Source organism: Pseudomonas sp. RA_5y_Pfl1_P24 (genome assembly GCF_963970945.1).
GTDB lineage: Bacteria > Pseudomonadota > Gammaproteobacteria > Pseudomonadales > Pseudomonadaceae > Aquipseudomonas > Aquipseudomonas tritici.
In genome coordinates, this window is the sequence record NZ_CAXAOJ010000002.1 from 343765 (window position 1) to 401435 (window position 57671).

44 protein-coding genes (2 of these 44 only partly in view) are annotated in these 57671 nt (G+C 61.5%); 16 read left to right on the forward strand and 28 right to left on the reverse strand.

The window, feature by feature from the left end; translation table 11 throughout:
• Positions 1-686 carry the 3' portion of a chemotaxis protein CheV gene (locus AACY30_RS04135; protein WP_339468158.1) on the forward strand. Its footprint begins 253 nt before the window's first position, so only the last 686 of its 939 coding nucleotides appear in the window; its start codon lies beyond the left edge, outside the window; it ends in the stop codon at positions 684-686.
• A 45-nt stretch (positions 687-731) separates the two neighbouring features.
• Positions 732-1538, forward strand: a complete 807-nt coding sequence (locus AACY30_RS04140; RefSeq protein WP_339468160.1) for an MOSC domain-containing protein — start codon at positions 732-734, stop codon at positions 1536-1538.
• A 66-nt stretch (positions 1539-1604) separates the two neighbouring features.
• Here AACY30_RS04140 and ppnP read toward each other — a convergent pair whose 3' ends face one another.
• The 8 genes from ppnP to AACY30_RS04180 form a co-directional block, all read right to left on the reverse strand.
• On the reverse strand, positions 1605-1889 hold the full coding sequence (gene ppnP, locus AACY30_RS04145) for a pyrimidine/purine nucleoside phosphorylase (protein ID WP_339436299.1): 285 nt from the start codon (positions 1887-1889) through the stop codon (positions 1605-1607).
• Between the two features lie 63 nt (positions 1890-1952).
• A complete protein-coding gene (locus AACY30_RS04150; protein ID WP_339436298.1) occupies positions 1953-2495 on the reverse strand; it encodes an exonuclease domain-containing protein in 543 nt (180 codons plus the stop codon).
• Between the two features lie 73 nt (positions 2496-2568).
• Positions 2569-4452 (reverse strand): acetyl/propionyl/methylcrotonyl-CoA carboxylase subunit alpha, encoded by a 1884-nt coding sequence (locus tag AACY30_RS04155; RefSeq protein ID WP_339539810.1) that lies wholly within the window; start codon positions 4450-4452, stop codon positions 2569-2571.
• A gap of 431 nt (positions 4453-4883) precedes the next feature.
• Positions 4884-5645 carry an enoyl-CoA hydratase/isomerase family protein gene (locus AACY30_RS04160; protein ID WP_339416575.1) on the reverse strand — a complete coding sequence of 254 codons (762 nt, stop codon included), beginning with the start codon at positions 5643-5645 and terminating at the stop codon, positions 4884-4886.
• Positions 5642-6799: a citronellyl-CoA dehydrogenase gene (gene atuD / locus AACY30_RS04165; RefSeq protein WP_339468166.1), complete on the reverse strand. Its 1158-nt coding sequence runs from the start codon at positions 6797-6799 to the stop codon at positions 5642-5644. The genes AACY30_RS04160 and atuD overlap by 4 nt, the downstream gene beginning before the upstream one ends.
• A 44-nt stretch (positions 6800-6843) precedes the next feature.
• The gene (atuC, locus tag AACY30_RS04170) at positions 6844-8460 is read right to left on the reverse strand and encodes a geranyl-CoA carboxylase subunit beta (protein WP_339468168.1); all 1617 of its coding nucleotides are present in this window, start codon (positions 8458-8460) and stop codon (positions 6844-6846) included.
• Positions 8461-8463: 3 nt separating this feature from the next.
• Positions 8464-9336 (reverse strand): SDR family oxidoreductase, encoded by an 873-nt coding sequence (locus tag AACY30_RS04175; RefSeq protein WP_339468170.1) that lies wholly within the window; start codon positions 9334-9336, stop codon positions 8464-8466.
• 13 nt (positions 9337-9349) lie between these two features.
• Positions 9350-11128 carry an acyclic terpene utilization AtuA family protein gene (locus AACY30_RS04180; RefSeq protein WP_339539812.1) on the reverse strand — a complete coding sequence of 593 codons (1779 nt, stop codon included), beginning with the start codon at positions 11126-11128 and terminating at the stop codon, positions 9350-9352.
• Positions 11129-11281: 153 nt separating this feature from the next.
• Here AACY30_RS04180 and AACY30_RS04185 point away from each other — a divergent pair, with 153 nt between their 5' ends.
• Both AACY30_RS04185 and AACY30_RS04190 read left to right on the forward strand, forming a co-directional pair.
• Positions 11282-11905, forward strand: coding sequence for a TetR/AcrR family transcriptional regulator (locus AACY30_RS04185; RefSeq protein ID WP_339468172.1), 624 nt, complete (start codon positions 11282-11284; stop codon positions 11903-11905).
• Between the two features lie 93 nt (positions 11906-11998).
• Entirely contained in the window at positions 11999-12787 is a 789-nt protein-coding gene (locus AACY30_RS04190; RefSeq protein ID WP_339468174.1) for a substrate-binding periplasmic protein, read from the forward strand.
• A gap of 68 nt (positions 12788-12855) precedes the next feature.
• Here the strand turns inward: AACY30_RS04190 and AACY30_RS04195 are convergent, their stop codons facing one another.
• Positions 12856-13407, reverse strand: coding sequence for an RNA polymerase factor sigma-70 (locus AACY30_RS04195; RefSeq protein ID WP_339427415.1), 552 nt, complete (start codon positions 13405-13407; stop codon positions 12856-12858).
• A 302-nt stretch (positions 13408-13709) separates the two neighbouring features.
• On the opposite strand from AACY30_RS04195, the gene AACY30_RS04200 reads away from it, so the two are divergent.
• The 3 genes from AACY30_RS04200 (at position 13710) to AACY30_RS04210 (ending at position 30256) form a co-directional block, all read left to right on the forward strand.
• Positions 13710-14462: a thioesterase II family protein gene (locus AACY30_RS04200; protein ID WP_339539813.1), complete on the forward strand. Its 753-nt coding sequence runs from the start codon at positions 13710-13712 to the stop codon at positions 14460-14462.
• Between the two features lie 52 nt (positions 14463-14514).
• The gene (locus AACY30_RS04205; RefSeq protein WP_339539814.1) at positions 14515-27408 is read left to right on the forward strand and encodes a non-ribosomal peptide synthetase; all 12894 of its coding nucleotides are present in this window, start codon (positions 14515-14517) and stop codon (positions 27406-27408) included.
• Positions 27409-27535: 127 nt separating this feature from the next.
• Positions 27536-30256, forward strand: a complete 2721-nt coding sequence (locus tag AACY30_RS04210; protein WP_339539816.1) for a hypothetical protein — start codon at positions 27536-27538, stop codon at positions 30254-30256.
• A 72-nt stretch (positions 30257-30328) separates the two neighbouring features.
• On the opposite strand, the gene dsbG is transcribed toward AACY30_RS04210, so the two are convergent.
• Genes dsbG through dsbD form a run of 3 tightly spaced genes read right to left on the reverse strand, consistent with a single transcriptional unit; the run spans position 30329 to position 33644 of the window.
• Positions 30329-31090, reverse strand: coding sequence for a thiol:disulfide interchange protein DsbG (gene dsbG / locus AACY30_RS04215; protein WP_339539818.1), 762 nt, complete (start codon positions 31088-31090; stop codon positions 30329-30331).
• Complete coding sequence (locus AACY30_RS04220; RefSeq protein ID WP_339416555.1) at positions 31066-31917, reverse strand: TlpA disulfide reductase family protein; 852 nt, start codon at positions 31915-31917, stop codon at positions 31066-31068. The genes dsbG and AACY30_RS04220 overlap by 25 nt, the downstream gene beginning before the upstream one ends.
• On the reverse strand, positions 31917-33644 hold the full coding sequence (gene dsbD / locus AACY30_RS04225; protein ID WP_339539821.1) for a protein-disulfide reductase DsbD: 1728 nt from the start codon (positions 33642-33644) through the stop codon (positions 31917-31919). The genes AACY30_RS04220 and dsbD overlap by 1 nt, the downstream gene beginning before the upstream one ends.
• A 161-nt stretch (positions 33645-33805) precedes the next feature.
• Between dsbD and AACY30_RS04230 the strand changes: the two genes are divergently transcribed.
• From AACY30_RS04230 to AACY30_RS04250, 5 genes are all read left to right on the forward strand, one after another.
• A complete protein-coding gene (locus AACY30_RS04230; protein ID WP_339416552.1) occupies positions 33806-34486 on the forward strand; it encodes a response regulator in 681 nt (226 codons plus the stop codon).
• Positions 34483-35805, forward strand: coding sequence for an ATP-binding protein (locus tag AACY30_RS04235; RefSeq protein WP_339539823.1), 1323 nt, complete (start codon positions 34483-34485; stop codon positions 35803-35805). The genes AACY30_RS04230 and AACY30_RS04235 overlap by 4 nt, the downstream gene beginning before the upstream one ends.
• Before the next feature lie 124 nt (positions 35806-35929).
• On the forward strand, positions 35930-36697 hold the full coding sequence (locus AACY30_RS04240) for an N-acetylmuramoyl-L-alanine amidase (protein ID WP_339416549.1): 768 nt from the start codon (positions 35930-35932) through the stop codon (positions 36695-36697).
• A gap of 177 nt (positions 36698-36874) precedes the next feature.
• Positions 36875-38269, forward strand: coding sequence for an aspartate aminotransferase family protein (locus tag AACY30_RS04245; protein ID WP_339468192.1), 1395 nt, complete (start codon positions 36875-36877; stop codon positions 38267-38269).
• A gap of 82 nt (positions 38270-38351) precedes the next feature.
• Positions 38352-38576 (forward strand): MbtH family protein, encoded by a 225-nt coding sequence (locus AACY30_RS04250; protein WP_339468194.1) that lies wholly within the window; start codon positions 38352-38354, stop codon positions 38574-38576.
• A gap of 111 nt (positions 38577-38687) precedes the next feature.
• On the opposite strand, the gene AACY30_RS04255 is transcribed toward AACY30_RS04250, so the two are convergent.
• The 8 genes from AACY30_RS04255 to minC form a co-directional block, all read right to left on the reverse strand.
• On the reverse strand, positions 38688-40034 hold the full coding sequence (locus AACY30_RS04255; RefSeq protein ID WP_339539825.1) for an amidohydrolase: 1347 nt from the start codon (positions 40032-40034) through the stop codon (positions 38688-38690).
• A 17-nt stretch (positions 40035-40051) separates the two neighbouring features.
• Positions 40052-42217 (reverse strand): mechanosensitive ion channel family protein, encoded by a 2166-nt coding sequence (locus AACY30_RS04260; protein ID WP_339539827.1) that lies wholly within the window; start codon positions 42215-42217, stop codon positions 40052-40054.
• 72 nt (positions 42218-42289) lie between these two features.
• A complete protein-coding gene (locus AACY30_RS04265) occupies positions 42290-42457 on the reverse strand; it encodes a hypothetical protein (RefSeq protein WP_339416775.1) in 168 nt (55 codons plus the stop codon).
• 199 nt (positions 42458-42656) lie between these two features.
• Positions 42657-43946, reverse strand: coding sequence for a M18 family aminopeptidase (locus AACY30_RS04270; protein WP_339468199.1), 1290 nt, complete (start codon positions 43944-43946; stop codon positions 42657-42659).
• 180 nt (positions 43947-44126) lie between these two features.
• Positions 44127-44762, reverse strand: coding sequence for an RluA family pseudouridine synthase (locus tag AACY30_RS04275; RefSeq protein ID WP_027603908.1), 636 nt, complete (start codon positions 44760-44762; stop codon positions 44127-44129).
• A gap of 95 nt (positions 44763-44857) precedes the next feature.
• Positions 44858-45112: a cell division topological specificity factor MinE gene (gene minE, locus AACY30_RS04280; protein ID WP_003175252.1), complete on the reverse strand. Its 255-nt coding sequence runs from the start codon at positions 45110-45112 to the stop codon at positions 44858-44860.
• Positions 45113-45115: 3 nt separating this feature from the next.
• Positions 45116-45928: a septum site-determining protein MinD gene (gene minD, locus AACY30_RS04285; protein ID WP_339416537.1), complete on the reverse strand. Its 813-nt coding sequence runs from the start codon at positions 45926-45928 to the stop codon at positions 45116-45118.
• A gap of 201 nt (positions 45929-46129) precedes the next feature.
• A complete protein-coding gene (minC, locus tag AACY30_RS04290; RefSeq protein ID WP_339468201.1) occupies positions 46130-46867 on the reverse strand; it encodes a septum site-determining protein MinC in 738 nt (245 codons plus the stop codon).
• Positions 46868-46985: 118 nt separating this feature from the next.
• Here minC and AACY30_RS04295 point away from each other — a divergent pair, with 118 nt between their 5' ends.
• Positions 46986-47918 carry a lipid A biosynthesis lauroyl acyltransferase gene (locus tag AACY30_RS04295; protein ID WP_339468203.1) on the forward strand — a complete coding sequence of 311 codons (933 nt, stop codon included), beginning with the start codon at positions 46986-46988 and terminating at the stop codon, positions 47916-47918.
• A gap of 33 nt (positions 47919-47951) precedes the next feature.
• A complete protein-coding gene (locus tag AACY30_RS04300; RefSeq protein ID WP_339468205.1) occupies positions 47952-49100 on the forward strand; it encodes a patatin-like phospholipase family protein in 1149 nt (382 codons plus the stop codon).
• 44 nt (positions 49101-49144) lie between these two features.
• Here the strand turns inward: AACY30_RS04300 and AACY30_RS04305 are convergent, their stop codons facing one another.
• The 8 genes from AACY30_RS04305 to puuE all read right to left on the reverse strand — a co-directional run bounded on the left by AACY30_RS04305 (position 49145) and on the right by puuE (position 56331).
• Positions 49145-49930: an outer membrane protein OmpK gene (locus AACY30_RS04305; protein WP_339539829.1), complete on the reverse strand. Its 786-nt coding sequence runs from the start codon at positions 49928-49930 to the stop codon at positions 49145-49147.
• Positions 49931-49953: 23 nt separating this feature from the next.
• Positions 49954-50322, reverse strand: a complete 369-nt coding sequence (locus tag AACY30_RS04310) for a hypothetical protein (RefSeq protein ID WP_339468210.1) — start codon at positions 50320-50322, stop codon at positions 49954-49956.
• A gap of 45 nt (positions 50323-50367) precedes the next feature.
• Positions 50368-51714, reverse strand: a complete 1347-nt coding sequence (locus AACY30_RS04315) for a nucleobase:cation symporter-2 family protein (RefSeq protein ID WP_339468212.1) — start codon at positions 51712-51714, stop codon at positions 50368-50370.
• A gap of 182 nt (positions 51715-51896) precedes the next feature.
• Positions 51897-53180, reverse strand: coding sequence for a urate hydroxylase PuuD (locus tag AACY30_RS04320; RefSeq protein WP_339468214.1), 1284 nt, complete (start codon positions 53178-53180; stop codon positions 51897-51899).
• Positions 53181-53231: 51 nt separating this feature from the next.
• Positions 53232-53735 carry an ureidoglycolate lyase gene (locus AACY30_RS04325; RefSeq protein ID WP_065873378.1) on the reverse strand — a complete coding sequence of 168 codons (504 nt, stop codon included), beginning with the start codon at positions 53733-53735 and terminating at the stop codon, positions 53232-53234.
• A 120-nt stretch (positions 53736-53855) separates the two neighbouring features.
• Positions 53856-54851 carry an allantoicase gene (alc, locus tag AACY30_RS04330; RefSeq protein ID WP_339539832.1) on the reverse strand — a complete coding sequence of 332 codons (996 nt, stop codon included), beginning with the start codon at positions 54849-54851 and terminating at the stop codon, positions 53856-53858.
• 41 nt (positions 54852-54892) lie between these two features.
• Positions 54893-55408 carry a 2-oxo-4-hydroxy-4-carboxy-5-ureidoimidazoline decarboxylase gene (gene uraD / locus AACY30_RS04335; RefSeq protein WP_339468216.1) on the reverse strand — a complete coding sequence of 172 codons (516 nt, stop codon included), beginning with the start codon at positions 55406-55408 and terminating at the stop codon, positions 54893-54895.
• A complete protein-coding gene (puuE, locus tag AACY30_RS04340) occupies positions 55405-56331 on the reverse strand; it encodes an allantoinase PuuE (RefSeq protein WP_339468217.1) in 927 nt (308 codons plus the stop codon). The genes uraD and puuE overlap by 4 nt, the downstream gene beginning before the upstream one ends.
• A 386-nt stretch (positions 56332-56717) precedes the next feature.
• On the opposite strand from puuE, the gene uraH reads away from it, so the two are divergent.
• Positions 56718-57071 carry a hydroxyisourate hydrolase gene (uraH, locus tag AACY30_RS04345; protein WP_339468219.1) on the forward strand — a complete coding sequence of 118 codons (354 nt, stop codon included), beginning with the start codon at positions 56718-56720 and terminating at the stop codon, positions 57069-57071.
• 154 nt (positions 57072-57225) lie between these two features.
• Positions 57226-57671: the 5' end (the start) of a dermonecrotic toxin domain-containing protein gene (locus AACY30_RS04350; protein ID WP_339539835.1), read on the forward strand. Its footprint extends 4828 nt past the window's final position; the window shows 446 of its 5274 coding nt (coding positions 1-446); it begins with the start codon at positions 57226-57228; its stop codon lies off the right edge, out of view.

A 57671-nucleotide genomic window follows, 5' to 3' on the forward strand; every position in this document is an offset into this window, starting at 1 on the left:
TGCCGGGGCCCAACAGCACTATTATTGTCACCGAGTACAACCGTTCGGTGCAGGCGTTCCTGGTGGGCGGCGTGGACCGCATCGTCAATATGAACTGGGAAGCCATCCTGCCGCCGCCAGCCAGCGCCGGGCGCCAGCATTACCTCACCGCCATCAGCAAGGTCGACGACCAGTTGGTGGAAATCATCGACGTGGAAAAAGTCCTGGCTGAGATCGTGCCGTACAACGCCAAGGTCTCCCGTGAAAAACTCGAAGACCCCGTGCTGGAACGCGCCCGTGGCCGTGAAGTGCTGCTGGTGGATGACTCCAACGTGGCCCTCTCGCAACTGCGCGACACCCTCGGCCAACTGGGCGTAAAGATGCACATCGCCAGCGATGGTCTCAAGGCATTGAACATGCTCAAGGGCTGGGCCGACAGCGGCCAGGTGATGACCGACAAGCTGTTGATGATCTTCACCGACGCCGAAATGCCCGAGATGGACGGCTACCGCCTCACCACCGAGATCCGCAATGACCCACGCCTGCGCAGCCTCTACGTGGTGCTGCACACCTCGTTGTCGGGCAGCTTCAACGAGTCGATGGTGAAGAAGGTCGGCTGTGACAACTTCCTGTCCAAGTTCCAGCCTGACAAGCTGGTGGATGTGGTGCGCCAACGTCTGATGCTGGACGAAGTGCCCGCCGTGTAGTGAGCGGTTATAGTATGGCCTTTGCTCGTCAAGGAATGCAGGCCCATGCTTCGTCTCAGCGCGTTGTACCGTTACCCTTTGAAGTCCGGCAAGGCCGAAATACTGCAACAGGTCGGCCTGGATAAACTCGGTGTGGACGGGGATCGACGCTGGATGCTGGTGGATGAAGCCAGTGGGCGTTTCCTCACACAGCGCGCCGTGGCTAAGATGAGCCAACTGTCGGCGCTGTGGAACAGCCGCGGTGGCCTCACCCTGAGTTCGCCTGGCTGCACGCCGCTGGACGTGGCGCTGCCGGCCAGCGACGACGAGTTGCGTGGTGTGACCATCTGGCGTGACACCCTGCGTGTGCCGGACGCAGGCGACGCGGCGGCTGCCTGGGTCAGTGACTTTATCGGCAAACCGACGCGACTGGTACACATCCCCCTGGAACGCGCCCGTACCACCCAGGCCGGTTACGGCAAGGACGATGACCAGGTCGCGTTTGCCGACGGTTACCCCTTGCTCGTGATCAGCCAGGCCTCCCTGGACGACCTCTCGCAACGCATCGGCCGCCCCATGGAAATGCTGCGCTTTCGTCCCAACCTCGTGATCGAAGGCAGCGAAGCCTTCGCCGAAGACGGCTGGAAACGCCTGCGTATTGGCGATGTGGAGTTCCGTGCGGTCAAGCCGTGCTCGCGCTGCATTCTTACCACCATCGACCCGCACACCGGCGAACGCAGCGCCGACCGCGAGCCTTTTGCAACGCTGGAGACTTATCGCAAGACTGAGGATGGCGCGATTTTCGGCCAGAACCTAGTCAATGACGGCATTGGGCGGCTCGAGATTGGAATGCCGGTGACCCTTCTCGAGTGATTCACCCGCTAATAAAAAATGCCCGTCTCGCAGGAGACGGGCATTTTTTTGAGCCTTGGAAAACCCTTACCCGCGGTATTCGCACAGATAAGCGGTGTCCACGGCGACCTTGAGCTGGAACTTGCTGTTGGCCGGTACGTTGAACTGGCTGCCGGCAGCAAAGGTTTCCCAGCCGTTGGCGTCAGGCAGTTTGACGGTCAGGGCGCCAGAGACCACGTGCATGATTTCACGCTGCGCCGTACCGAACTCGTATTCACCCGGGGCCATTACGCCGATGGTCGCCGGACCTTCTGCAGTGCCGAAAGCGATCGACTTGACGGTGCCGTCGAAGTACTCGTTGACTTTAAACATGGGCGATTCCTCGGAAAAGGGTCTGGAAAGGTCGGCCAGTATGCCCAAGGGCAGGGGAGCTGCCTAGGCCGGCAGAATCAGCGGTAACAGGCGCGCCGTATTGCGCGCATCCTCCAACGCCCGATGCTGCTGGCCATGGAACTGCATCCCCGCCAATTGCAGGGCGCCGTTGAGGCCCGGAGGCTTGTCCAGGCGTCGGGCCTTGGCGAAGCGCTGCTTGAGGTTTACATGGGGCGTGTTGGCGAGCGCGCTGGCCAAGCCATGGCGCTGCCACTCCAGTTCCAGCTGCTTGCGATCGTAATCGCCCCAACTGGCCCAGCCTTCCAGTCGCGGCTGATGCTGGCCGAGCCAGCGTTCGAACAGCGGCCACACCTCGGTGATCGGCGCCGCGCCATCGATGTTTGCCTGGGTAATGTGCGTCAGCTGGCGACAGAATGGCGTCAGCAATGGCCGGCGCAGCGGGCGTACAAAGCGCTGGAAATGATCCAGCTCGCGCCCCTGGCGGTTGACCAGGCTCGCGCCGATCTCGATGACTTCCATCTCCGTCACGGGCCAGCCGCCTTCATCCGTTGTGGCTTCAAGGTCAATAATCAGCCAATGAGGCATCGCGCAGGTTCCCGTACTCTTCCTTTTCTGTTGGGGATAGAGCGTAGCCCGGCCGTGTAGTTCCGCCTAGGGGCTATTCGATCTCCAGTAAAACCTGACGATTGCGCACTTGATCTCCGGCAATTACCTGCACGCCCTTGATCACGCCGTCGATGCCGGCGGTCAGTGGATGCTCCATTTTCATGGCTTCGAGCACCAGCAGCAGTTGGCCTTTGGTCACGTTGTCGCCAGCGCAAACCCGCACATCGACGATGGCGCCGTCCATCGGTGCCTTGACTGTGCCGCTGCTGGCGTCGGCCTGGCGGCCGGCGACTTGCTGGCTGCGGTTAGTCACCGTGAGGCCCGGCAGCCACAGTTGGTTGCCGTCAAGGTGATAGGCAACGCGGCGGCGGATGCCGTTGAGTACCACGGTGGCGTAGCGTCCGTCGGTGGTGAGTGGCAGCGGGTCAGCGCTGACGGTGTGGATTTCGCCATTGATTTCAAGGCGATAGGTGCAGGGGGCGCTGGCGGTGTTGCGCCATCCCGCCAGGGCTTGAGGATGCTGGTCGGCGCTGTGTGTGTAAAACAGCGCGGCGGCCAGGGCGAGTTGGTCTTTTGATGCGGACTGGGGCAGGACTTCGTTGAAGTGTTCTGCGATAAATCCGGTGCTGAAATTCCCAGCGATAAACTCCGGGTGCTTGAGCATATCGGCCAACAGTTGCCGATTGGTCGCGACCCCTAGCAACAGGGTGTCTTCAACCGCCCGCAGCAGTTTGCGCCGCGCCTCTTCACGTGTGGCGCCATGGGCGATGATCTTGCCCAGCATCGGGTCGTAGAACGGGCTGATGCGCTGGCCTTCCACCACGCCATGATCGATGCGCACGCCCACGGCCGGTTCCCAGCGCAGCACTTCGCCGGTTTGCGGCAGGAAGCCCTGCGCCGGGTCTTCGGCGTACAGGCGCACTTCCATGGCGTGGCCACCCAGGGTGACGTCGGCTTGTGTCAGCGGCAGCGTTTGGCCGGCGGCGATCTGCAATTGCCAATCCACCAGATCCAGCCCGGTGATCAGCTCGGTCACCGGGTGCTCCACCTGCAGGCGGGTGTTCATCTCCAAGAAGTAGAACTGGCCGTGGCGGTCGAGCAGGAATTCCACGGTGCCCGCACCGACGTAATTCACCGCACGCCCGGCCTTCAGGGCGGCTTCGCCCATGGCTTGGCGCAGTGCTTGGGTCATGACGGGGCAGGGGGCTTCTTCGATGACTTTCTGGTGGCGGCGTTGGATCGAGCAGTCGCGTTCGCCGAGGTAGATCAGGTTGCCGTGGCTGTCGCCGAACAGTTGGATTTCGACGTGCCGTGGGTCGATCAGGGCTTGTTCGAGGATCAGTTCGTCGCTGCCGAAGGCATTTTTGGCTTCGGAGCGGGCGCTGTGCAGGTTGTTCAACAGGTCTTTTGGGTGGTGCACCAGGCGCATGCCGCGACCGCCGCCGCCGGCGCTGGCTTTGATCATGAGAGGGTAGCCGATGCGATCGGCTTGTTGTTGCAGGGTGGTGTCGTCCTGTGCGCTGCCTTGGTAGCCGGCGATGCACGGGACGCCGGCTTCGAGCATGGCGAGTTTGGATTGGCGTTTGCTGCCCATCAGTTCGATGGCCTCGACGCTGGGGCCGATGAAGGTCAGGTTGGCGTGTTGGCAGGCGCGGGCGAAATGGGGGTTTTCGGAGAGGAAGCCGTAGCCGGGGTGGAGGGCGTCGGCGCCTGTGCGTTTGGCGGCGTTTATGATGGTTTCTATGTTCAGGTACGACTGGTGGACTGGGGAGGGGCCGATGTGGACGGCTTCGTCGGCCATTCGGACGTGTAGGGATTGGGTGTCGGCGTCGCTGTAGATGGCCACCGTCCGGTAGCCCAGGGCTTGGGCGGTGCGCTGGATGCGGCAGGCGATTTCGCCGCGGTTGGCGATCAGGATTTTTGTTAGCTGCGGCATTTTTTTGGGCTCCGTGTACATATCCGTTTCTGCGGTAACGGCGGCTTAGGGTTCCGCTCTTACAGCGGGTCACTTTTGGAAAGGCCCAAAAGTAACCAAAAGGCCTTCGCCCCAACACTCGGCACCTCGTCTAGGCTCGGTGTGCCCGAACGAAGGCTTGAATCCGTGGGCCGCCGCGATGGGCCCTCCTTGGCCCAGCGCGGCTAACCCGGCGTCCTGCCGGGTTACCCACGGATTCAAGCCTGCGTTCGGCCAGCGTGTTTGACGGGGCGCCTGAGATCAAAATCAAAAACACGGCGGCCTGACAGCCGGCCTGAGTGGTGTAGATCAAAAGCGCAGTTGTGGGGGCTGGGTTGAACCAGGCTCCCACATTTGGAATGCATTCCCCTGTGGGAGCTGGCTTGTCGGATCGCCGCACCGTTGCGAAGGCGTCATCTGCACCACCCCGGTTTGCGTTTCTGCACAAACGCCTGCGTCCCCTCAATCCCTTCCTCGCTCCTCACCGCCTCGGCAAACCACTGCGCGCCTCGATCCAGCACAGCCTCAAGCGGCTCATCGACACTGGCCAGCATCAGGGATTTAGTCCGCCCATTCGCCCCCGGCGCGCACCGCAGCACTTGCCCCAATACCTCATCCAAGCGCTCTGCCAACGCCTGCGGGTCGCGCTCGGTGAAGTGCACGACGCCCAGCCGCTGCGCTTCCACACCATCAAACCGCGCCGCCGTCAGCGCCAGTCGCCGCGCTTGGGTCAGGCCAATGCGCTTGACCACAAACGGTGCGATTTGCGCCGGCAACAATCCCAGGCTGGTCTCCGGCAATCCGAATTGCGCCTGGTGGTCCGCAATCGCAATATCACTCACACACGCCAACCCGAACCCACCGCCCAGCACCGCGCCTTGCAGCACCACGATCACTACTTGCGGCACCGCTTCCACTTCTTGCAGTAACGTGCCAAACGCTCGATTCAGCGCCTGTAGTTGGTTGCCCGCAGTGACCAGGTCCTTCACATCGGCCCCGGCGCAGAAATGTCCGCCCGCGCCGCTGATCACCAGCGCGCGCACCTGGCCGTCCAGTTGTGCCACTACGGCGCGCAGTTCGTTGACCATCTCCAGGCTCATCGCATTGCGGCTTTCCGGTCGGTTGAGGGTGATGTGCAGCACGCCGTTGTGCGGTTCCAGCAGCAAGGTATTCATGATTTTTTACCCGGCAAGGTGCCCATCAGTTTGCAGATGATGCCCAGCATGATTTCGTCGGCGCCGCCGCCAATCGACACCAGCCGCACATCGCGGTATGCGCGCGCTACCGGGTTGTCCCACATAAAGCCCATGCCGCCCCAGTATTGCAGGCAACTGTCGCTGACTTCGCGGCCCAGACGCCCGGCCTTGAGCTTGGCCATGGAGGCCAGGCGCGTTACGTCCTGGCCTTTGATGTATTGCTCGGTGGCCTGGTAGACCAACGCGCGCAAGCATTCGATTTCGGTGGACAGTTCGGCCAGGCGAAAGTGGATGACTTGGTTGTCGATCAGCGCCTTGCCGAAGGTCTGGCGTTCTTTGCAGTAGTCGATGGTGCTGTCGATGCAATGCTCCAGGCCCTTGATCATATTGGCCGCGCCAAACAGGCGCTCTTCCTGGAACTGCAGCATCTGCATCATGAAGCCTGCGCCTTCGTGGCCGATGCGGTTGCGCTGGGGCACGCGCACGTTGTCGAAAAACACCTGCGCGGTCTCGGAGCTGTGCATGCCGAGTTTTTCCAGGGGCGGGCTGACGCTGATGCCGGGGGTGTTCATCGCCAGCATGATCAGTGATTTGTTGATGTGCGGTTTGTCGTCGGAGGTGTTGGCCAGCAGGCAGATGAAATCGGCGCTGGGCGAGTTGGTGATCCACATTTTGCTGCCGTTGATCACGTAGTCGTCGCCGTCTTTGCGCGCATGGGTCTTGAGCCCGGCCACGTCGGAACCGGCGCCGGTTTCCGAGACGCCGATGCAGCCGACCTGTTCGCCGCTGATGGCCGGGCGCAGGAATTCGTCGCGCAGTTCATCGGAGCCGAAGCGGGCGAGGGCGGGGGTGCACATGTCGGTTTGCACGCCGATGGCCATGGGGATACCGCCGCAACGGATGGTGCCGAACTCTTCGGCGGCAACGATAGAGTAGCTGTAGTCCAGGCCCATGCCGCCGAATGTCTCCGGTTTGGAAATGCCCAGCAGGCCGAGATCGCCGGCCTTGCGGAAGATCTCGTGGATGGGAAAGCGCCCGGCTTTTTCCCATTCATCCACATGGGGGTTGATCTCGCGGTCGACGAAGGCACGCACGGTGCGGCGCAGTTCCTGGTGTTCCTGGGTGAAGATCATTTTTCTTGTTCTCCTGATCGCGACGCGCAGCGTCCCGGCGAAATTTAGAGACGCGCTACACCGAAAGTATTGGCTTGCAACTCACGCACCTCGGCCTCGTGGCAGGTATCCAGCAAAAAGCCCAGCAAGGTCCGCGTATCCCGTGGATCAATCAGCCCGTCGTCCCACAGGTTGGCGCTGCCGTACAGCGCGGTGGACTGGCTGTCGAGCTTCTGCGCGGTGACCTGCTCCAACATATCCAGCACCTTGGGGTCCGGCACCAGGCCCTCCTTCAACTGCTTGGCCTCGGTGACAATCCGCAGCACCTTGCCTGCCTGCGCGCCACCCATGACCGCCGTGCGGCTGTTGGGCCAGGCGAAGATAAAGCGCGGGTCCAGGCCGCGGCCGCACATCGCGTAGTTGCCGGCGCCATAAGAGCCGCCCACCACCACCGTGAGTTTAGGCACGCGGGCATTGGCCACCGCCTGGATCATCTTTGCGCCGTGTTTGATCACACCTTGTTGTTCCGACTCGGTGCCCACCATGAAACCGGTGGTGTTGTGAAGGAACAGCAGCGGTGTGCGGCTTTGATCGCAGAGCTGGATGAATTGCGCGGCCTTGCTCGCGCCCTTCGGCGTGATGGGGCCGTTGTTGCCGATCACACCGACGGCGCGGCCCTGGATGTGCAGGTGGCCGCAGACGGTGTGGGCGTCGAACTCGCCTTTGAATTCGAGGAACTGCGAGCCGTCCGCCAGGCGCGCGAGGATTTCGCGCACGTCGTAGGGTTTTTTCGGGTCATCGGGGATCAGGCCCAGCAGTTCTTCGATGGGGTACAGCGGCTCTGCGAAGGCGCGTTTCGGCGCCAGCGGCAGGCGATCGTCCCAAGGCAACAGGCTGACAATCTCACGTGCGATGCGAACGCCATCGGCGTCATTTTCCGCCAGGTATTCGGCGGTGCCGGCCGTTTGTGCGTGCATCTCGGCGCCGCCCAGTTCTTCATCGGTCGCCACTTCGCCGGTCGCGGCTTTAAGCAGCGGCGGGCCGGCGAGGAACAGTTTGGCCCGGCCGCGCACCACCACCACGTAATCCGACAGCCCCGGCTGATACGCACCGCCCGCCGTGGCCGAGCCATGCACCACGGTGATCTGCGGCAAGCCCATGGCCGACATGCGCGCCTGATTGGCAAAGCTGCGCGCGCCCTCGACGAAAATCTCGGCGGCATAGTTGAGGTTGGCACCGCCGCTCTCGGCGAGGGTCACCACCGGCAGTTTGTTCTCCATGGCGATCTGTTGCAGGCGCAGGGATTTCTTCAAGCCCGTGGGGGAAATGGTGCCGCCCTTGATTGCGCTGTTATTGGCCACCACCAGCATGCGCACGCCGCTGACGTAGCCGATCCCGGCGATCAACCCACCGCCGGCAGCACTGCCGTCCTTGTCGTCGTGCAGCTTGTAGCCGGCCAGGCTGGCCAGCTCCAGAAACGGCGCGCCGGGGTCCAGCAACAGGTTGAGGCGCTCGCGGGGCAGCAGTTGGCCGCGCTTGTCGAACTTGGGCTTGGCGTCCTGTGCCTTGCTCAGCAGGGTGTGTTCCAGTTCGCGCACGTGGGCGATGGCGGCGAGCATAGCTTCGCGGTTCTGCGCGAACGGTGGGCTGTGGGTATCGATCAGGGATTCAATCACTGGCATGGCTTATTTCTCCGCCTTGAGCACATCCGGCAGGTAGGCGCGGTGGAAGCCGTTGAACGGTTCGCTCGGCGGTTGCGCCTTGTGCAACGGCCAGGCGCGGCTGCCGAGGCTGGCGGCGCCGTCGATGCGCAGGGTGCTACCGCTGATAAAGGCGGCGGCGGGGCTGAGCAGGAAGACAATGGCCGCGCTGACTTCCGACTCGGTGCCGATGCGCTTGAGTGGCACATGTTCGCGCAGGGTTGGAATCACTGCCTTGAAGGCGCCTTCGTAGGTGTCCATGCCGCTGGAAGCGATCCAGCCCGGCGCGACGGCGTTGACTCGCACGCCGGCACAACCCCACTCAAAGGCGGCGGTCTTGGTGAAGTTGTCCATGCCGGCGCGCGCCGCGCCCGAGTGGCCCATGCCGGGCATGCCGCCCCACATGTCTGCGAGCATGTTGACGATGGCACCACCATGCTTGCTCATGGATTGGTTGAACACTTCACGGGCCATCAGGAAACCGCCGACCAGGTTGGTGCGCAGCACGGTTTCAAAGCCTTTCTGGTTGATCGAGGCCAACGGTGACGGGTACTGGCCGCCGGCGTTATTCACCAAGCCGTGGATCGGGCCGTGATCACTCAGGATCTGGCTGACCAGCGTCTTCACTGCTTCTTCATCGCGAATGTCGCAGGCCTGCCAATGAGCGATGCCACCGTCTTCAGCGATTTCCGCTGCGACCGCTTGCAGCTTTTCCGGCTTGCGTCCCACCAGCATCACCTGGGCGCCCAAGGCTGCCAATTCGTGTGCAGTGCAACGGCCAATCCCGCTGCCACCGCCGGTGACAATCACGGTCTGCCCCTGGAACAGGTCGGCTTTGAAGATCGAGTCGAAGGCCACGGCAACGCTCCTGTTATACAAGTTGATCGGCTATGTGCTGCGGCACCGCAATCGGGATTTCCAGCAGTTGCTGGGCGAAGGCTTTACCTTGCGGGTCAATGCGCAGGCTGGCGATGCCACCACCACCGAGTGCGTTTTCCAGCAAAAAGTTGAGGCTGTGGCTGCCGGGCAAATACCAGCGCTCGACGCGGCCATGAACGGGATCCAGTACGTGGCCCATCCAATCGACAATCACCTGCGGGGTCAGCGCTTCGGCGATCCACGGCAGGTAGTCGGGATCGCGGGCGATCACGCCGATATTGCTGTGGTTACCCTTGTCGCCGGAGCGCGCCACGGCCAGTTTCACCAAGGGCACGCTGGCGTCGGCAAGGCCTTGGGGTTTGGGTGGGGCGATCGGCGCAGCGGGCAGGGTAGGGGCGTTGGCAATCGGCAGTGCGCAGGTGTGGCGTCCGCTCCGGAGGTCGATTTCCAGTTCGCAAACGGATTTGTCGATCAGGAACGAAAACAGCCGAATCAGCGGATACACCGTTGGCCGCCCGCCGACGATGCCGGTCAGCCCTGGCGCCATGCCGGTGGCTGCCTGGGCAATCTCGCGGGCGAACAGCACCAGCGCCTGTTTACTGGGGTGTCGCACCGCCAATTTCACCACCACTTCGCGGCAGTCCTGGCGCATCGCATGGGCGCCATAAGTCGCTTCGCTGCCCAGCAGTTCGATATTCACCTCGGTATAGGGCGCCCAGCCGCGTTGGCTGAACAGCTCCGAGGTTTTGTTGATGATCGCCTGGCCGACCCGTTCGGCCTTGGCCACCGCATCGATCCCGGCGATCAGGCAACTGGCGGTGCAGCGAAAACCCTCCGGGTAGGTGGCGCTGACTTTGTACTGGGCGGTTGGGGGCGAGCCCTTGGCGCCATGCAGGCGTACCTGGTTCTTACCTTGCTGCTGCAATTTGACCTGGCTGAAATCGCAGATTACATCCGGTAGCAGGTAGGCATGCGGATCGCCGATTTCATACAGCAACTGTTCGGCCACGCTGAGTTCGCTGATCAGCCCACCGCTGCCGTCGACTTTACTCACAATAAACTGGCCGTCGTCGCTGACGTCTACGATAGGAAAGCCGATGTGCTCGTAGTCCGGTACCGCGCGCCAATCGGTGAAATTGCCGCCGGTGCACTGCGCGCCGCATTCGATGATATGCCCGGCCAGTGCGGCCTGGGCGAGGCGGTCGTAATCCTGCCAGGACCAGTTGAACTCATGCACCAACGCCGCGCTGACCACCGCGCTGTCCACCACGCGGCCGGTAATGACGATGTCCGCGCCCAATGCCAGCGCCTGTGCAATGCCCGGTGCGCCGAGGTAGGCATTGGCGGACACGCACATCGGCGGTAGCGGTGCGCCATTGAACATATCGGTGATGCCGTGCAGCTGCTTGAGCTGGGGTTGCAGGTCATCGCCCAGTAGCACGGCGATGTTCAGTTCAACGCCCGCCTTGTCACAGGCTGCTTGCAAAGCAGCGGCGCAGGCCTGGGGGTTGATGCCGCCAGCGTTGCTGATTACACGGACGCCCTGGCGTTGGATATCGCCCAGCAATGGCGTGAGCACCTCGACAAAATCCGTCGCGTAGCCGGCCTGGGGATCTTTCATCCGCGCACCGGCCAGGATCGACATCGTGACTTCCGCCAGGTAGTCGAAGACCAGGTAATCCAGCTCACCGCCGTGCACCAACTGCGCGGCAGCGGTACAGGTGTCGCCCCAGAAGGCGCTGGCGCAGCCGATACGAACCGTCTTGCTCATGAGAAATCCTTCCTCGAATGGCTGCTAGCGAGACTACCAAGCAAGCGCTTGGTTTGTAAACTCCGTGCACAAGTTTTAGCCAAGCGCTTGCTTGGGTGGCCGTCACGGCCTAAATTGCCGGCCAAGACGTCCGTGGAAGTAGAGGAGAGAGGCATGGATGAGCATAAAGCCCTGCGGGTGATGCGCACCATGATCGACGGCGGCCAATTGACCGACCCCGAAAGCGCTCGTGGCAAGCTGCTGCAAACGGCGGCTCACCTGTTTCGCAACAAGGGCTTCGAGCGCACCACCGTGCGCGACCTGGCCAGCGCAGTGGGCATCCAGTCCGGCAGCATCTTTCATCACTTCAAGAGCAAGGACGAGATCCTGCGCGCGGTGATGGAGGAAACCATCCACTACAACACCGCGATGATGCGCGCTTCTCTTGAGGAAGCCACCGACGTACGCGAACGTGTGTTGGCGCTGATCCGCTGCGAATTGCAGTCGATCATGGGCGGCAGCGGCGAGGCGATGGCGGTGCTGGTGTATGAATGGCGCTCGCTGTCGGCTGAAGGCCAGGCTGAGGTGTTGGCCCTGCGCGATGTGTACGAGGCGCTGTGGCTGCAAGTACTGGGCGAGGCCAAGGACGCCGGCTATATCCGTGGCGATGTGTTTATCACCCGGCGCTTTCTGACCGGCGCTTTGTCCTGGACCACCACTTGGTTCCGCGCCGAGGGCAGCATGACGCTCGAGCAATTGGCCGAAGAAGCCCTGCTGATGGTTTTGAAAGCCGATTAAGGTGCAAGGCATTAATTTGCCGGTGAAAAGTTGTCTCGCCAGACAAAAACGCCTAGCTTATCGCCATCAGAGTTTTGAACGGTGTGTGCCTTGATGTTTTCGCCATGGCGGCTGGCTGCAGGACTAACTTTTTGGGCAGTGGGCACCGCGTGGTGGATGCCGGCGTCGGCTGCCCAATTGGTAAGGATTGGCGCGGCGCATTTCCCGCCGTATACCGTGCGTCCGGAGAAGGGCGCTGACACCGGTTTGCTGCCGCAACTGGTCGAGGCCTTGAACGCCTCGCAGACCGACTATCAATTTGTGCTGGTGCCCACCTCAATTCCGCGACGTTTTCGCGATTTCGAGCAGGGCCGGATTGATATGGCCATCTTCGAAAACCCCGACTGGGGCTGGCAGGAGATCACCCACACGACAGTCGACATGGGCCTGGAAGACGCGGAAATTTTCGTCGCCCAACGTGAGCCCGGTCGCGACCAGGCCTATTTCGCTGACCTGAACGGCAAGCATTTGGCGTTATTCAGCGGTTACCACTACGCCTTCGCAAACTTCAACCCCGATCCCAAGTACATGGCTGAGCACTTCAACGCCACGTTGACCTACTCCCATGACAGCAACCTGTTGATGGTCGCGCGCGGGCGGGCCGACATCGCCTTGGTGACCCGTTCGTACCTGAGTGATTTCATGGTGCGCAATGCGGACATGGCCGGGCAGTTCCTGGTGTCAGAGCGTATCGACCAGGTGTATCACCACTACGCGTTGCTGCGCCCCAAAGCGCCGATCACGGGGCAAGCGTTTTCCGCGTTGCTCAAGCGCTTGCGCGAAAATGGCGAGATGTTGAAGATTTTCGAGCCGTATCGGATTGATGTCACGCCGATACCCTGACAGGCGCAACGCAGATAAAAACGGTGGGAGCTGGCTTGCCAGCTCCCACATTGTTTACAGCGGCGCTGTCAGACCCGCCGCGCAAACGTATCGCTGTGGTTGCCCGACACCTTGCGGCAATGCACCAGCGCATCCCGAATCATGAAATTCACCAAGGTCGGCGATACGCCGAGTTCCTTGGCGATATCCTTTTGCGGCACGCCATGCAGGCGGTACATCTCGAACGCGTAGCGGGTGCGCTGCGGCAACTCCGTCAGGGCGTCGGCGATGTTTTCCAGGGTGTTGAAATTGATGTGCGAGGTTTCCGTTGAAGCGCCGTGAATGACCACATTCAAGCCTTCCTCTTCGGTGCCTGAGTATTTGAGCTCCAGGGCCTGCTTGCGGTAGTGATCTATCGCCAGGTTGCGCACGATCTGGAACAGATAGCTCAGCTGGGCCTTGAACGATGAGGTGATCGTCGGCGCCGACTGCAGGCGGAAGTAGGCATCCTGCACTACGTCTTCGGCCCGGGAGCGGCACCCGGTAATACGTGCCGCAATCTTCACCAGAATCAGTCGATTATCGACGAACGCCTGGAGAAGCGGTGAGTTGCACCTGCCTGTGGATACTTGTTCCGTCATGGAAATCACCTTGTCGCAAAAGAGGTTAGGGGAGGGCGTCCTTGCTGAGGCCTCCTACACATCGGGCAACAAATTATGATGAATGATAATGATTGTCAAATGAGAAGGCGAACTAATCTTATGCGTTCTTGTTAGGTGTGAACCGCGTCTCGCTTGTACCCGACGACTAATTATTTGCCGGCGCCGTCCGTTCTTCTGGGTGACAGGTCCGTTAGTAAAACGACCAGGGATCAACACCCGCAGGAGGACGAGATGGGTTTGCATCGTGTGCACAGCGTGTTTCAGTTTGGAGTCGTCGCCTGATGAGTACGCCGGCTCGACTGCGCCTGTTCTGCCTGCCTCATTCGGGCGCCAGCGCCATGGTTTACGCGCGCTGGCGCCGGGCCCTGCCGGACTGGTTGCACGTGTGCCCGCTGGAGTTACCCGGGCGTGGCATGCGCATGGATGAACCTTTGCAGCGCGATATCAAAGCCTTGGCCGCACAGCTTGCGGATGAAATCAGCCGCGACTTGAATGGCCCTTATGCCTTGTTCGGCCACAGCCTCGGCGGCCTGCTCGCCTTCGAACTGGCCCACGCGCTGAATGCACGCAATGTGCCTGCGCCGTTGGCGCTGTTCGCCTCCGGTACAGCCGGGCCGGCACGCCGCGACGTCAGCGAATACGCCATCGAAAAGACCGACGAGCAACTGATCGCCCGTCTGCGCGAGCTGCAAGGCACCGCCGAAGAAGCCCTGGCCAACCCCGAGTTGATGCAGTTGATGCTGCCAATCCTGCGCGCCGATTTTCTCTTGTGCGGCAGTTTTACCTATGGCGAGCGGGCGCCGCTGGGCATGCCGATTCATGTATTTGGCGGCAAACAGGACAGCGTGCTCGCCGACCAGTTGCTCGACTGGCAACTCGACGCCGCCAGTGGCTTTTCCCTGGACATGTTCGACGGCCACCACTTCTTCCTCATCCAACATGAAAGCGCCGTGCTGCGCTGCGTGCGGCGCTACGCCGACGAACACCTGGCCCGCTGGCGCAATGGCGCGGCGCGGCAACTGGCCGCCGGCTAAGAGCCCCCCCAATTCCCGAATTTCCCGCAAGCCGATTTCAGGCAGGAACCCCATGATGGATGCCTTCGAACTTCCCCTAACGCTGGTCCAGTCCCTTCAACGTCGCGCCGTGCAGACGCCGGACCAGGTTGCTCTGCGCTTCCTCGCTGAGTCGGCCGAACACAGCGTTGTGCTCAGTTACCGCGACCTGGACCTGCGCGCCCGCACCATCGCCGCAGCCTTGCAAGCCAATGCGGACCTGGGCGACCGTGCGGTGCTGTTGTTCCCCAGCGGCCCGGATTACGTCGCGGCGTTCTTTGGTTGCCTGTACGCCGGCGTCATTGCGGTGCCGGCTTACCCGCCGGAGTCGACCCGTCGTCACCATCAGGAACGCCTGCTGTCGATCATCCGCGATGCTGAGCCGCGCCTGCTGCTGACCATCGCCAGCCTCGCCGATGGCTTGGCGCAGATCGAAAACGCCCCAATGGTATTGAGCATCGATACCCTGCAGAGTGCCGGCACTTGGATCGCCCCCGACCTGCACCCCGACGACATCGCATTCCTGCAATACACCTCCGGCTCCACCGCATTGCCCAAGGGCGTGCAAGTCAGCCATGGCAACCTGGTGGCCAACGAAGTGCTGATCCGTCGCGGCTTTGGCATCGACCTCAACCCGGATGACGTGATCGTCAGCTGGCTGCCGCTGTACCACGACATGGGCCTGATCGGCGGCCTGCTGCAACCGATCTTCAGCGGCGTGCCCTGCGTGTTAATGTCGCCGGCGTACTTCCTCGGTCGGCCATTGCGCTGGCTGGAAGCGATCAGTGAATACGGCGGCACTATCAGCGGCGGCCCGGATTTCGCCTACCGCCTGTGCAGCGAGCGGGTCAGCGAGTCGGCGTTGGAACGCCTGGACTTGCGCCAGTGGCGCGTGGCCTATTCCGGCTCCGAACCGATCCGCCTCGACACCCTGGAACGTTTCGCCGAGAAGTTCGCGGCCTGCGGTTTTACCCCGAATAATTTCTTCGCGTCCTACGGCCTGGCCGAAGCGACCCTGTTTGTCGCGGGTGGCATTCGCGGCCATGGCATCCCAGCGCTGCGCGTCGACGAGCAGGCATTGGCTGCCAACCGTGCCGAGCCGGGGCAGGGCAGTGCGATCATGAGTTGCGGCACCAGCCAACCCGAACACGCGGTGCTGATCGCCGACCCGCACACCCTTACCGAACTGGCCGAGAATAACGTCGGTGAGCTCTGGGCCACCGGCCCGAGCATCGCCCACGGCTACTGGCGCAACCCCGTGGCCACCGCCACTACCTTCGTGCAACACGCCGGCCGTACCTGGTTGCGTACCGGCGACCTGGGCTTTATCCGCGAAGGCGAGGTGTACATCACCGGCCGCCTGAAAGACTTGCTGATCGTGCGCGGCCATAACCTGTACCCGCAGGACATCGAACAGACCATCGAGCGCGAAGTGGAAGTCGTACGCAAAGGCCGGGTCGCGGCATTTGCAGTGAATGACCAAGGCCTGGAAGGCATCGGCATTGCCGCTGAAATCAGCCGCAGCGTGCAGAAAATCCTGCCGCCCGACGCGCTGATCAAGGCGATCCGCCAAGCCGTCGCCGAGGCGTATCAGGAGGCGCCGAGCGTGGTGGTGCTGCTCAATCCGGGTGCCTTGCCGAAGACCTCCAGCGGCAAGGTGCAACGTGCGGCGTGTGCGCTGCGGTATGTCGATGGCAGCCTCGACAGCTATGCGCAGTTTCCTGATCTGCACGTGCAGGGCAGCGATGCAGCGTTGGACTCCGAACTGCAAAACCAGATCGCCGCGATCTGGTGCGAACAACTGCACGTCGCGACGGTCGCGGCCGATGACCATTTCTTCCTGCTCGGCGGCAACTCCATCACCGCCACCCAGGTGGTCGCGCGCCTGCGTGAAACACTGGGCCTGGAGCTGAACCTGCGCATGCTGTTCGAAGCGCCAACCCTGGAAGGCTTTGCCGCCAACGTTGCGCAGTTGCAGCAGTACGGCGGCGTCGCCCAAGGCGCCATTCATAGCCTGTCACGCCAGGAAGACCTGCCCCAATCCCTGGCGCAAAACCGCCTGTGGATCACCTGGCAACTGGACCCACACAGCAGCGCCTACACCGTCCCCGGCGCCCTGCGCCTGCGCGGCGAGCTGGATGAAGACGCCGTGCGCTTGAGCTTCCAACAACTGGTCCAGCGCCACGAAGCCCTGCGCACCCGCTTTTACGAACGCGACGGCCAGGCCTTCCAGCGCATCGATGCCAAAGCGGATTTCGAGTTGCAAGTCATCGACCTCAGCGACCTGCCCGTGGCCGAGCGTGACACCCGCGCGCAACAGATTCGCGAAGACGAAGCGCGCACCCAGTTCGACCTGGAAAAAGGCCCGCTGCTGTGGGTGACCCTGGTACGCCTGGACGATGCAGATCACCAGTTGCTGGTGACGCTGCACCACATCATCGCGGATGGCTGGTCGCTGAATATCCTCATCGACGAATTCTCACGCCTGTACGCCGCCGCAACCCAGGGCGAAACCCTTGAGCTGCCGCCGCTGGCCCTGCAATACGCCGACTACGGCAGCTGGCAGCGCCAGTGGCTGGCCGAAGGTGAAGGTCAGCGCCAATTGGCGTATTGGAAAGCGCAACTCGGTGAAGAACATCCAACCTTGAGCCTGGCCACCGACCACCCGCGCTCGGCGCAACACCGGAACAGCGCTTCGCGTCATACCGTACAAACTAGCGTGCACCTCAGCGAGGCGATTCGCCAGACCGCCCAGGCCAACCAATCCACCCCGTTCATGGTGTTACTGGCAGCATTCCAGAGCCTGCTCTACCGCTACAGCGGTCAGCGTGACATCCGCATCGGCGTGCCCAACGCCAACCGTCCGCGCCAGGAAACCCAAGGCCTGGTCGGCTTTTTCATCAACACGCAGGTCATGCGTGGCGAGCTGGACGCTTGTCTGCCGTTCAACGAACTGTTGGCCGCGACTCGCCAAGCTGCGTTGAGCGCCCAGGCCCATCAAGACCTGCCGTTCGAACAACTGCTGGAAGCCTTCCCGCAAGCGCGCGAGCAGGGTCTGTTCCAGGTCATGTTCAATCACCAGCAACGCGACCTCAGCGCCTTGCGCCGTCTGCCGGGCATGCTCGCCGACGAGCTGCCATGGCACAGCCGCGAAGCCAAGTTCGACCTGCAACTGCACAGCGAAGAAGACCGTAACGGGCGCCTGAGCCTGTCGTTCGACTACGCCGACGAAGTGTTTGACAGCGCGACCATCCAGCGCCTGGCCGAGCACTTTATCAACCTGTTGCAAGCCGCGTGTGACCAGCCGCAGCAAGCCATCGGCGACCTCAAGCTGATGCAAGCAGACGAGCAGCAACCGTGGAGTGAAACGCCGTGCGCGCCCGCCCAGCAATGGCTGCCGGAGCTGCTCAACAGACACACCTCGGACAGCACCGCGCTGGTCTGGCAGGGCAGCAGCCTGACCTTCGCCCAATTGCACACCCAGGCCAATCGCCTGGCTCACTACCTGCGTGACAAGGGTGTCGGCCCGGACGTGTGCGTGGCGATCGCCGCCGAGCGTTCGCCGCAACTGCTGATCGGCCTGCTGGCGATCATCAAGGCCGGCGGCGCCTATGTGCCGCTGGACCCGGATTACCCCGCCGAGCGCCTGGCCTACATGCTGGAGGACAGCGGCGTGCATCTGCTGCTGACCCAGACCACGTTGCTGGACCACGTGCCAGTTGCCTGCGGCGTCTGCGTGATTGCGATGGACAGCCTGCACCTCGACAGCTGGCCGACCCAGCCGCCTGGCCTGCACCTGCACGGCGATAACCTCGCCTACGTGATCTACACCTCTGGCTCCACCGGCCAGCCCAAAGGCGTGGGCAATACCCATGCGGCCCTGGCCGAACGCTTGCAGTGGATGCAGGCCACCTATCAGCTGAATGTCACCGATGTGCTGATGCAAAAGGCACCGATCAGTTTTGACGTGTCGGTGTGGGAATGCTTCTGGCCGCTGATCACCGGTTGCCGCCTGGTGCTGGCCGGCCCTGGCGAGCATCGCGACCCGCACCGTATCGCGCAGTTGGTGCAGGAACACGGCGTGACCACGTTGCACTTTGTGCCGCCGCTGCTGCAGCTGTTTATCGACGAACCGCTGGCCGCCGAATGCACCAGCCTGCGTCGCCTGTTCTCCGGTGGCGAAGCCTTGCCCGCCGAGCTGCGCAACCGCGTCCTGGCGCAGCTACCGGCGGTGCAATTGCACAACCGTTATGGCCCCACCGAAACCGCGATCAACGTGACCCACTGGCACTGCCGCGTGGAAGACGGCGAGCGCTCGCCGATTGGCCGCCCGCTGGGCAATGTGATCTGCCGCGTGCTGGACGATCAGCTCAACCCCGTGCCGCTGGGTGTGCCGGGTGAACTGTGCATCGGCGGTATCGGCCTGGCCCGGGGTTACCTGGGGCGCGCCGGGTTGACGGCTGAGCGTTTTGTCGCCGACCACTCGGGGGCGCGCCTTTATCGCACCGGCGACCGCGTCCGTTGGAGCGCCGAGGGTGTGCTTGAGTACCTGGGCCGTCTCGACCAGCAGGTCAAGCTACGCGGTTTCCGCGTGGAGCCGGAAGAAATCGAAGCGCGCATGCTGGCCCTGAACGGCATCGCCCAAGCCGTGGTGCTGGTGCGTGACACGCAGTTGATCGGCTACTACACCGCCCATGTCGCGCTGGACGAACAGCAGGTGAAAACCGCCCTGGCCGCCGCGCTGCCGGAGTACATGGTGCCCGCGCTGTTGATGCGCCTCGACGCCATGCCCCTGAGCCCCAGCGGCAAGCTGGACCGTCGCGCGTTGCCGGAGCCGGTGTGGCAAACCCGTGAGCACATTGAACCCGAAACCCCCTTGCAGCAGCAGATCGCAGCCGTCTGGCGCGAAGTCCTCGGACGGCCGAAAATCGGCCTGGGCGATGACTTCTTCGCCCTCGGCGGCCACTCGTTGCTGGCCACGCAAATCATCTCGCGCACCCGCCAGGCGTGTGACGTCGAGTTGCCGTTGCGCACCTTGTTTGAAGCCAGTGAGCTGGGCGCGTTTGCCGAGCAGGTCAGGCTGATCCAGGCGTCGGGCCTACGCAACCAGCAGACGGCTATTGCTAAGGTCGACCGCAGCCAACCGGTGCCGTTGTCCTATTCCCAGCAGCGCATGTGGTTCCTGTGGCAGATGGAGCCAGACAGCCCGGCCTACAACGTCGGCGGCATGGCGCGCTTGCGTGGCGTGCTCGATGTGGGGCGTTTCGAAGCGGCGTTGCAGGCCTTGATCATGCGTCACGAAACTTTGCGCACCACCTTCCCGAGCGTCGACGGCGTGGCCTATCAAAAGGTCTCGCCGCAGACCGGCTTGCGCATGGATTGGCAGGATTTCTCAGGCCAGAACGAAACCGAGCGCCAGCAGCGCCTGCAGCAGTTGGCTGATCATGAGGCGCACACGCCGTTCAACCTGGAAACCGGGCCGTTGCTGCGTGCCTGCCTGGTCAAGGCTGGCGAGCAGGAACACTACCTAGTGCTGACCCTGCACCACATCGTCACCGAAGGCTGGGCCATGGACATCTTTGCCCGTGAACTCAGCGCGCTGTACGAAGCCTTTATCGACGAGCGCGAATCGCCGCTGGCGCCGTTGCCGGTTCAATACCTGGATTACAGCGTGTGGCAGCGTCAGTGGCTGGAGTCCGGCGAGCGTCAGCGCCAACTCGACTACTGGACCGCGCAACTGGGCACTGAACATCCGCTGCTGGAACTGCCCGGCGACCGCCCACGCCCACCGGTGCAAAGCCATCAGGGTGAACTGTATCGCTTCGACCTCAGCGATGACCTGGCCGCCCGCGTGCGTGCCTTCAATGCCGAGCGCGGCCTGACCCTGTTCATGACCATGACCGCCACCCTGGCCGTGTTGCTCTACCGCTACAGCGGCCAGACCGACCTGCGTATCGGCGCCCCCGTCGCCAACCGTATTCGCCCGGAAAGCGAAGGGCTGATCGGCGCGTTCCTCAACACCCAGGTGCTGCGTTGCCAGCTCAATGGGCAGATGAACGTCGCTGAACTGTTTGAGCACGTGCGCCATACGGTGATCGAAGGCCAGTCCCATCAAGACCTGCCGTTCGACCACCTGGTGGAAGCCCTGCAACCACCGCGCAGTGCGGCGTACAACCCGCTGTTCCAGGTGATGTGCAACGTGCAGCGCTGGGAGTTCCAGCAAAGCCGCCAACTGGCCGGCATGACTGTCGAGTACCTGGCCAACGATGCCCGCGCGACCAAGTTCGACCTCAATCTGGAAGTCACCGACCTCGACCATCGCCTGGGTTGCTGCCTGACCTACAGCACCGACCTGTTCGACGAACCGCGTATTGCGCGTATGGCCGGACATTGGCGCAACCTGCTGGAAGCCTTGATCGCCAATCCGCAGCGGCGCCTCAGCGAGTTGCCGTTATTGACGGCCGCCGAACAGCACGCGTTGCAGGACAGCCTGGGCGCCGAAGCAGGCGAGCACCGCCTTGATCAGTGCATTCATCAACTGTTCAGCCAGCAAGCGGCAGCCCGTGGCGATGCACCGGCGCTGACCTTTGCCGGCGTTAGCCTCAGCTATCGTGAGCTCGATGCCCGCGCTAACCGCCTGGCCTGGATGCTGCGCGAGCGTGGCGTCGGCCCGCAGGTGCGCGTCGGCCTGGCGCTGCCGCGTTCCCTGGAAATGGTCATCGGCCTGCTGGCGATCCTCAAGGCCGGAGGCGCCTACGTGCCGTTGGACCCCGAATACCCGCTGGACCGCTTGCACTACATGATCGAAGACAGCGGCATCGGCCTGCTGCTCAGCGATGCGGCGATGTTTGAAGCCCTCGGCGAGTTGCCTGCAACCGTGGCGCGCTGGTGCCTGGAAGATGACGCGCCGCTGCTTGCCAACTACCCGGCCGATGCGTTGCCGTTTATCAGCCTGCCGCAACACCAGGCGTACCTTATCTACACCTCCGGCTCCACCGGCAAGCCCAAGGGCGTGGTGGTGTGCCACGGTGAAATCGCCATGCATTGCACGGCGGTGATCGCGCGTTTCGGCATGCGCGCCGACGACTGTGAACTGCACTTCTATTCGATCAACTTCGACGCCGCCACCGAGCGTTTGCTGGTGCCGCTGCTCAGCGGGGCCCAGGTGGTATTGCGTGCCCAGGGCCAGTGGGACGCGCAAGAAATCTGCGCGCTGATCCGCACCCATCGCATCACTGTACTGGGCTTCACGCCGAGCTACGGCAGCCAGCTGGCGCAGTGGCTGGCGTCCCAGCAGCAGACCTTGCCGGTGCGCATGTGCATCACTGGCGGCGAAGCGTTGACGGGTGAGCATTTGCAGCGCATCCGCGCAGCGTTCCAGCCCGAGATGTTCTTCAACGCCTACGGCCCGACCGAAGCCGTAGTGATGCCGCTGGCGAGCCTCGCGCCCGAACAGTTGGAGGAGGGCGCTGCAAGCGTGCCAATCGGCAGCATCATCGGTGACCGCGTGGCCTATATTCTCGACGCCGACCTGGCGTTGGTGCCGCAAGGTGCGACCGGCGAGCTGTACGTCGGCGGCGCCGGTCTGGCCCAGGGGTATCACCAGCGCCCGGGCATGACGGCGGAGCGCTTCGTTGCGGATCCGTTCGCTACGCACGGTGGGCGGCTATACCGCACCGGCGACCTGGTGCGCCAGCGCGCCGATGGCCTGGTGGAGTACCTGGGGCGTATCGACCATCAGGTGAAGATTCGCGGTTTCCGTATTGAACTGGGCGAGATCGAAACCCGCCTGCTGGAGCACGACGGCGTGCGCGAAGCGGTGGTGCTGGCGCTGGATTCTCCAAGCGGCAAACAGTTGGTGGCGTACCTGGTCAGCGACGCAGGCCACGGCGCGTTGCGCGACGCGCTCAAGGCCCACCTCAAGGCCCACCTCAAGGCGCAGCTGCCGGACTACATGGTGCCCGCGCACTTGATCGTGCTGGATAGTATGCCGCTGACCGCCAACGGCAAACTCGACCGCCGTGCCTTGCCGCAACCCGACCCTGAGGCCAATCGCCAACAGTACGTGGCGCCCCGCAATGAGCTGCAAAGCACATTGGCGGCGATCTGGTGCGCAGTGCTGAATGTGCAGCAAGTCGGTCTGGACGATAACTTCTTTGAACTGGGCGGCGACTCGATCCTGTCGATCCAGGTGGTCAGCCGTGCGCGGCAAGCGGGCATTCACTTCAGCCCGCGCGACTTGTTCCAGCACCAGACCGTGCAAACCCTGGCCGCTGTCGCCACGCGCGCTGAGCACATCAGCGCTGAGCAAGGCGTGCTGACGGGCAGCTCGGGCCTGACGCCGATCCAGCATTGGTTCTTCGACACCGAGATCCCGCAGCGTCAGCACTGGAACCAGGCGCTGCTGCTCAAACCGCTGCAACTGCTTGACCCGCACCGCCTTGAGCAAGCGCTGCTGGCGGTACTGGAACACCACGACGCCCTGCGCCTGAGCTTCACCCGGCGCGACGCGAAATGGCACGCCGAACACCTCGCCGTACCGCAGGGTGGTGTGTTGATGCAGGCGCAAGTGCGTGACATGGACGCGTGCATTGCGCTGTTCAGCGACACCCAGCGCAGCCTCGACCTGGCACACGGCCCGTTGCTGCGCGCCTTGCTCGTGGAGGGGCCCGAGGGCCAGCAGCGCCTGTTGATCGCTATCCATCACTTGGTGGTGGACGGCGTGTCATGGCGTGTATTGCTCGAAGACTTGCAAAGCGTTTACCGCCAACTGAGCGACGGCCAATCCGTCAGCCTGCCAGCCAAGACCAGTGCGCTACGTGAATGGGCCGCGCGTTTGCAGGCCTACGCCGGCAGCGAATCCCTGCGCGAAGAGTTGAGCGTCTGGCAGCACCAACTGGCCGGCCCGCAGGCCGCACTGCCGGTGGCACGCCCGCAAGGTTTGCTGCGCAACCGCGACGCCGACACCGTCAGCGTGCGCCTGGATGCCGAACACACCCGACAACTGCTGCAACAGGCCCCGAGCACCTACCGCACCCAGGTCAACGACTTGCTGCTGACCGCGTTGGCGCGAGTGTTGTGCCGCTGGAGTGGTCACGCTTCGGCGCTGATCCAGCTGGAAGGCCACGGCCGCGAAACCCTGTTCGATGAGGTCGACCTGACCCGCAGTGTCGGCTGGTTCACCAGTGCCTATCCATTGCGCCTCACCCCGCAAGCCGGGCAGGGTGATTCCATCAAGGCGATCAAGGAACAACTGCGTGCCGTGCCGCATAAAGGCTTGGGTTATGGCGTGCTGCGTTACCTGGCGGATGACCTGTGCAAGCAGACCATGGCCGCACTGCCGAGCGCGCCGATCACGTTCAACTACCTCGGCCAGTTCGACCAGAGCTTTGGCGCTGATGCACTGTTCCACCCGCTGGATGAGTCCGCGGGCCTGGCCCATGATCCGGATGCGCCGTTGCCCAACGAGTTGAGCGTCGACAGCCAGGTGTACGGCGGCGAACTGGTGCTGCGCTGGACTTTCAGTCGTGAGCGCTTTGATCAGCACACCATTCGCGAATTGGCCGATGCGTATCTGGCCGAACTGCACAGCCTGGTCGCGCATTGCCTTGAGAACACCGCCGGCGGCCTCACGCCGTCCGACTTCCCGCTGGCGCACCTGACCCAGTCACAACTCGACAGCTTGCGGGTACCGGCCAGTGCCATCGAAGACGTTTACCCGCTGACCCCGATGCAGGAGGGCCTGCTGCTGCACACCCTGCTGGAGCCGGGCACCGGCCTTTACTACATGCAAGACCGCTACCGCATCAACAGCGCGTTGGACCCGGAGCGTTTTGCCCAGGCCTGGCAAGCGGTGATCGCCCGCCACGAAGCCTTGCGCGCCTCATTCTGCTGGAACGTTGGCGAAGACATGCTGCAAGTGATCCACAAACCGGGCAGCACGCCGGTCGAGTACCTGGACTGGAGCAGCGATCCGGAAAGCGAACAGGAGCCGCGCCTGCAAGCCTTGCTCAAGCATGAGCGCGAAGCCGGTTTCGATCTGCTCAACCAGGCGCCGTTCCACCTGCGCCTGATCCGCGTCGGCGAAGCGCGTTACTGGTTCATGATGAGCAACCACCACATCCTCATCGATGCCTGGTGCCGTTCGTTGCTGATGAATGACTTCTTCGAGATCTACATGGCCCTCGGCGAAGGCCGCGACGCGCAACTGGCCACGCCACCGCGCTACCGCGACTACATCGCCTGGCTGCAACGCCAGAACCTGAATGAGGCACGCCAGTGGTGGCAGCAGAACCTGCAAGGCTTCGAACGCACCACGCCGATCCCGAGCGACCGGCCGTTCCTGCGTGAACACGCGGGCCACAGCGGCGCCATGGTGGTGGGCGACTGCTACACCCGCCTCGACGCCCGCGACGGTGGGCAATTGCGCGAACTGGCCCGTGCGCATCAACTGACCGTCAACACGTTCGCCCAGGCGGCATGGGCCCTGGTACTGCGCCGTTTGAGCGGGGATCGCGACGTCGTGTTCGGCGTTACTGTGGCCGGGCGCCCGGTGGACATGCCGCAGATGCAACGCACGGTCGGCCTGTTCATCAACAGCATCGCGCTGCGGGTGAAACTGCCCGAGGATGACCAGCGTTGCAGCGTGCGCCAGTGGTTGAGCGGCCTGCTCGACAGCAATATGCAGCTGCGCGAGTACGAATACCTGCCGCTGGTGACGATCCAGGAACACAGCGAACTGCCCAAGGGCCAGCCGCTGTTCGACAGCCTGTTCGTGTTCGAAAACGCCCCGGTGGACGTCTCGGTGCTGGACCGCGCACAAAGCCTGAAGGCCACCTCGGACTCTGGCCGCACCCACACCAACTTCCCGCTGACGGCTGTGTGCTATCCGGGCGACGACCTCGGTTTGCATCTGTCCTATGACCAGCGTTACTTCGACGAAACCACCGTGCAAGGCATGCTTGGCGAGTTCAAGCGCCTGCTGCTGGCGCTGGTGCAGGGCTTCCATGGCGACATGGCTGACCTGCCGCTGATTGGCGAGCAGGAGCGCGAGTTCCTGGTGGAGGGCTGCAACCAGAGCGAACACGACTACCCGCTGGAGCGCAGCTACGTCGAGCTGTTCGAAACGCAGGTGGCCGCGCATCCGCAGCGCGTCGCCGCCAGTTGCCTTGATCAGCAATGGACCTACGACGAGTTGAACCGGCGCAGTAACGGCCTGGGCCACGCGCTGATTGCGGCGGGCGTGGGCGCTGATCAACCGGTGGCGTTGCTGGCCGAGCGTAACCTTGATTTGCTCGGCATGATCATCGGCAGCTTCAAGGCGGGTGCCGGCTACCTGCCGCTGGACCCCGTCCTGCCGCGCCAGCGGCTGAGCCGCATTCTTGACCTGAGCCGCACACCGTTGCTGGTGTGCACCGAGGCCAGTCGCGAGCAGGCCATCGAGTTGCTTGAAGGCTTCGACTGCCAGTTGCTGGTGTGGGAGGAAATCCCTGCGCGTGGCGAAAACCCAGGTGTCTACAGCGCCCCGGACAACCTCGCCTACGTGATCTACACCTCGGGCTCCACCGGCCTGCCCAAAGGCGTGATGGTCGAACAGCGCGGCATGCTCAATAACCAGTTGAGCAAGGCGCCGTACCTGGCCTTGAGCGATGCCGATGTGATTGCGCAAACCGCTTCGCAGAGCTTCGATATTTCCGTGTGGCAATTCCTCGCAGCACCGCTGTTTGGCGCACGGGTGGATATCGTGCCGAATACGATTGCCCATGATCCCCAAGGCTTGCTCGCCCATGTGCAGGCCCAAGGCATCACCGTGCTGGAAAGCGTGCCGTCCCTGATCCAGGGCATGCTGGCCCAGGACCTTATCAGCCTGAACGGCCTGCGCTGGATGCTACCCACCGGTGAAGCCATGCCGCCGGAGCTGGCGCACCAATGGCTGCTGCGCTACCCGCAGATTGGTTTGGTGAACGCCTACGGCCCGGCGGAATGCTCGGACGATGTGGCGTTCTACCGTGTCGACCTGGCGTCTACCCGTGGCACTTACCTGCCGATTGGTACGCCCACCGACAACAACCGTTTGTACCTGTTGGACGGTGCGCTGGAGTTGGTGCCCCAAGGCGCTGTGGGCGAGTTGTGCGTCGCCGGTACGGGCGTCGGTCGCGGGTACGTCGGCGACCCGCTGCGCACCGCCCCGGTGTTTGTGCCCAACCCCTTCGGCACACCGGGCGAGCGCCTCTACCGCACCGGCGACCTGGCGCGGCGTCGCAGCGATGGCGTGCTGGAATACGTCGGGCGTATCGACCACCAAGTGAAGATTCGCGGCTACCGTATCGAACTGGGCGAAATCGAAGCGCGCCTGCACGAGCAACCGCAAGTGCGCGACGCGGCGGTCGGCGTGCAGGAGAGCGTCAACGGCAAGCATCTGGTTGGCTACCTCGTTGCCGCAGACGAAGCGCTCAACCCAAGCGAACGCCTCGACCGCATCAAGCAACGCCTGCGCGCCGAGTTGCCGGAATACATGGTGCCGCTGCACTGGCTGTGGCTCGACCGCCTGCCGCACAACGCCAACGGCAAACTTGACCGCAACGCCCTGCCGGCCCTGGAGATCGGCCAGTTGCACAGCCAGGACTACCTGGCGCCACGCAACGAACTGGAAACCACCTTGGCCGCGATCTGGGCCGAGGTGCTGAAAGTCGAACGGGTCGGGGTGCAGGACAACTTCTTCGAACTGGGCGGGCACTCGTTGCTGGCGACGCAGATTGCCTCGCGGGTGCAGAAAACCTTGCAGCGGGATGTACCGCTAAGGGCGATGTTCGAGTGCAGCACGGTGGCGGAGTTGGCTGGATATATCGAAGGGCTGGCGGGGAATGAGATCAGTGCGCAGAAGGTGGATCGGTTGAGTGATTTGATGGCGGAGTTGGAGGGGTTGTGAGGGGGCCGTTTGTCAGAACTGTTAATTCTGACAGTAGGCGAGCGGATGCCAACAGCGCTCACTTAAGGGAGACCCTTGGCTTCAGATCGAGCCAAGGGAACAGCCCCTGGAACAAGGAGTTCTTACCATGGCTAAGAAAGTCCCGGCGTCGAACGCACCCTCTAACGTTATCAGAGCGCCAACACCCAAGCGACCAAAACCCAAAGCTCTTGAAGTAGACAGTCCGTTAGTTTCCAGTGAGCAGAACGGAACGGTTGCGACCTCTCGCATGGTGGGTTCATACCTGACATTTGATTCACGAATGGACAAGGATGAACCCATTATCGCCAGCTTCCGCACCAAGGAAACACCTGGGCTGGCGTTCGAGGATATTGTGTATTCAGGCGGTGAGTCTGGCGCCGACGAAACTGAAATTCCACTGCGTTACATGACGGCGGCAATGGGGAAAACGCTCGTCATTTCGTATACCGGGAAAGTGCAAGGGCAGGTAGCCGCTTCTTTGAACAAAGAAGTCTTGATCGAGTTTTACCAAGCCAACGAAAGTAAAAAGTACGCACCTTATTTTCTTCACGAAAAAATCTATCAAAACTCACCTGTCATTGACATGCACGATTTCAAAGGGGACGGCATCGTCAAGACGGAGATTCCTTATCTTGCCCAAGTAAATGATAGATTTTACTGCACCCTTGTGACTCAGCAATTCAGTGGAAAGCCCGTTTTCTATACAGTGGCTGATGGATATGCGTTAACAGCTGAGGATATAGCTTCGGGCGAACTCACTCACGCTGTTAGACGTACTTGGCTGGCGCGACAAATACCGCTCTATGAGTCAATGACCCTGCAATGCGCCTACATCACGAGTGGCGAAACGGCCCAGCCTCCAGCTGACGTTACTAATCCTGATGAAGAGACCCGTCTTCCGAGAAATGCCCTTCAAATCCAACATCGCCGCACGGCTGCTTTCATTGGGGATCAAGGCCTTGATCTTCAGCCTGCGCATCTGCGGCAGTCCGCATTTTTCAACGAAGACTGGTGCCTTAACCCGGAACTCACCAAGCAGGGAGGGAACGTGGACACTCCCGGCTTGGACACCTATGCAGACGACCAAATCTGTTTTTATGTGAGCGGGCTGGGTTATGCGAGTAAGCCACTTGGATGCGTGACAATTGCAAACGACGGGGACTTGGCAACCATCGAGCTATCGCCCTGTGTCATTGCCTGCTTTTTTAACAAGGCGATGACGCTGACCTACACCGTGCAATTCCCCAACAGCAATGGATCACAACAATCACCTGAGCGAGTGATTAATGTGTCGCTGCCCCAATTTCCTCACGCTGAGGTCGAACAGGCAACGGGCGACGTCGTGGATCTCAATACATTCCCAATGGACGCGATTGGTTTTACGCCTGTCTGGGCCTATGCCGAGTGTGCGAAATGTTGTTGGATGTGGATTACGGGTGAGCGTGAAGACGGCAGTGCTTTGCGTTTTGATATTTTGATGGATGCGCCTGTTACAGACGCTTGGAAGGCTAAGGGCGTTGATGCCCCCATCCTCAGGGTTGAGCTGCAAAATCTGGCGGATTGCAGCGAATTCGACCTGCACTTTGCGGCGAGTTTTTGTGACAAATGTGATGTGGCGAGCGCGCACGCATTCCCTGTTCAAACCTTCAAAATCGAGCAGGAGCCCTTGGTGCTGATCGAACCCACCGTGAGGGAAGCGGTGCTTGACCAATTGACCGCTTACAACGGGCGCAATGGCGTACAGGTTGAAGTAAATTATGTCGGCAATAACCCCAAGCACACCATCAGCGTCTGCTGGAAAAAGCCTGATGGTACTTGCTGGCCGTTGGCATCCCAATCCGGCAGTGTTTCGGGGCCGGTCATCTTTCCTCTGCCACCGGAAGCCGTGATCGAGAGCATGGGTAAAGTAGTGGAGATCATTTCCATCGTCACCACCGCCTGCAAGGTGCAGACCTCACCGCCCTTGAACTTAAACATCAGTTTGCCTGTGCGACTGGAAACGCCAAACGTGCTGGAGGCGACGCCGCCCAGGACTCAGAATGCCGTTCTGGACCTGAGAACATTTATTGGGAATGCCAGTGCTCTCGAAGATCCGATGTGGTTCTTGCGGGCAGGGCAGAAGTGCTGGCTGCAGGCAGCCGGGACGGATAAAAACGGCAATCCTTACGCGTTCAATGTGTACGCGGCCCGAACCATTACCGTGGCAGAGGTGACAGCAGGTGTTGCGGCTCCGGTACTGCGATCCGATTTGGATAGGTCAAAAGATAAAGCCGACTCGCGCTTTACTTTCAGCGTAGCAACCGACGGTAGCTCGACTGCGAATGTGGTATGTCCTTCGCGGGTGTTGAACGTGCGCGTAGCGTTCTATGACCACACCAGTTTCAATCCAGCCGACCGCGGCTGGAATGGCTGGGTAAAAGGGCCGGGGGCTACGGACTCGAGAGACCTTGCGCTTAATAGAGGGCCTATTCCTGGATCATCGTCCGGATACTTTTTGTTTGACTGGGGCTATACCAACACAAGCAACGTTAACACCCAGCGTGTGAAGTTGTTCAAGGACTTCACAACACTGGAAATTGGGCATAAGTACGAGTTCTCGGCGTATGTTCGTGATAACAGTGGGGTGCCGAATAAGCCAAATCTAGTGCTGGTAGCCCAAGGTGTGGAAGTTACGCCACGAACGTTGCCTGGCATTACTTGGCAACTGCTCAAAGGTGTGTTCATCGCCAGCTCAACAAGCGCGCGTCTGAACCTCGATAATCTCCAGATGGGGATGGGGCCGGGTAACGATTTTGATGTAACCGGAATAACCGTTCAGGAGGTTTGATAAGGTTTGTCAAGCTAAACAAACATAAGGCCTCCGATTCTTGGAGGCCTTATCAGGTCCGTATTGAGTGAACTACTTAGGCCCCATGATCTTCGCCAGTTTATCTGGCGAAGGCGCCCCTTGCTGCTGCTGCAACCCCCCCTTGTCATCCAGATAGAAAATCGCCGGCGTCGCCGATAACTCCAGCTCCTCCATCAACTTCATATTGGCATCAAGCTTGGCCTCGATATTGGCTGGGATCTTGTCCAGTGCCTGCAACTTGCTGCCTTTGCCGGCGCCTTCATGTTCTTCCAAGGCTTTTTGCGGGTCTTTGGCGGCGAACAGCGCGGCGGATTTGCCTGGGCTGTCTTCGCGGATAATGCCGACCATGATGTGGCGCAACTGCACTTTGCCGGCTTTTACCCATGGGCGTGCCTGTTCCCAGAACATGTTGCAGTACGGGCAGTTGGGGTCGCTGAACAGGTAGACCGTGCGTGGCGCGTTGACGTCGCCGTCCTGGATCCAACTGCTTTTTTCCATCTTGGCCCAGACTTCCTTGGCCATCGGTGCGTACACCAGCTCTTCCAGGGGCGCGGTGCTCAGGTCGTTGCCTTGGGCGTCGTACAGGTTGCCGGCGATCACACTTTTGCCGTCAGCGGTCAGGTACAACGCCATGCCACGGTTCTGGTACTGCGCGGCGTAGCCGGTGAGGCCGCTGGGGGCGTCGAATTTGCCGAGGATCTTGGCGCCCTTGGCCTCGATCTGTTTGATCGGCGCCGGCCAGTCTTCGGCCTGCGCCAGGGCGGCGGCGAGCGTCAGCGGCAGCAGGGTCAGCAGGTGGCGGAGGCGTGGCATGTTGGTTTCCTTGTGGCAGCGGGAGCGAAGTCGAAGGGTTCCATGGCGCGGGCCAGGCTGGCTTGGGACAGTTCACCCAAGTGGCTGTTGATCAGGCGTCCGTCGGCTTGGTAGAACAAGGTGGTGGGCAAGGCCATCGAGCCCACGGCCTGGCCGAGGCGGCCGCTGGCGTCGAACAGCACGTTGTCGAGGGTCAGGCCCTGTGTCGCGAGGTAGGTGCTGACGCTTTGCATGCTTTCGGCCTGGTTGACGAACAGGAAGGTCACGTCGGGACGGTGGTGTTGGGCGCGTTCCAATACCGGCATTTCGCGACGGCACGGCGGGCACCAGGTGGCCCACAGGTTGATCACCAGCGGGCCGCCCTTGTAGTCGGCCAGTTGCACCACGTCGCCGTTGGCATTGCGCAGGGTGATGTCCGGCAGTTGCGAGCCTTTGTCGTAGAGGTTCAGGGATAAACTGGTCACGCCCCAGAACACCAGGCCGGTGATCACGCCAGCACTCAATGGCTTGCGCAGGGCCGGGCGCCGCCAGCCGTAGGCCAGGGCGCCGAGTACCAGAGCGATCACGCCGGGCCAGGCGAGGAAACCGCCGTCGCGCAGGTCGACCATCTGCAACGGGTCGTGGCGGTAATCACTCCAGTACATCAGTACAAAGGTGACGCGAGCGACCAGCATCGCCAGCAGGAACAGGCTGAACAGCACCGATTCCGGGTTTTCACCGCCACGCTTGGCCACGCGCCAGCCCACCAGAGTGGCGAGAATCAGCGCGCTGATCAGCAGCAAGTGATTCAGGGCGATGGCGAAGGTGCCGATGGTCAGGGTCAGCATCAAAGGGCGTCCCGGGTGTGCGTCCAGCGTTGCAGGAAGGTGGCGGCATCGACTTCGCCGGTGATGCGTTGCGCGCGGCGTTCTTCGCCGTCCGGACCGATCCACACGAAGCTCGGTGGGCCAGGTATTTTGTAGCGGCCGAGCAGCGCGCGGCTGGCGGCGTTGTCGGCGGTAACGTCGAGGCGCAATAGGCGCACGTCTTTCAGGGCGTCCATGACGTCGGGTTTGCCGAAGACCTGTTTTTCCATGATCTTGCACGACACGCACCAGTCGGCGTAGTAGTCCACCAGCACCCATTGGCCCTGTGCCTTGGCGCTGTCGAGTTGGCTTTGCAGCACGGCGGGTTCTTTGATGGTCATGAACGCGTCGTGGGCGGTCGGTGCAGCGACGGTCTGCGAGCCGCAGTAGACTTTCAGCGGTTGCCACAGGTCATCGCTGCCGCCGGCTGCACCGACGATCAGCACGGCGCCCCACAGGCCCAGCACCAGGGAACCGGCACCAAACACCTTGGCCGCGAGGCCGTATTCGCGGGCCAGCGTCCAGCCGCAGTAAGCCATCACCAGCGCGAGTGCGCCCCACAGGCCGATCCACAGGCTTTCGCCAACCACTGGACGCAGCATCAGCACGGCGGTGCCGAGGAACAGGAACCCGAAGACCCCCTTGAGCACGTTCATCCAGGTGCCCGGCTTGGGCAGGAAGCGATTACCCACTGTGACCAGCAACAACAGTGGGATGCCGATGCCGATGCCCATGGCGAACAGGATCAGGCCACCGTGCAGCGCATTGCCGCTCTGGGCGATGTAGAGCAGGGCACCGGCCAGCGGCGCGGTCATGCATGGGCCCACCAGCAGGCCTGACAGTGCGCCGAGCACCCCGGCGCCGACCAGGCTGCCACCGCTTTGCTGGCGGCTGACGTTGTCCAGGCGGTCGCGCAGGAAGGCGGGCAGTTGCAGTTCAAAGAAGCCGAACATCGGCAGGGCAAGGATGACGAACAAGGCGGCGAAGCTGCCGAGGATCCACGGGGTTTGCAACAGCGCGGCTAGATTGCTGCCGAGCAGCGCGGCCAGTACGCCCAGTGCGGCATACACCAGCGCCATGCACACCACATAGCTGCTGGCCAAGGCAAAACCGCGACGCGGGCTGGCGCCACTGCCGACGACCAGACCAGCGAGGATCGGCAGCATCGGCAGCGAACAGGGGGCAAACGCCAGCAACAGGCCTAGGCCGAAGAACAGCAACAGGCTCCAACCCAGGCTGCGTTGTTGCAGGCCACTGGCCAGGCTTTGGTCCTGAGCTTCAGCAGTCGCTGCGACGGCCGGGTTGCCGCCAAGGTCCACGGTGATCGACTGCGGCGGATAGCACAGGCCCGCATCGGCACAGCCCTGCCAGCCGAGCTTGATCTGGCCGGTTGCGCCGGCCGGGATCTTCACTTCAAGGCCTTGGCGATACACCTCTTGGTCACCGAAGAATTCATCGCTATGGGCCTCGCCTTGCGGCAGCGCGGGCTTTTCAGTCAGGCCATCGAACTTCATGCGCTGCTTGTATAGGTAATAACCGTCGGCAATCTGCCAATACAACTGGGTCTCGCCACTTTCAAGACGTTCGGAGGTAAAGGTGAAGGCTTTGCCCACCGGAAGGAAATCGGGTTTGGTCTCAAACGGGTTGCCTGGCGCGGCCTGGGCAAACCCTGCGAACAACACCAGCAGAAAGGTAAACAGATGCCGCATGGTCAAGCCTTAGTTCGATGCAAGTAGGCACACAATGTGTGGCGTTGATTAACCGATGATTAACCGGGGCTATTCTAGAGGGAGTGTGGATCATTTAGCGGCATAATCTGCGCTTAATCCGCTGGACTTCTAATCCCCCCATCTTTCATGAAGGGTTCACCATGCACGTACTGGTCTGTGAAGACGACGAACTGATCGCCAGCGGCATCGTGGCCGGCCTGACCGCCCAGGGTTTTACCGTCGAGCGCGTGGCCTCGGCTGGCGCGGCGCGCGCCATGCTCAAGGCGGCGACATTCGACATCATGGTGCTCGACCTCGGCCTGCCGGACGAAGATGGCCTCAAGCTGCTGCAACAACTACGCAGCCAGGGCCTGGAAATCCCGGTACTGATCCTGACCGCACGGGACTCGGTGACCAACCGCGTCGACGGCCTCCAAGCCGGCGCCGACGACTACCTGCTCAAACCCTTCGACCTGCGCGAACTTGCCGCGCGCCTGCAGACTCTGCTGCGGCGCATGGCGGGTCGCAGCGTCAACCTGATTGAGCACGGTCGCCTGGCCTACGATCCGAGCAGCCGCGAAACTTTCCTGGGTGGCCAGCCAGTGGACCTGTCACGCCGTGAACAGGCGTTGCTGCAAGCCCTGCTGCATAACAAAGGCCGTGTGCTTTCCAGTGAGCAACTCAAGGACAGCGTCTACGGCTTCAGCGATGAGCTGGAAAGCAACGCGCTCAACGTGCACATCCACCACCTGCGGCGAAAATTGGGCAATGGCATTGTCGAGACCGTGCGCGGCCTCGGCTATCGCCTGGGCTCGGCTGACGGGGGCGAGGACGCGTCGTGAAAAGCCTGCGCCTGCGACTGACGTTCAAGCTGGGCGCCGCTTTTGTGCTGATCTGGGCCCTGGCGGCGGCCTGGATGCTCAGTGATCTGCGCAACCAGATGATGTTCTCCCTCGACCAACGCCTGGTGGCGTCGGCGCGCATGGTGGCGGGGCTGACCGAGCAGATGCCGGGCCTCGCCAGTGTGGGTGGCGACGCGCATTTCCATGGGGCGCAATTGAATGTTCCGGGGGGCATGGCGTGCCAGGTCAGCTCCTTGCGCGGTGAAGTACTGGCGCGTAGCCACGCCACGCCGGATGAAGGGCTGGAATCGCGCCAGAGTGGTTTTCGTGACCAGGTGATCGAGGGCGTCAACTGGCGCAGTTTTACCCTGTCCCGTGGCGACCTGTTGATCACCACCGCCGACCGCCAAGTGGAACGTGAGGCGCTGAACCTGTCGATCCTGCTGGCCGCTTCGGTGCCGGTGGGTGTGGCGATGCTCGGCTGCCTGTGCTTGTTGTGGCTGGGCATCGGCCAGAGCCTGCTGCCGCTCAACCGCATGCGTGACGCCTTGATGCGGCGCAGCGCCGACTCTCTCGAGCCGCTGCAGATCCACCCATTGCCCAGCGAACTCAAACCGCTGCTCGACACTCAGAATCAACTGTTGCTGCGTATCGCCAAGACCATCGAGCGCGAACGCCGCCTCACTGGTGACGCCGCCCACGAACTGCGCAGCCCATTGACGGCGATCAAGACCCACCTGCAAGTGGCGCGCATGACCGACGGCGCGGCCCGCGATCAGTCCCTGGCCCATGCCGAGGCGGGCGCCGACCGTTTGCATCGCACCCTGGAGCAGTTGCTGTTGCTGGCGCGCGTGGAAGGCAGCCTGTCATTCGACGATGGGCTGCAGTCCAGCGCCGAAGAAGTGGCACGCCTGGCGATCCAGGATGCGAATGCCGGCGACAATTCGCGCATTGACCTGATCCTGCCGGACAATCTTTGCGCCACCCCGGTGGAAATGCCCGTGGGCCTGGCAGTCGCAGCCCTGCGCAATCTGCTGGACAACGCCTTGCGTCACACGCCGGCGGATACGCGGGTGGAACTCAGTGTATTCACCGACACCGACAACGTGGTGTTCCGCGTGCGTGACCACGGCACGCAGATTTGCGCCGATGACCTGCAATACCTGACCCAACGCTTCTGGCGCAATGGCAGCAGCGAAGGCTGCGGCTTGGGGCTGGCGATCGTGCAAGCCATTGTGCAGCGGTGTTCCTGTTCCTTGAAATTCGACAGCCAACCGGATGGCCTGCGCGTCGACCTGGGCATGCCGCTGCGGCGCTGACCACTTTTCTTTCACGTGCCAAATAGTTACCGCCCTCCTGACGCTCAAGTCTTCAGGATGGCGGTAATTTTTTTGCGCTTGAACGGGCTGAACGACTCAGCCTTTATTGAAAAGGACGGTTCTTATGTTGGTCATCGATACCAGTTTTCCTGCTACGGGCTTTAACGAACGCAACGGCGAGCCTGTGGGGCAGGTCATCCTGCATTACACCGCGGCGCCTTTTGGCTCCTCCCTGCGCACCCTCACCCAGGATGGGGTGAGTGCGCACTATCTGCTGCCCGACCCAAACGATCCCAGCTACCGCGCGGCTGGCTATGAAGAGTTGCGTGTCTTGCGCTTGGTGGAGGAAGACAAGCGCGCCTGGCATGCCGGGGCCAGCCATTGGGCAGGGCGCGACAACCTCAATAGCCGCTCGATTGGCATCGAGATCGTCAACCTGGCGCGCGATGACGGCGGCGTGTTCACGTTCCCTGAGTACGGTGAGGAACAAATTGAGATGTTGATTGCGTTAGTGCGCGACATTCTCGGGCGTTACCCACAGGTTGGGCCCACGGACATCCTCGGGCATTCGGATGTGGCGTACGCGCGCAAGAGTGACCCCGGGCCCCGGCTGCCGTGGCAGCGCCTGCATGAAGCGGGGCTGGGGGCCTGGTTTGATGAAGCGACGCGGGCGATGTATCAGCGCCGCTTTTGTGCCGGATTGCCACGGGAAGCCGAGGTGGAGCGGGCATTTCAGCGATTCGGGTACGCTCCTGCGAAGAACCGGCAGGGGTTTCAACAGCGGACGCGGGCGTTTCAGATGCACTTCAGGGCGCGGGATTGTTGTGGGTTTCTGGATGGCGAGACCTGCGCGATTTTGTATGCGCTGAATGAAAAATACCGCGGCCTCTGATTCCGAGCGCGCTCCCATATTTGGTTTTTCATGCATCAGTTAACGATCGCCGGCCCTAAATCCCGTCGGCGCTGGTGCGTTTCCAGAACAGTAAATCCGTTCGCACGCTCCCTCGGGGCCAGACGCCAGCGGATCGGCAGTTTGGTCACCACCATCAGCGTATTGAGGGATCGAGAAATGTCAGTCGCTACCAGCCGTATCGAAGACGCCCAGGTACATGAAACGCTCTACCAGTTCGACGAAACCCCGCTGCTCGCCCGCCAGCGTCAGCAGGAGTCCAACGCCCGCAGCTACCCACGGCGCATTCCCCTGGCGCTCAAACGCGCCAAGGGCATTTACGTGGAAGACGTGGAAGGCCGCAGTTTCATCGATTGCCTGGCGGGCGCCGGCACCCTGGCGCTGGGGCACAACCACCCGGTGGTGATCGAAGCTATCCAGCGAGTGCTGGCCGATGAGCTGCCGCTGCACACACTGGACCTGACGACGCCGGTCAAAGACCAGTTCGTGCAGGACTTGTTCGGCCTGTTGCCGCCAGCGCTGGCGCGGGAAGCGAAGATCCAGTTCTGTGGCCCTACCGGCACCGATGCCGTGGAAGCCGCGTTGAAACTGGTGCGCACCGCCACCGGTCGCAGCACTGTATTGTCCTTCCAGGGCGGTTACCACGGCATGAGCCAGGGCGCCTTGAGCCTGATGGGCAGCCTGGGGCCGAAGAAACCTTTGGGCGCTTTGCTGGGCAACGGCGTGCAATTTCTACCGTACCCCTACGACTACCGTTGCCCGTTCGGCCTGGGTGGCGCGGAAGGCGTGCGGGTCAACCTGCATTACCTGGAAAACCTGCTGAATGACCCAGAGGCTGGTGTGTTGCTGCCAGCGGCGGTGATTGTCGAGGTGGTGCAAGGCGAGGGCGGGGTGATTCCGGCTGATCTGGACTGGCTGCGCGGCCTGCGTCGCATCACCGAGCAAGCGGGTGTGGCGTTGATCGTGGATGAAATCCAGAGCGGTTTCGGTCGCACCGGCAAGATGTTCGCCTTCGAGCACGCCGGCATCATCCCGGATGTGGTGGTGATGTCCAAGGCCATCGGCGGCAGCCTGCCGCTGGCGGTGGTGGTCTATCGCGACTGGCTCGACACCTGGCTGCCGGGCGCGCATGCCGGTACGTTCCGTGGCAATCAGCTGGCGATGGCGGCGGGATCGGCGGTGATGCGCTACCTCAAGGACCACGACGTGGCCGGCCACGCAGCGGCTATGGGCGAGCGCCTGGGCGAACACCTGCGCATCCTGCAGCGCGACTTCCCGCACCTGGGGGATATTCGCGGTCGCGGGCTGATGCTCGGCGTCGAACTGGTTGAGCCGAATGGCGCACTGGATATCCAAGGCCATCCACCCGTGCATCGCCAACTGGCGCCGCTGGTGCAGCGCGAATGCCTCAAGCGCGGGCTGATCCTGGAACTGGGCGGTCGACACGGCAGCGTCGTGCGTTTCCTGCCGCCGCTGGTGATCACTGCCGCGGAAGTTGATCGGGTGGCGGATATCTTCGGTCGCGCGTTGGCGGCGGCGGTCGCCAGCCTCTAATTTTTTTGCAACTTGATACGTTTCTATAGATATCAGTGCTGCGCGCAGTGCGCAGCCAGCCTTTTAGCGATGGAGAACAGCAATGACCTCAGTATTTGACCGCGACGACATCCTGTTTCAGGTAGTGGTCAACCATGAAGAACAGTACTCCATCTGGCCCGACTACAAAGCCGTGCCGGAAGGCTGGCGGACGGTAGGTAAGAGCGGCATGAAGAAAGAGTGCCTGGCCTACATCGAAGACGTCTGGACCGACATGCGCCCGCTGAGCCTGCGTCAGAAAATGGAGGGTGCCACGCTGACCAACTGATACACCGTGACCCAATATGGGAGCGGGCGTGCTCGCGAATGCGCAGTGTCAGTCAACTATAGTGTGACTGTTCCACCGCATTCGCGAGCAAGCCCGGCCCCACAAAAAGCCCTAGAGTGCCTGGTTGCCGTACAAGTAATCCGTCGCCAACGACGCCAACGTCCTCACCCCCACCACCAACGCCGACTCATCCACAAAGAACCCCGGATTGTGGTTCGGCGCAGCCTTGCTCATGTCCTGATCCCGCGGCGTCACCCCCAGGAACACAAACAGCCCCGGCGCCTCCTTGGCATAAAACGAGAAGTCTTCCGCGCCGCCCACCAACGGCCCCAGCACCACGTCATCCTGGGCCGCCCAGCGCAGGCTTGGCAGCATTTTCTCGGTCAGTGCCGGGTTGTTGAGGGTGGGGTCGTACTTCTCGATGATGGTGACCTCGGCCTTGGCACCGCCGCTTTCGGCGATTTTTTCCACGGTCTGGCGCACGTCCGCGTGCAGCTTCTGACGGATGCCGTAGTCGTAGGAGCGAATGGTCCCGGTCATGTCTACCGACTCAGGAATGATGTTATAGCGCGTGCCGCCATTGATGGTGCCAATGCTCACCACCGACGGAAACGACGAGATGTCGGTGCGGCGGCTGACCACGGTTTGCAGGCCGACAATGGTCTGCGCACCCACGGTAATCGGGTCAATGCCATCCCAAGGGCGACCCGCGTGGGTTTGCTTGCCGAGGATTTTGATGCGCAAGTCATCGGAGCTTGCCAGGGTCGGTCCCGGGCGGTACGCAATCCGGCCGGCGGGCACGCCTGCCCACACATGCAGGCCAAACACCGCGTCCGGCTTGGGCGCCTTCATCACGCCTTCCTGCACCATCATTTTGGCGCCCCAGGTGTTTTTGCCGTCGGGGATGAAATCACTCGGGCCTTCCTCGGCCGGTTGGAAGTAGAACACCACAGTGCCGGGCAGGCGCTCGCGCATGCCGGTCAGGATCTTCGCAGTGCTCAGCAGAATGGCGACGTGGGCGTCGTGACCGCAGGCGTGCATCACGTCGACTTCCTTGCCCAGGTAGGTGCCCTTGGCTTTCGAGGCGAAGGGCAGGTCGGCGACTTCCTTGACGGGCAGCGCGTCCATGTCGGCGCGCAGGGCGACGGTCGGGCCGGGCAGGGCACCTTTGAGCACGGCAACAACGCCGGTGCGTGCTACGCCGGTTTTCACCTCGAGGCCGAGGTCGCGCAGCTGCTTGGCGACCCGCTCGGCCGTGCGGGTTTCGGTATTGCCCAATTCAGGGTGGGCGTGAATGTCGCGGCGGGTTTCCAGCAGCGCCGGCTCAAGGATTTTTGCCTGCGCGGCGATTTCCTCCCGGGCACTGTCCTGGCCGCTGCTGGCGGCAATCACCGCACTGCTGGCGACCCCGCAAAGCATGCCGAAGACCCATGGGTGTGTCAGACCGGTTAAACGCATAAGGACCTCTCCTGAGTTTATTGTTGTAGCGCTTTCTCCTTCACAGTGCCGGCGGTGACCACCTGCACACTCAAGCGCGGCGTCGCCAGGTCCAGCCCGGCTTCATCCAGATGACGCTTGAGCGACAGGTTGAACGCCCGCGACACTTCCCACTGCTTGATCGGCGCCGTCTTGAAGCGCGCACGTAGAATCGCACTGCCCGACTCGAAGCTCTCCACGCCCTGAATCTCCAGCGGCGACCAGATGTTGCGGCGCTGCAGTGGATCGTTGCGCATTTTCTGGCCGACATCGCGCATCAGCTTGATCGCGTCGTCGACTTCCATGTTGTAGGGGATCGCCACGCGGAAGATCGCGTAGCCGAACTCCCTCGAGTAGTTCTTGATGCTCTTGATCTCGCTGAACGGGATGGTGTGCACAATGCCGTCGATATCGCGCAGGCGCACGGTGCGGATGGTCAGGCCTTCCACCGTACCGAGGTGGCCACCGACATCTACATAGTCATCGATGGCCAGGGAGTCTTCGATGATGATGAACAGGCCGGTGATCAAGTCTGCCACCAGCGATTGCGCACCAAAGCCAATGGCCAGGCCAATCACACCGGCACCGGCCAGCAACGGCGTGACGTTCATGCCCATGTTCGCCAGGGCAACAATGGCAGCGATGATAAAGATGGTCACAAACAGCACGTTGCGGATCAACGGCATCATCGTCTGCGCGCGGGCATTGGCCAGGCCTTTGCGCGAGCGGGTGAGCGCGTGGTGGATCGCGGTGTCGCTGAGGATCCAGATCAGCCAGGCAAACAGCAGCGTGCCGCCGAGGCCGAACAGCTTGACGCTGATTTCATGCCCGTCGCCTTCGGTAAAGCGAATCAGCGACAGGCCCCAGACCCGCAGGCCCAGTTCGATAAACACCAGCCAGACCACCAGATGCGCCAGGGTATAGACGAAGCTCTTCAGCCGCTCGGAGTACAACGCATGGCGTTTGTGCCCGCGTTGCGGCTTAAGCGCATGGCGGCGAACAAGGCCATTGATCACCATGCACAACACCAACAAAACGGTGCACAGCAGCGACTGGCGCAATGCCGTGCTGGTATCGCCGGCAGACACGAAGGTGGCGAACAGCGAGATCCCCACCAGCAGCAAGGCCGGGATGTACCAGAAGGTGCCGACGATCTCGATGGTGTCGCTGAGCGCGCGGCGGGTCAGGCGGCGCGAGAGGGGTTGGTTACGGATCAAGTGCGCAATCGGCCGGCGGAAACGCAGGATAAAGACACCCGTGGACAGTGCCGCCATCACGTTGGCGATGGTCGCCGCCGTGTGGGCCAGGTGCTGGCCGAGCGCTGTGACCAGCCTGGGGTCATTCAAGGCTTCGCCAAAGGCGGCGAAACTGCCGATTAACCACAGCGGTCGGAAAGCCTGGTGGCGCAGGATATACAGCGCGCGGTGACGGTGCGGGCCGTCCAGTACAGAGAAGGCAATCACGCAGATCGCCGAGAAACAGGTGCCTACCACCAGCGCATAGGCCAGCACCATCGCCAAGGATTTACCCAGTGACGACGGCAGTGCGTAGCTCAGGTAAACCGTGATGATCAAGGCGATCAGCCATGGTCCCAATTTGCGTAGGGCGAATCGCACCATGTCCCAGGTACGCGGGTGTTGCGGCAGCTCTTCGGGCAGGCCGAAGCGCTCGCGTACGCGGTGGCTGAGCCAGATCAGCGCAGCGGCGAGCAGGCTCCACACGGCCAGGATCACGGCGAACCCGAAAATGATCGGCAGCCATTCATTGGCCGGCATGATCAACGCACTGAGTTCATCCTTGGCCTGGTCGACTTCGTTGGACCAACGCCCCAGTGGGCTGTCGGCGCCGTAGAACTGTGTTTCCAGGTTGGCCAGGGTGCCGCCGATCAAACCCAGCACGCCTTGCTCGGCGGCGGGTTGGGCTTTTTGCGTAGCGGCGCGCAGCTTCTTCAGGTCGCTGAGCAGTTGGGTGCGCTGCTGGTCGTTTTCGAGTGTTTTGATCACCTCGTCCAACGACTCGCCCAGGGGGACTTCGGCCTGGGGTTGGGCTTTGTTGGTGCTGCCCAGCAGGCCGGGCAAGCCCACGGCGTGGGCAGGTGTGAGCGGCAGCAGCGTGAGCAGGGCGATCAGGCAAAAGCAGGGCAGGGCAAACAGACGGGAAAGCACGAGCGGTCAACCTTGAAAACGACGAGTAAACCCGAGTGTACGAGGCCGCTATGCCAGATGCGAGTGCATTTGTCATTCGGCCAGTTTGGCGAGGATCTTGTACACCACGGTGCCCAGGATCAGCAGCATGCCGACCCACATACCAAACACGCCGAGGGGTTTTTCGCGAAAATTGAAGCCCACGGCCAGCATCATCATGCCGATCAGAATCGGGATAAGCATGGCGTGGAAAGAGGACATGGAGATCATGGTGCGACGGCCTTGTCGGAGTGGAAATACTGACAAGTCTAGGTCGGATTATGGGAAGTTGGGTTGATGCGTGTCAGATAGCGTTGGGAGTGTTTGAAGTCGCCATCGCAGGTAAGCCAGCTCCCACACTTGATTTGCGAATACCTTCAAGTGTGGGAGCTGGCTTGGCTGCGATGGGCGCGCCTCGGTATCAGGGCAAATCACGACTCGCGTAAAAAGCACCCAATACCTTCACCAAATGCGCCAGGTCATGGCTGCCGCACAGCTCACGAATGGAATGCATGGCAAACGTCGGCAGGCCGATGTCCACGGTGCGCACGCCCAGGTGGCTGGCGGTGATCGGGCCGATGGTGGAGCCGCAACCCATGTCGCTGCGCACCACAAAGCTCTGCACCGGCACTTCCTGTGCCATGCACAGGTGACGGAAGAACCCCGCGGTTTCGCTGTTGGTGGCGTAGCGCTGGTTGCTGTTGACCTTGATCACTGGGCCCGCGTTGAGCTTGGGGCCGTGATTGGCGTCGTGCTTCTCGGCGTAGTTTGGGTGTACGCCGTGGGCGTTGTCCGCAGACACCAACAGAGATTTCTGAATGGTGCGTACGAATTCATCACCTTCTGGCAGCAGGCGACGCAGGGTCTGTTCCAGCATCGGGCCATCCGCGCCGCACGCCGAGCAGGAGCCGACTTCTTCGTGGTCGTTGCACACCAGCACGCAGGTTTCATCGGTCTCGCTGGTGAGCAAGGCTTGCAGGCCGGCGTAGCACGACAGCAGGTTGTCGAGGCGCGCGCCGGCGATGAAGTCACCGTTCAGGCCAATCACGGCGGCGCTTTGGGTGTCGTAGAAGCTCAACTCGTAGTCCAGCACTACGTCGGCGTTCAGCCCGTGTTCCCGTGCCAGTTGCTCAGTGAGCACGGCACGGAAGTCCACGCGCTCGTCACCGGCAAATTGCGCGAGGATCGGCGGCAGCTCGGTCTGGGCATTGATCGCCCAACCTTGGTTGGCTTCACGGTTCAGGTGAATGGCCAGGTTGGGGATGATGGCGATGGGCAGCTTGAAATCAATCAACTGGCTTTCGACCTTGCCGTCGCGGCGGAAGGTCACGCGGCCAGCCAGGGACAGATCACGGTCGAACCACGGCGCCAGCAGTGCACCACCATAGACTTCCACCCCCAACTGCCAGAAACCCTGGCGTTGCAGCTCCGGCTGTGGCTTGACGCGCAGGCAGGGGCTGTCGGTGTGGGCGCCGACCAGGCGAATACCGCCCTGTAGCGGCGAATGGCGGCCAAGCTTGAAGGCAATGATCGAGGAATCGTTGCGGGTCACGTAATAGCGCCCGTTAGCTTCGGTGGTCCAGGTCTCGCGCTCGTCGAGACGCTGGAAACCGGCCGCTTCCAGGCGCTGGGCCAGGGCGGCAGTGGCATGAAAAGGAGTAGGGGAGGCCTTGAGGAAGTCGATCAGGCCTTGATTCAACGCTTCGCGCATAAGTAGCTCCAGACAGCAGTGCGCGGAGTTTACCGTATTGGTTTAACTCGGTGGCGAGAACTGATGCAGATCTGAATGTGAGAGCGGGCTTGCTCGCGAAGACGTCGGCCCAGCAAACATTGATGTTGACTGGCCTACCGCTTTCGCGAGCAAGCCCGCACATGTGATTGGGTTTGCAGTCTAAAACGGCGCGGGGCACTCGAAGCGCAGACGCTCGCCGCTTTGCGGATGCGTGAAGCTCAGCATGCTCGCGTGCAGGCACAGGCGCGGCCAGGCAGCCAAGGCTTGTTCGTGGGCATAAAGACCATCACCGAGCAACGGGTGACCAATCGACAGCATGTGCACACGCAACTGGTGCGAACGCCCGGTAATCGGCGTCAGCTCGACGCGGCACCAATCGCCGCAACGTTCCAGCACTTTCCAGAAGGTCAATGCATGCTTGCCAAACTCGTGGTCGACCACATGGCGCGGCTTGGTCGGCGGGTCGTAGCGCAGGGGCAGGTCGATGCTGCCGCTGTCCAGTTCCGGTTGGCCCCAGGCCAGTGCGGTGTAGGCCTTTTCGGTTTCGCGGTCGTGAAACTGGCGGGACAGTTCGCGGTGGGTATCGGCGTCCCGTGCCAGCAGAATGATCCCCGAGGTTTCCCAGTCCAGTCGATGGACGATGCGGGCTTCGGGATAGCCGTTTTCCTGCAGGCGGGTGATCAGGCAGTCCTTGTTGTCATCGGCACGGCCAGGCACCGAGAGCAGCAGGGTCGGCTTGTTCACCACCAGGACAGCGTCGTCCTGATGGAGGATGTGGATAGTAGACAACGGCATTAAACAGCCTCGCAACAAACGCCAACGGCGGCTCGCCCACCCGGCCCTTAAAAGGGATCAGGGTGATCGAGCCGCCGTGGCGGCCGCCTTTTCGATTAACGATCAGGCAGGGTGATATTGAGTTCCAGAATTGAGCAGCTGCCGTCATTTTCCAGGGCGACATGCACGTCATCGTTGCCGATATTGACGTACTTGCGGATTACCTCGACCAGTTCCTTCTGCAAGGCTGGCAGATAATCCGGCGTGCTGCGTTGGCCGCGTTCGTGCGCCACGATGATCTGTAGACGCTCTTTCGCTACCGACGCGGTACTTGGCTTTTTGTTGGCGCGAAAGAAGTCGAGAAATTTCATTGTTTAGTTGCCTCCAAAGATACGCTCGAAGAATCCCTTCTTCTTTACATCGAGGAAGCGGTGTTCCACGGTCTTGCCCAGCAAGCGATCGACGGCATCGCTGTACGCCTGGCCAGCGTCGCTCTGGTCGTCAAGAATCACCGGAACACCTTGGTTGGAAGCCTTCAGGACTGCCTGGGATTCTGGAATTACACCCAGCAGGGTCACTGCGAGGATGTCCTTCACGTCTTCAACACCGAGCATTTCGCCGTTGCTGACGCGCTCAGGGTTGTAACGGGTGAGCAGCAAGTGTTCCTTGATCGGGTCTTCGCCTTTTTCGGCGCGCTGGGACTTGCTGGCCAGCAGGCCGAGCATGCGGTCCGAGTCACGTACAGAGGAGACTTCCGGGTTGGTCACCACGATGGCCTCATCCGCGAAGTACATCGCCAGGTGAGCGCCGGTTTCGATACCGGCCGGCGAGTCGCAGACCACGTATTCGAAGGTTTCCTTCAGCTCGGCAAGGACTTTGCCTACTCCTTCTTTAGTCAGCGCTTCTTTGTCGCGAGTCTGGCTGGCGGCCAATACGTACAGGTTCTCAAGGCGCTTGTCCTTGATCAGGGCCTGTTGCAGGTTGGCTTCGCCGTTGACCACGTTGACAAAGTCATACACCACGCGGCGTTCGCAGCCCATGATCAGGTCGAGGTTACGCAAACCGACGTCGAAGTCGACGATAACTGTCTTGTGGCCGCGCAAGGCGAGGCCGGTACCGATAGCGGCGCTGGTGGTGGTCTTACCCACACCACCCTTGCCGGATGTAACCACGAGAATCTTGGCCAAGGTGTTTCACCCCTAAGGAAAAAGGACTTTTCGGTCCCTGAAAAACATCTCTTGGAACTCGCCGCAGGCGGACAGCCTTTGCAGGAAAAAGATGTGGTTTCCGCTGGGGAAACGCCAACTTCCAATTATTCCTACTCAAGTATTGCCGGTTTCGCTGTGCTATCAGAGTCTAGAGATGCTTGGAAAATGCGGCAGTATCCGTTAAAGACGGATGATGTTCAACACATCGCCCGACAGGTTGATCTGCACCGAAGCTCCCCACAGTGGATCACGGCGCAAATCTTCTGAAACCTTGTACTGGCCTGCGATTGACACTAGCTCTGCGGTCAACTGCTGGCAAAAAATACGCGCCTTGGTATCGCCCTTGATGCCGGCGAGGGCACGTCCGCGCATCGGGCCGTATACATGGATGTTGCCATCGGCAAGAAGTTCCGCCCCCGGGCTGACCGAGGAGATCACTACAAGGTCACCTCCCTGGGCGTAAATCTGCTGCCCGCCGCGTACGGGCGAGGTGATGATCTTTGTCGGCTTGATCGTCGGCTCCGGTGGGTTTTCCGGTTTTTTCTTCTCTTCACCGACCAATGGTTCAAGCGGTCGCTCGCGCGCGCCGGACGGTGGCAGTACTGGCAGTTCAATGGCGATAGCCGCAGCAATGTCTTCAATGCGGCTGGCGCGAATCGCCAACGTGCGCAGGCCATGGGAGCGACAGACGCGCATCAGGCCGGGCAGATCGATACTGCCTTGGCCGGCGGGCAGTTTGTCCAGCGCCAGCACCAGCGGGGCGTTGTTGAAAAAATTCGGCGCCAGGGCGACCTTGGCGGCCAGCTGGCGGTCCAGGGCCTCGAGGTCGTTACGGGCGAGTTCCAGCACGGTGATGGCGAGCATGCTGCCTTTCAGCTGGAACACGGGATCTTGGTCTAGCGGTTCGGTTTGGCTCATGGTCGGCAAAGCGGCTTGTCACGAAAAGTGTCGAGACTTATAACGAGAACACTCACCCGCCGCAAGCCGAGTCGAACCGTTGTAGAATGCGCGGCCCTTGTCTTTACCGGAATCTGTAATGGATCGCCCGCGTTTTCGAGCTGTTTTTTTTCACCCGCGCTTTTGGCTGTTATGGCTGGGGCTCGGCCTGCTGTGGCTGATTACCCAACTGCCATACCGCGCGCTGCTGACCATTGGTCGCCTGCTGGGTGCTGGCATGTACCGCGTGGCGGGCGAGCGTCGCCGTATCGCCGCGCGAAACCTGGAACTGTGCTTCCCGGAAAAATCCGCTAAAGAGCGTAAACATTTACTCAAGGAAAACTTTGCCTCCACCGGCATCGCCTTCTTTGAGATGGCCATGAGTTGGTGGTGGTCGCGCCAGCGCTTAGCGCGCCTGGCCCATGTCGAAGGCCTGGAACACCTCAAGCAGGCCCAACTGGATGGCAAGGGTGTGATCCTCATGGCCCTGCATTTCACCACCCTGGAAATCGGCGCGGCGCTGCTTGGCCAGAAGCACACCATTGATGGCATGTACCGCGAGCACGGCAACCCGTTGTTCGACTACATCCAGCGCCGTGGCCGTGAACGTCACAACCTCGATTCCCTGGCCGTGGAGCGTGAAGACGTGCGCGGTATGCTTAAGCTGCTGCGCGCTGGCCGCGCCATCTGGTACGCACCGGACCAGGACTACGGCGCGAAGCAAAGCATCTTTGTGCCGCTGTTCGGCATCCAGGCTGCCACCGTGCCCGCCACCAGTAAGTTCGCCAAGCTGGGCAAGGCGTTGGTCGTGCCGTTCACTCAACAGCGCCTCGTCGATGGCAGCGGTTACCGCCTGGTGATCCACCCGCCGCTGACTGACTTCCCTGGCGAAAGCGATGAAGTCGACTGCCTGCGTATCAACCAGTGGGTCGAAGCCTCGGTGCGTGAATGCCCTGAGCAATACCTGTGGACCCATCGCCGCTTCAAGAGCCGGCCACCGGGTGAACCCAAGCTGTACGAAAAACGCCGCTGATAAGACTGTTTTTTCCCCACATGGAGTGACGCAATGCGCCCAGTTGAACCGGTTACAGGCTTGATTCTTTCCGGCGGCGGGGCGCGAGCGGCTTATCAGGTGGGGGTGCTGGCGGCCATTGCAGAGTTGTTGCCGCCGGGGGCACCGAATCCTTTTCCGGTGATCGTCGGCACCTCGGCCGGCGCGATCAATGCGGTGAGCCTGGCCAGCGGCGCCATGGACTTCAGGGCCGCGATCCAACGTCTTACCGCCTTCTGGCAGGGCTTTCGTAGCCACCTGGTGTTGCGCAGTGATTGGCCGGGGGTGATTCGCCAAGCGAGCCGCTTCTTTATCCACAGTCTGCTGGGCCTGGGTGCCCGGGTGCCGGTGGCCTTGCTCAACAGCTCACCGTTACGCGACCTGTTGCAAGAGCGCTTGAACCTGGACGGCATCGACGAGGCCATCCGGCATAAACATCTGCACGCGGTAGCCGTGACGGCCTTTGGTTATGAGTCCGGGCAAGCGGTGACCTTTTATCAAAGCGGCGGCACCATCGACGCCTGGTTGCGCCATCGCCGTATCGGCATGCCCACTCAGTTGACCGTTGAACACCTGCTGGCCAGTTCGGCGATCCCTTTGCTGTTTGCGCCGGTCAAACTCGACCACGAGTTCTTTGGCGACGGCGCAGTGCGGCAATCGGCGCCCATCAGCCCGGCCCTGCATTTGGGCGCCAATCGCGTGCTGGTGGTCGGGGTCAGCGGTAACCCGCGTGGCAATGAACCGGCCGTGCAACGCACCTACACCGGCCAGGAGCCGACTCTGGCGCAGATCGGCGGGCACATGCTCAACAGCACGTTCATTGACAGCCTGGAAAGCGATATCGAATTGCTGGAGCGCTTGAATCAGTTCAGCCATTTCCAGCCGGCCGACAGCGCGGCTCAGGGCCTGGCGCCGGTTGAAGTGCTGGTGATTGCGCCCAGCCAGCCCATTGATGAGATCGCCGCGCGGCATCGCCAGGAATTGCCGGCGGCGTTGCGCTTGTTTTTACGCGGGCCGGGGGCGACCAAGACCAGCGGGGCAGGGGTGTTGAGTTACTTGCTGTTCGAGGCGGGGTATTGCAGCGAGTTGATTGAACTGGGGCGGCGGGATGCGTTGGCCAAGCGTGAGGAAATCACCCGGTTCCTCGGGTTGCCCCCGGTCTGAATGTGGGAGCGGGCTTGCTCCCACATAGGTTATGCGGTTAACGATCAGAAGTGATACTTGACCAAGAAGCTCGCCGTATCCTGCGTCGTCTTGAACGCACCCGAATCTTCAATCCCGTACTTGTTCTTCCAGTAGTCGTATTCAAAACCGACATACAACTGCTTGTCGCCCCAGTGCAGTGCCTTGCCCAAGTCATATTTGACCTGTGGGTTGAAGTGCAGGTTGGCGTGGTAAGTGCCACGGGCATTCTTGTCGTTGTCCACGACCCAGTCCATGAAGCCGTCGATCAACACGTCGGAGTTGCCCACCGGGATCGTGTACGACCAGACCGGCGTGATCTGCCAAACGCCATCACCCGGGCGATTGCCTTCGGTCTGGCGCTGGTAGAAGTTCAGCTGGAAGTAGTCGAAACCCGGAATGTTCAAATCGAAGCCAGGACCGACGAGGTACGATTCATTATCGCCTTCACCAAACTCGTAAGTCATCGCCAGCAATACATCCTTGATCGGACCAAAGGACAGGTCCTTGTCGAGCATCTTGCCAAACGACAAACGCGGGCTGAACTCGCCGTAATAAGTATTCGGGCCGACGTTGCCATCTTCCTTGCCGTTATAAAAGATGCGGTCGAGGAAGAAGAAGTTGTCGCCGTACTTCCAGGCATCGGCATGTTCGAACGTGACGGTTTGCTGGATCTGCGGGTTGACGGTGAAGCGCTTGCCCCACAAGTAAGTCAGGCTGTTGTTCTGCCACTGCAACAGGTCACCGGCCACGGCTTGGCCACCGGCCAGCAGGGATCCCGCCAGCATCAGGCCTTTGAACATAGGTTTCATTCGGTTGCTCCCGAGTTAAAGTTTTATGGTTTTTCTTCTACGCAGGCGCTCTGGTGTGGCGCCTTTTGGTCAGCTGCAAAAATCGTCTGTTCGGTCAGCTTTAGTGCAGTTAGCAAGAGCTGCGCCAAGGTGTTTGAAAAGCCAAAAAATCCCCGTCGGCTGCAGGGGATGCAGTCGAATTCAGGGGGCTTTTGCGCACGTTGGCCGAAGACATAAGGCCAGGATAAGTTGGCCTTGCAGTCAGCTTTTACAGTCGCTGTTTTTTTTTGAGTCGATTCGAGCGGGCGCGGAGAATACTGGCTCTTATGCCTGGGCTCAAGTGCGCTGTAACAGAGCGCGTGGGGCGAGAATGGGGCACGGCTTGTGGCCGGCCCCGGGTGAATGGCGTGCATGTCGTGGTCCCCAGTTTCGTTATTGTTTTTGTAAGAACGAAGGAATCAATGCGTAGGGGCGACGGCAGATCGTTCAGACCCGCCGAGGATGTTGAACAGGATATTCAGCGACAGCGCGCTGAGGGTGGCCATGGCGATGCCACTGTGGGTAATCGGGCTCATCCACAGCGGTAGTTGCGCGAAGAATTCCGGGCGCACCACAGGGATAAGGCCCATGCCGATACTCACCGCCACCAGCAGTTGGTTGCGACGGTCGGCGATATCGGCTTCCTGCAGGATTTTGATCCCGGTGGCCGCGACCATGCCGAACATGGCAATCGCCGCACCACCCAGCACCGCCGCAGGAATCGACGCCACCAGGTAAGCGGCTTTGGGTAGCAGGCTGAGCACAATAAGGAAGGCCCCGGCCATGATCGTCACCGAGCGGCAACGCACGCCGGTCATCTGCACCAGGCCGATGTTTTGTGCGAACGAAGAGTGGGTGAACGTGTTGAAGAACCCGGCAAAGAACGACGCGCCGGCATCGCACAACAAACCACGGCGCAGCATCTTCGGCGTAACGTCCTGGCCGGTGATCTTGCCCAGCGCGAGGAACATCCCGGTGGATTCGACAAAGATGATCACCACCACCAGGCACATCGACAGGATAGGCGCCAACTCGAACGTAGGCATGCCGAAGTGCAGCGGTGTCACCACTTGCACCCACGGTGCCTGGGCCAGGCCGCTGAGGTCGACCATGCCAAGCAGGCCGCACAAGGCGTAACCCAGGCCCATGCCGACCAGTACCGAAATGTTCACCCAGAAACCGCACATGAAGCGGTTGATCAACAAGATGGTGCCCAGTACCAGCGCAGCAATCGCCAGGTAGATCGGCGAACCAAATGTTGCAGCGGCACTGCCGCCCCCGGCCCAGTTCACGGCGACCGGAAAGAGTGAGAGGCCAATCGCGGTGATCACGGTGCCGGTCACCAAGGGCGGGAAAAAGCGGACGATCTTGGACATGAATGGCGCGATCAACATACCGAAGAACCCGGCGGCGATGGTCGCGCCGAAGATACCCTGCAAGCCGATACCGGGCATGCCGGCCATGGCGACCATGCTGCCGACAGCGGCGAAACTGGCGCCCATCATCACCGGCATGCGGATGCCCACCGGGCCGATGCCGAACGACTGCACCAGCGTGGCAATGCCGGCTACCAGCAGGTCGGCGTTGATCAGGAAAGCGATTTCTTCACGGCTTAAGCCGGCGGCCTGGCCAATGATCAGGGGCACGGCGACGGCGCCGCCGTACATCAGCAAGACGTGTTGCAGGCCTACCAGAATCAGTTGCAAGAGGGGCAGCCGCACCATCGCGGGCACGGCAGGAATCTGCGGTTCGACTAACTCGGTCATGCAACACCTCGGATCTTTTTTATTTTTGTGTTGTGTGGAACGCACTCTTCAAAACACTGCAGGTCTCAAGTGTGGGAGCTGGCTTGCCTGCGATAGCAGTGTGTCAGTCACCGGATGAGTTGCTGACTCACCGCCATCGCAGGCAAGCCAGCTCCCACATTGATTCTGTGTGAATCAGTCGGTTAGTTGGTACGCGCCCCCTGGTTGATCCAGGTACCAATCAAATCCCGCTCCTGCTGGGTCATCTGGGTGATGTTGCCCAGCGGCATGATCTGGCTCGCCACGGCTTGCGCTTGAATACGCGCGGCCTGCTGCTGGATCTGCGCCGGTGTATCAAACATCACCCCGGCCGGAGCAGTGCTGAACAGCGGGCTGGTGGGCTTGGCCGAATGGCACACGGTGCAGCGCTGTTCGATCACATGGTGAACCTGGCCAAAATCCGTGGTGGCCTGGGCGGGCACGGGCTCAGCAGCCGGAGCAGCAGGCGCGGCGGGCTTCAAGCCGCCACCCAATGCCGTTTCCGGCAGCGGCTGGTACTCAATGGCCGCCGGTGCCTTGGCCACTTCGGCGACGGGCTTGGGACCGGTCACATACGCCAGGCAAATCATCGCCAACGCACCCACCGGCAAGGTCCACGCGTACTTCTGGCTGTTATGCCGGGTGTTGAAGTAGTGCCGCACCAACACCGCCGCCACCGCGATGCCCGCCAGGATCAGCCAGTTGTATTGGCTGCCGTAGGTGCTCGGGAAGTGGTTGCTGATCATGATGAACAGCACTGGCAAGGTGAAGTAGTTGTTGTGACGCGAACGCAGCAACCCTTTGGCGGGCAGTGCCGGATCCGGCGTGCGGTTTTGCGCGATAGCCGCCACCAGCGCGCGTTGCGCCGGCATGATGATGCGGAACACGTTACCGACCATGATGGTGCCGATTATCGCGCCAACGTGCAGGTACGCACCGCGCCCGCTGAACACCTTGCTGAAGCCATAGGCTGCCGCAATCAACAGCACAAACAGGATAAAACCAAGCAGGGCAGGGCGTTTGCCCAGGGCCGAGTCGCAGAGGAAGGAGTAGATGAACCAGCCGGCGAACAGTGAGCCAATGCCCAGCAATACGCCTTCGGTGCCGCTGAGCGTGCTGCCGGGGGCGAGCAGGTACAGCGTCGGGTTGAGGTAGAACACCACGCACAGCAGCGCGACACCCGACATCCAGGTGAAATAGGCTTCCCATTTGAACCAGTGCAGGTTGTCCGGCATGGTCGGTGGGGCCAGTTTGTATTTTTCCAGGTGGTAGATACCGCCACCGTGGATCGCCCACAAGTCACCGGCCAGTCCGTTTTTGGGGTTGACGCGGTTGAGGTTGTTTTCCAGCCAGACGAAGTAGAAAGAAGCGCCGATCCACGCGACGCCAGTGATCATATGAACCCAGCGCACGCTCAGGTTCAGCCATTCCAACAGATGTGCTTCCACAGTCTTTACCTCTCGCCTGTCACCCTTGTTGTCGGGTGATCCGGCCTTCTCTTATTGGTGGGGGGCGAGGATCAACCGCTCATCCTCTTCAAAAAAATGCTCATCGCAGTTATTGCCTGTGCCACTGCGATCAACCACCAGGAAGTCATCCCGCTTTTCGATCGTCAGCACCGGGTGGTGCCAGACGCCGCGATGGTAATTAATGCCCTGCCTGCCGTTGGTGACGAAGGCGCGGACCAAACCTGATACAGGTGCATCGCCAAGTGGCGCGACCACGATCAGAAAAGGGTTGCCGAGCAGCGGTATGAACGCCTGACTGCCCAGCGGGTGTCGTTCCAGCATGCACACGGTCAGCGGCATGTCCTGCGCGTCGGCGCGGAAGATGCTGATGATCGCGTTGTCCTCAGGCTGTGCGGTTTCGACCGTCGCCAGCTTGTGAAAGCGCATGGTCGACCCGTTGTTGATCATGAAGTGATCGCTGCCATCGGTTTCGATAACGTCTCCGAAAGGGGCGAAGGCTTCTTTGGTCAGGGGTTCGATCATCAATGTGCGCATGGCTGTCTCTTATCCGAATGCTGTGTTGTTGGGTCTATCGTCATCGCAGGCAAGCCAGCTCCCACCTTTGGAATGCATTCCCCCTGTGGGAGCTGGCTTGCCTGCGATTGGGTTCAGCGCTTACTTGGCGACCTTGCCCAAAACGCGCAAGCGACTCACACCACCATCCGGGAACACATTCAGGCGGATGTGGGTAATCGGCCCCAGTGCCTTGATCTGCTCGGCGAAGGTGTGTTCGGCGTGCATTTCCAGCTTTTGCGCCGGCAACAGTTCGCGCCAGAACAGTGATTGGGTTTCGATCTGGCTGTCGGTCCCGCCCTTCACGAACGCGCCCTGGATCGAGCATGTGTCCGGGTAGTTGCCCTTGAAGTGCAGGGTGTCGACGATGATCTTCTCGATCGCGCCTGGGTGGCCCAGGGCGACGATCACCCAGTCATTGCCCGGTGTACGACGACGTGCGGTTTCCCAGCCGTCGCCCATGTTGATGCCACGGCCTGGGTTGAGGATGTTGCTCATGCGGCCGAAGTGTTCATCGGAGCACGCCAGCGCGCGACCTCCGTTGAGCGCCGAGGCCAGGTCGACTTGTTCGTTGTCGCCGACCGAGGACCAGTCGCGGAATGGGATGCCGTACACACGTAGACGCGCCACGCCGCCATCCGGGTAGATGTTGAAGCGCAGGTGGCTGTAGGCCTGGTCGTTGTTGATCTCGTGGTAGTGGTGGCTGTTGCCTTGCAGCTCGACGGCCGACAGCACTTCCACCCACTGGGTGTTTTCGTCCGGGTCGCCCGAGGCCAGGAAGCAGGCTTCCAGCGACGCCGACGGCGGGTAGTTGCCGGTGAAGAATGAGGTGTCGATGTCCACGCCCTTGATCGAGCCAGGTACGCCCAGGCGAATGACCGCGCTGTCGTAGCCTTCGAAGCGCTTGCGGCGTGACTCCCAGCCGTCCATCCACTTGCCGTTGTCATCGAAAACGCCCTCCTTCCACACGGCCGGGGTCGGCTGGAACAGGCGGTTGGCGTCAGCGAACCAGTCATCGGTCACCGAAAGGATCTTGGTGCCCAGACGGGCGTCGGCCAGGTTGACGAACTTCTCGAAAGGTACGGCGTAAGCTTTCATTCTTCTTGTCTGCCTTAGATAGAGTGGCTGGGGATGGTCGTTTAGAGGGTCAGTAATCGGAGCAACGCGATCTTGTTGATCTCGGCCAGTGCGCAGTTGAACTCGGCGTCTGCCGAATGGTGGATGCGTGTTTCGAACGCGGCCAGGATCTGATGCCGGTTGCTGCCTTTTACCGCCATGATGAAGGGAAACTTGAACGTGGCCTTGTAGGCGTCGTTCAGCTCGGTGAAGCGTGAGAACTCTTCGGCCGTGCATTGGTGAATACCCGCGCCGGCTTGTTCATCGGTGCTGGCTTGGGTCAGTTGGCCCTGGACGGCGGCTTTGCCGGCCAGGTCCGGGTGAGCGTTGATCAGGGCCAGTTGACTGGCCTGATCGGCGCTCAACAGGATATCGCTCATGCGCTGGTGCAGGGTTTCGATCTCGTCGATCGAAGCGTCCTGGCCCAGGTCGAAGGCCTTCTCGGCTACCCATGGCGAATGTTCGTAGATGTCGGCGAAGGCGGCGACGAATTCATCGCGACTCAGGGTCGACGGCTTAAGGGTTTGGAACGCGGTCATTTCGCTGCTCCCGTGTACGGGTGGGTTTCGTGCCAGTGACGGGCAATGTCCACGCGGCGGGTGAACCACACGTGTTCGTGACCTTTGGCGTACTCGAGAAACCGCTTCAACGAAGCCAGGCGCGCAGGGCGGCCGATCAGGCGGCAATGCAGGCCGATGGAAAGCATCTTCGGCGCCTCGTCCCCTTCGGCGTAGAGTACGTCGAAGGCGTCCTTGAGGTATTCGAAAAAGTCATCGCCCTTGTTGAAACCCTGCACCTGGGTGAAGCGCATGTCATTGGTGTCTAGGGTGTAGGGGATCACCAGGTGCGGCTTGCCGGTAGGGTTGTTAGGTTCCCAATAGGGCAGGTCGTCGTCGTAGGTGTCGCAGTCATACAGGAAACCGCCTTCCTCCATCACCAGCCGGCGGGTATTCGGGCCAGTGCGCCCGGTGTACCAGCCCAATGGGCGCTCGCCGGTGAGTTCGGTGAGGATGCGGATGGCTTCGAGCATGTGCTCGCGCTCCTGGGCCTCGTCCATGTATTGGTAGTCGATCCAGCGGTAGCCGTGGCTGCAGATTTCGTGACCGGCCTCGACCATCGCGCGGATCACGTCCGGGTGACGCTGGGCGGCCATGGCCACGGCGAAGACGGTCAGTGGAATATCGAATGCTTTAAACAGCTTGAGGATGCGCCACACGCCGGCGCGGCTGCCGTATTCGTACAGCGACTCCATGCTCATGTTGCGCGCGCCTTGCAGCGGCTGTGCCGAAACCATTTCCGACAGGAAGGCTTCAGACTCTTTGTCACCGTGCAAAATATTGCGCTCGCCGCCTTCTTCGTAATTGAGTACGAAAGACAACGCGATGCGCGCCTTGCCCGGCCAGTGGGGGTGAGGAGGGTTACTGCCGTAACCGATCAGGTCGCGTGGGTAGTCAGCGCTCACTGCAGTCTTCCTTCTTGTGCGTGATCATTCATGTGGCGGCCGGGCAGTGAAAAGACTGGGTGGCGTCACAGCGATGAGTGATTGTATACAACTTATCGGCAACTTTGTAAGCCTGCATTTCTGCATTTTTTCCGCAGGGCTCTGTGTAAAGGGTGTAGCAAGAAACTTGCCTGACTGGTCAGCTAATGGACAAAAGGTCTTTTAAAAGCAAGGATTACCCATCGATCAGTCTGTCGAGCATCAGCGACGTGCTGATCCAAAGCTTTGTGGTTTTTATTGTGTACAATTTTTTTAAAAAGTGTCTTAATCAGCCATCGCCGGCTTTTTCGATGCCCTGAAAAAGTGCGGATCACTCTTCTACTGACCACGGGAGGCGCGTAGACGCCATGGGACGCTTGACCACACACGTTTTGGACGCCGCACACGGCTGCCCCGGCAGCGCGATCAAGGTTGAACTGTATCGCGTCGAAGGCACTCTGCTTGAGCGGGTCGCTACCACCGTGACCAACAGCGACGGCCGCTGCGACGCACCATTGCTGCAAGGCGACGACTACCGCAGCGGTGTCTACCAGCTGCAATTCAGCGCCGGTGATTACTACCGCGCCCGTGGCGTGCAATTGCCTGAACCGGCGTTTCTCGATGTGGTGGTGTTGCGTTTTGGCATCAGCGCCGAACAGGATCACTACCATGTCCCACTGTTGATTTCGCCTTACAGCTATTCCACCTACCGCGGTAGCTGAGCGTCACCTCGCTTCACACCCCCAAAGCTCTTCGTTGGTTTTTCGCCCGCCCACACTGCGGGCTTTTTTTGCCTGCAATGGGCTCAATTATCTAGCGTCTTCTGACCGCCTGCGTTGCTTAGGCTGGGTGTTTTCCTCCACGAGAAGAAACACCATGACCTCGGCCACCGAAAGTCAGTCCGCTCCTCCCGTTTCCAGCCCTTCGTCCGACATCGACGGCATTGACGACGCCAGCGATGCCAGCGATGCCGAAGAGGCCTGCGAAGCTGAGTTACGGGCCATTCGTAACCTGTTGAAGGTGCGGGTTCGCACCTCTACCCATCCCAGCCGCCTGATCAATCAGATTTGCCTGACCGACATGCGCTGCAGCGAGTCGGCGCAGACGCTGACACATCTGCTGGGGCGCTCGCCCAAAATCTTGAAGGTGATTCGCGCCGAGCTATACAAAGCGTTCAAGGAGGAACCGGATGATCTGATGTTTACCGTACCTGCGAAGGACGGTGAGCCCGAGAAAGTCGACAGCCTGACAAGTCGTGCATTGTCGTTGCTTTTTGAGCCCTGGACGGCTGCCAGTGTTTGTGCGTCAACCACGCTGACCAT

Bases quoted from the DNA above. Each gene is read 5' to 3' on its own strand.
- AACY30_RS04140 (WP_339468160.1), top strand. From the start codon at position 732: ATGCTTCGTCTCAGCGCGTTGTACCGTTACCCTTTGAAGTCCGGCAAG.
- ppnP (WP_339436299.1), bottom strand. From the start codon at position 1,889: ATGTTTAAAGTCAACGAGTACTTCGACGGCACCGTCAAGTCGATCGCT.
- AACY30_RS04150 (WP_339436298.1), bottom strand. From the start codon at position 2,495: ATGCCTCATTGGCTGATTATTGACCTTGAAGCCACAACGGATGAAGGC.
- AACY30_RS04155 (WP_339539810.1), bottom strand. From the start codon at position 4,452: ATGCCGCAGCTAACAAAAATCCTGATCGCCAACCGCGGCGAAATCGCC.
- AACY30_RS04160 (WP_339416575.1), bottom strand. From the start codon at position 5,645: ATGAATACCTTGCTGCTGGAACCGCACAACGGCGTGCTGCACATCACC.
- atuD (WP_339468166.1), bottom strand. From the start codon at position 6,799: ATGATCTTCACCCAGGAACACCAGGAACTGCGCCGCACCGTGCGTGCC.
- atuC (WP_339468168.1), bottom strand. From the start codon at position 8,460: ATGCCAGTGATTGAATCCCTGATCGATACCCACAGCCCACCGTTCGCG.
- AACY30_RS04180 (WP_339539812.1), bottom strand. From the start codon at position 11,128: ATGAGCAAGACGGTTCGTATCGGCTGCGCCAGCGCCTTCTGGGGCGAC.
- AACY30_RS04185 (WP_339468172.1), top strand. From the start codon at position 11,282: ATGGATGAGCATAAAGCCCTGCGGGTGATGCGCACCATGATCGACGGC.
- AACY30_RS04190 (WP_339468174.1), top strand. From the start codon at position 11,999: ATGTTTTCGCCATGGCGGCTGGCTGCAGGACTAACTTTTTGGGCAGTG.
- AACY30_RS04195 (WP_339427415.1), bottom strand. From the start codon at position 13,407: ATGACGGAACAAGTATCCACAGGCAGGTGCAACTCACCGCTTCTCCAG.
- AACY30_RS04200 (WP_339539813.1), top strand. From the start codon at position 13,710: ATGAGTACGCCGGCTCGACTGCGCCTGTTCTGCCTGCCTCATTCGGGC.
- AACY30_RS04205 (WP_339539814.1), top strand. From the start codon at position 14,515: ATGATGGATGCCTTCGAACTTCCCCTAACGCTGGTCCAGTCCCTTCAA.
- AACY30_RS04210 (WP_339539816.1), top strand. From the start codon at position 27,536: ATGGCTAAGAAAGTCCCGGCGTCGAACGCACCCTCTAACGTTATCAGA.
- dsbG (WP_339539818.1), bottom strand. From the start codon at position 31,090: ATGCCACGCCTCCGCCACCTGCTGACCCTGCTGCCGCTGACGCTCGCC.
- AACY30_RS04220 (WP_339416555.1), bottom strand. From the start codon at position 31,917: ATGCTGACCCTGACCATCGGCACCTTCGCCATCGCCCTGAATCACTTG.
- dsbD (WP_339539821.1), bottom strand. From the start codon at position 33,644: ATGCGGCATCTGTTTACCTTTCTGCTGGTGTTGTTCGCAGGGTTTGCC.
- AACY30_RS04230 (WP_339416552.1), top strand. From the start codon at position 33,806: ATGCACGTACTGGTCTGTGAAGACGACGAACTGATCGCCAGCGGCATC.
- AACY30_RS04240 (WP_339416549.1), top strand. From the start codon at position 35,930: ATGTTGGTCATCGATACCAGTTTTCCTGCTACGGGCTTTAACGAACGC.
- AACY30_RS04245 (WP_339468192.1), top strand. From the start codon at position 36,875: ATGTCAGTCGCTACCAGCCGTATCGAAGACGCCCAGGTACATGAAACG.
- AACY30_RS04250 (WP_339468194.1), top strand. From the start codon at position 38,352: ATGACCTCAGTATTTGACCGCGACGACATCCTGTTTCAGGTAGTGGTC.
- AACY30_RS04255 (WP_339539825.1), bottom strand. From the start codon at position 40,034: ATGCGTTTAACCGGTCTGACACACCCATGGGTCTTCGGCATGCTTTGC.
- AACY30_RS04265 (WP_339416775.1), bottom strand. From the start codon at position 42,457: ATGTCCTCTTTCCACGCCATGCTTATCCCGATTCTGATCGGCATGATG.
- AACY30_RS04270 (WP_339468199.1), bottom strand. From the start codon at position 43,946: ATGCGCGAAGCGTTGAATCAAGGCCTGATCGACTTCCTCAAGGCCTCC.
- AACY30_RS04275 (WP_027603908.1), bottom strand. From the start codon at position 44,762: ATGCCGTTGTCTACTATCCACATCCTCCATCAGGACGACGCTGTCCTG.
- minE (WP_003175252.1), bottom strand. From the start codon at position 45,112: ATGAAATTTCTCGACTTCTTTCGCGCCAACAAAAAGCCAAGTACCGCG.
- minC (WP_339468201.1), bottom strand. From the start codon at position 46,867: ATGAGCCAAACCGAACCGCTAGACCAAGATCCCGTGTTCCAGCTGAAA.
- AACY30_RS04295 (WP_339468203.1), top strand. From the start codon at position 46,986: ATGGATCGCCCGCGTTTTCGAGCTGTTTTTTTTCACCCGCGCTTTTGG.
- AACY30_RS04300 (WP_339468205.1), top strand. From the start codon at position 47,952: ATGCGCCCAGTTGAACCGGTTACAGGCTTGATTCTTTCCGGCGGCGGG.
- AACY30_RS04305 (WP_339539829.1), bottom strand. From the start codon at position 49,930: ATGAAACCTATGTTCAAAGGCCTGATGCTGGCGGGATCCCTGCTGGCC.
- AACY30_RS04310 (WP_339468210.1), bottom strand. From the start codon at position 50,322: ATGCACGCCATTCACCCGGGGCCGGCCACAAGCCGTGCCCCATTCTCG.
- AACY30_RS04315 (WP_339468212.1), bottom strand. From the start codon at position 51,714: ATGACCGAGTTAGTCGAACCGCAGATTCCTGCCGTGCCCGCGATGGTG.
- AACY30_RS04325 (WP_065873378.1), bottom strand. From the start codon at position 53,735: ATGCGCACATTGATGATCGAACCCCTGACCAAAGAAGCCTTCGCCCCT.
- alc (WP_339539832.1), bottom strand. From the start codon at position 54,851: ATGAAAGCTTACGCCGTACCTTTCGAGAAGTTCGTCAACCTGGCCGAC.
- uraD (WP_339468216.1), bottom strand. From the start codon at position 55,408: ATGACCGCGTTCCAAACCCTTAAGCCGTCGACCCTGAGTCGCGATGAA.
- uraH (WP_339468219.1), top strand. From the start codon at position 56,718: ATGGGACGCTTGACCACACACGTTTTGGACGCCGCACACGGCTGCCCC.